Below are 45155 nucleotides of genomic sequence, written 5' to 3' on the forward strand. Positions count from 1 at the left end.
AGGAAATGTGACATACCACATTAATAAAGATGGTGATACACCATATGCGAATGGCACGAAAGTAACCATTGCAGGAGTTCCTGGAGACTATACCGTAACGGATGGAACAATTACTGTAGAAAACAGTAACCTACCAAATGATACGAACAATAGTGCAACCGTAACAGTGACAGAAGACGGACACAAACCAGCGACAACAACAACAAAAGTACCAGCGAAGTTGGTACCAAGTGCCACTCCAACATTTACAGTAGGAACTCAAGATAAACTTGACGGACATGTGGATGTCACAGTTACAGGTGTTTCTGACGGTACAAAAGTGAAATTACCAGGTGTTAATGGAGAAAAAGAGGTAAAAGATGGTAAAGTAACATTAACAAACGATGACTTACCAGAAAAATCAACCAAAGGAAAAGGAAGTGCTCAAGAAGACGGTAAACTTCCGACAGAAGGTACCAGCGAAATTACAATTCCTGGTAAACTAACTAGTGCTAAAGGTGCTCCAGCAATTGAGTTTAGAGTTAAACTTCCGTTACCACTTGTAGTTCCAGACCCTGAACATTTAACACCGACAGAAATAACGGAATTAGTGAAGAGGGTTAAAAAAGCTAACCCAGATAAGGAAGTTAAAGTTGATGATAAGGGTAATGTTACTGTAACGAATAAAAATACTGGAGAATCTGTATTACTACCTGTAGAAGATTTAACCGTTAAAGACTTCGCCCCAGTGAAACCAACCGAAAAAGTTCCAGTGAAAGACAAAGCGCACTTAACTCCAGAAGAGAAAAAACAAGTGGCAGACAAAGTCAAAGAAAAGAACCCAGGTAAGGAAGTCACAGTAGGAGCCGACGGCACAGCAACAGTGACAGATCCGACAACAGGCATCAGTCATACAATTCCAGGAACAGAGCTAGTGAACCAAGACTTCACGCCAGTGAAACCAACCGACAAGGTTCCAGTCAAAGACAAATCCCACTTAACTCCAGAAGAGAAAAAACAAGTGGCAGATAAAGTTAAAGCTAAGAACCCAGGTAAGGAAGTAACAGTAGGAGATGACGGTACAGCGACAGTGACAGATCCGACAACAGGAATTAGTCATACAATTCCGACAACAGATCTAGTAATTGAATTTGCTAAAGGGGATTCTACAAGATTAGAAGTTCCAGGATTAATTATTACTAAGTGGACAGATGAACTAGGGAATGACTTGAAGCAACCTGATGCTAAAGCTCCAGCAGTATTAGGTGAATCCAATGAAGCATTTGAACATGGTGAAATTGAAGGTTATGTATTTGTAAGAACAGAAACTAAAGATGATGTTGTAACTCACATCTTCAGGAAAGTGAGTCCAGTTAGACCAACAGGAGACGGTCAACAAAGACCAGCTACTCCATCTGACGATACAAATCCTAGACCGGATACTTCTAACCCTGCTGAGATGCCAGCTACTCAACCGACTGAACAACCAAGTCAAACAGTTGAAGTGCCTGCTCAATTGCCGAATGAAGTGTCAGAAACGAATCCATCAGTTTCTCAACCGCAAGCAGTATTGCCAAATACTGGTACACAAGAAGACCGTGCTACAGGTGCATTCGGAATTCTATCTCTTCTTGGCGCATTTGGCTTGCTATTTGCCAAAAAGAAAAAAGACGATGAAGAGGAAGCTTAAATAGAGGACCTCATCTGCTCCTTAGTAGCTTTCCCTACATAAAGTCTTTGTAAATCAAAAAGAACTAGAAACATCACTCATTTGTGAGAATTCTAGTTCTTTTTTCGTATTTCATAAACATTTCATATTTGGGTTTTATAATAGTCTTACAAATATGGAGGTGACAAATGAATCCAATCCAAAGAGCTTGGGCTTATGTCAGCAGAAAGCGACTGAGAAGTTTTATTTTATTTCTGATTTTATTGGTCCTATTGGCCGGAATTTCAGCCTGTTTGACTTTGATGAAGTCCAACAAAACAGTGGAAACCAATCTTTATAAATCACTCAACACATCTTTTTCTATTAAGAAAATAGAAAATGGTCAGACTTTTAAGTTGTCAGACTTAGCATCTGTAAGCAAGATTAAGGGACTGGAAAATGTCTCTCCTGAACTCGAGACGGTCGCAAAATTAAAAGACAAGGAAGCGGTGAGTGGAGAGCAGAGCGTGGAACGTGATGATTTGTCAGCTGCGGACAAGAACTTGGTTAGCTTAATGGCACTTGAGGATTCATCCAAGGATGTGACCTTTACCAGTTCGGCTTTCAACTTAAAAGAAGGGCGACACCTTCAAAAAGGGGATTCAAAGAAAATCATCATCCACGAAGAGTTGGCTAAGAAGAATAGTCTTTCCCTTCATGACAAGATTGCCTTAGATGCTGGTCAGTCAGAAACTGGTAAAGGACAAACAGTAGAGTTTGAGATTGTCGGCATCTTTTCTGGTAAGAAACAAGAAAAATTCACAGGCTTGTCTTCTGACTTCAGTGAAAACCAGGTCTTTACAGACTATGAAAGTAGCCAAAGTCTTTTGGGAAATGGTGAATCTCTAGTCAGTGCAGCTCGCTTCTATGTAGAAAATCCTAAGGAAATGGACGAACTCATGAAGCAGGTAGAAAACTTGGCCTTGGAAAATCAAGGCTATCAAGTCGAAAAGGAAAACAAGGCTTTTGAACAAATCAAAGACTCAGTTGCTACCTTCCAAACCTTCCTAACCATCTTCCTTTATGGGATGTTGATAGCAGGAGCAGGGGCCTTAATTCTTGTTTTGTCTCTCTGGTTGAGAGAGAGGGTCTACGAAGTGGGAATTTTACTGGCACTTGGAAAAGGCAAGAGCTCGATTTTCCTACAATTCTGTTTAGAGGTAGTTTTGGTATCTCTCGGTGCTTTGCTTCCAGCATTTGCTGCAGGAAACGCCATCACATCTTATCTCCTCCAAACTGTTCTATCCAGTGGAGATCAGGCAAGTTTACAAGATACGCTAGCTAAAGCAAGCAGTTTATCAACCAGCATCCTATCTTTTGCAGAATCCTATGTCTTTCTGTTGTTGATTAGTTGCTTGTCTGTAGCCCTTTGTTTCCTATTTCTATTTAGAAAATCGCCTAAAGAAATTTTATCATCTATTAGTTAATACTCTTCGAAAATCAAATTTAAACCGTGTCAGCTTCCATCTGCAACNNGCTAGCTTCCTAGTTTAATCTTTGATTTTCATTGAGTATAAGAAGGAGAAATCATGACTTTATTACAATTGCAAGATCTTACCTACCGTTATAAGAACACTGCTGAAGCAGTCCTATATCAGATTAATTATCATTTTGAACCCGGGAAATTTTACAGTATCATTGGTGAGTCAGGAGCAGGAAAATCCACTCTTTTGTCCCTACTGGCTGGTTTAGACAGTCCTGTTGAAGGTTCGATCCTTTTCCAAGGAGAGGATATTCGTAAGAAGGGCTATTCTTACCATCGTATGCACCATATTTCCTTGGTTTTTCAAAATTATAACTTGATAGATTATCTTTCTCCACTGGAAAATATCCGCTTGGTTAACAAAAAGGCAAGCAAGGATACACTGCTTGAGCTTGGTTTGGATGAAAGTCAGATCAAGCGGAATGTTCTCCAGTTATCAGGTGGCCAACAACAACGTGTTGCCATTGCTCGTAGTTTGGTCTCAGAAGCTCCAGTTATTCTAGCTGATGAACCAACTGGAAATCTGGACCCTAAAACTGCTGGAGATATTGTCGAACTGCTCAAATCACTTGCCCAGAAAACAGGTAAATGTGTCATCGTCGTAACCCACAGCAAAGAAGTGGCACAAGCGTCAGATATTACACTTGAGTTGAAGGATAAGAAACTGACTGAAACTCGCAATACTACGAAATAATATGAGTTTTTTCTGTTATACTCTTCGAAAATCAAATTCAAACCACGTCATCGTCGCCTTACCGTACTCAAGTACAGCTTACGGCTAGCTTCCTAGTTTGCTTTTTGATTTTCATTGAGTATCAGAACTATAAAATAGAACAACATCTAGAAAGGGAACCTATGTTACACAACGCATTTGCCTATGTTACAAGGAAGTTTTTCAAATCGATTGTCATCTTCCTGATTATTCTCCTCATGGCGAGCTTGAGTTTGGTCGGCTTGTCAATCAAGGGAGCTACTGCCAAGGCTTCTCAGGAGACATTTAAAAATATCACTAACAGCTTCTCCATGCAAATCAATCGTCGCGTTAATCAAGGAACGCCACGTGGTGCTGGGAATATCAAGGGTGAGGACATCAAAAAAATCACCGAAAACAAGGCCATCGAGTCTTATGTTAAACGTATCAACGCTATCGGAGATTTGACTGGCTATGACCTTATCGAAACGCCAGAAACTAAGAAAAATCTGACACCTGACCGTGCCAAACATTTTGGAAGTAGCTTGATGATTACAGGTGTCAATGACTCCTCTAAAGAAGACAAGTTTGTCTCTGGTTCTTATAAGCTGGTCGAAGGTGAGCACCTAACAAACGACGACAAGAACAAGATCCTCATGCACAAGGACTTGGCAGCCAAACACGGCTGGAAAGTAGGGGATAAGGTCAAGTTGGACTCTAATGTCTATGATGCAGACAATGAAAAAGGTGCCAAGGAAACAGTTGAAGTGACAATCAAGGGACTCTTTGATGGCCACAATAAGTCGGCAGTAACTTACTCACAAGAACTCTATGAAAACACAGCTATCACAGATATCCATACGGCTGCAAAACTTTATGGATACACAGAAGACACAGCTATTTATGGGGACGCAACCTTCTTTGTAACAGCGGACAAGAACTTGGATGATGTCATGAAAGAGTTGAATGGCATAAGTGGTATCAACTGGAAGAGCTATACACTGGTGAAGAGTTCGTCTAACTATCCAGCCCTTGAGCAATCCATCTCTGGTATGTACAAGATGGCCAACCTCCTCTTCTGGGGTAGCTTGAGTTTCTCAGTCCTTCTCCTTGCCCTCTTGCTCAGCCTTTGGATCAATGCCCGTCGCAAGGAAGTGGGAATTCTCCTCTCTATCGGTCTCAAGCAGGCAAGTATCTTGGGACAATTCATCACTGAATCCATCTTGATTGCCATTCCTGCTCTCGTTTCTGCTTACTTCCTAGCCAACTACACAGCTCGTGCAATCGGAAATACTGTCCTTGCCAATGTGACTTCAGGTGTTGCCAAACAGGCTAGTAAGGCGGCTCAGGCCTCTAACCTTGGTGGTGGTGCAGAAGTAGATGGCTTTAGCAAGACCTTGTCGAGCCTAGATATTTCCATTCAGACATCAGACTTTATCATCGTCTTTGTCCTTGCTTTAGTTCTAGTGGTTCTCGTTATGGCGCTTGCATCAAGCAATCTCCTCAGAAAACAACCAAAAGAACTTCTGCTGGATGGTGAATAATACTGATGCTAGACTGAAAAATGAGGCTAGCAACTGAAAGTTTTAAAATGATAAATAAATCCGAAAGCAGTGGTGAAAATCATTGCTTTCAGTTGTTTTCTTTGTACTTTAGTACTTAAATATGATATACTAAGGTTATGGAATTTATTAGAAAGGAGTTTCGCAACTTATATATGGAATTGTGCATAAAAATCTATAGAAATCTTATCTTGAAAATAGATAGATAAATCTGTAGAAGCCTATCCATATCGCAAACATAGGCTAGTAGACCTAGGCAGGGTCTACTTTGGAAAATATAGAATAGTGAGGAAAAATAAACATTATGAGACAAACAAATGTTAGAGGAAGCTTGTCCCTCCGTGGTTTTAGAAAATTGAGAACTGGTGCAATTGTTGCGACAGGTGTGATTCTACTGGGTCTGGGCTTTTTAGCTCCAACTGTGTCAGCCAGTGAACAAGATGGCGTCTGGGTAGCCAGAACAGTTGAGGAAGTGAAAGCTGACCTTCAAAAAGAAGGTGATTTATTTAAGTATGTCATTAAGTGGGGAGATACATTAAGTGTTATCAGCGAAGCAAGCAATATCCCTGTAGATTTACTCCAAGAAATGAATCAAGCTTCAGGCAAGAATTTATTCTTACCGCACAATGAATTGTACTTTACTGAAGCTGAAACGGTTTCAGATACAGTCACAAAACACAAGATTGTCATCAAAGAAAGCGGTGCAAGTGGCGAAGTTCGTACTTATGAAGTCTTGCTCAAGAAAGACCAAGAAACAAAAGCTGTTACCTTTGAATTAACAGATGTCACTGAGAAAGTTGAAAAAATGACTGTGAACTATAGCCCAGTCTATCAGCCTGTATCAGCACCAGTAGTGGAAAGAGCGGAAGAATCAGGTGAAGAACCTGCTTCAGAAGCACCAGCAGAGACAAGCCCAGAAGTTAAAGAAGAAACAGAAGCTCCAGTAGCGCCAAAAGCAGAAGACGCAGCGACTACACCAGCACCAAAAGAAACAGCACCAGAGGTGGTAACACCAGCTGAATCAAACGCAGAAGTGGCAACAGAATCAGCAGAGCCAGAGGTAGCGAAACAAGCTGTACCAAATGCAGAAACTCCAACGCCGAAAGTTGAAGAGCCATCTACTCCAACACCTAAAGAAGATGCAACTGAAGGAAAAATAGAAGCACCGAAAGTTGAACAACCAGAGGCGTCAGCTGAACCAACAGAACCAGCGCCAGTGGTAGAGGAAGGCACTTCAGGAGAACAAAATCAACCAGCAGAAGAAACCCCAGCACCATCAAAACCAGAAACCCCAGCTTCAACAGAATCAGCGGCAAATGGAGCTGAAGGAACAGAGCCAGAGGCAGCGAAACCAACTGAACCAAACGCAGAAACTCCAGCAGAATCAACTGAATCAAAAGCAACCGAGCCAGAGGTAGCGAAACCAACTGAATCAAACGCAGAAGCTGCAACAGAATCAACAGAAGCTTCAGGAACTTCAGCAGAAACAACACCTGACGGAACAGTGGAATCAGAATCAGCTCCAAAAGAAAATGCACCAGAAAGAATAAGTTCAGAAGCTTCGGGAGAAGAAACAGGTGCAACAGTAGAGACAGGCACAACAACAGAAGAAGGAACTTCAGGGGGAACAGGAGAAGCTTCAGAAGCACCATCAGGAGATGAAGGAAAAGAAGAAAAAGAAACTGAAGAAGCAGGAACAGAAGTTAAACCGGCTCCAAACGAAGCGAAAGAAACTGAAGAATCAGAAGCCAACCCAACACCTAAAGAAAATGTAACAGAAGCACCAGCAGAAGCTTCAGGAGAAACAGAAGGAGATTCAACAGAATCACCTGAAGCAGAAGGAAGTGTAGACTCAACACCTAAAGAATCTACAACCGAAGGAAAAGAGTCAGCAGAAGGAGTACCAGGAACAGTGGACTCAGCGCCAGCTCCAAAAGAAACTGAAGAAGCAGGAGCAACAGCAGAAGAAACCCCAGCTCCAAAAGAAAATAAAACAGAAGGAACTACACCAGGTGCAACAGCAGAAGCAGGGGAAACAACAGGAGAAGCTTCAGGAACAGCAGGGGAATCAACTGAACCGAAAGATAGTGTAGAATCAACACCTGAAGGAACAGGTTCAGAAGAAGCAGGAGCAACAGGAGAAGCTTCAACAGGATCAACTGAAGCAAAAGCAACAGACCCAGAGGTAGCACCAAAAGAAGCTGAAGAACCAGGAACATCTGAAATTACAGAACCAGCAACAACAGCGCCAGCAGCAGACTCTACAAGTGAGGATACTAACGAGAGTAAATCAGAAAAACCAGTAGCAGAAGAAACAACAGTCACAGAAGAACAGCCGGCTACAGACGGTACGGCTTCATCAAGTGCAACAAGTAATTCAGCTGACTCAAGTTCATCAACTGAATCTTCATCAACTGCCTCTGAAGGTGAGTTAACAGCTACGCAACCAGCTGTAGAAGCAGGGACAGGTTCAGAAGTAGCTACACCAGGTGCAACAGCAGAAGAGTCATCAGAATCAGGTTCAGCAGCTACAGAAAGCGAAGAAACAGCTCCAAAACCAAGTGATTCAACATCGTCACCGGTAACCCCAAGTGAAGAAACACCGGTTGCTTCAGGCGATACCAATTCTACTGCACAGCCAGCTGGAGAAACAGGTAACTCTGAAACAACTGCAGAACCTTCCAATACTCCATCTGCAGATGCTACAAATGATTCAGGCAATTCAGAGTCATCAAGTCCGGTAACAGATGATACTACTTCAAATGTGGAAACTACAGAACAACCTGAAACTTCAGCTCCAAAAACTGAAGCAACAGCGCCAAAAGAGGATAAACTACCAACTAATCAAAATGGAGATACATCAAATCCAGTAGATTCAAAGGATGAAACATCAAATACGGCTCCGAAAGAAGGGGATTCAACTTCAGGAGTAACAGGAACAGAAGGAAACCCAACACCTGAAGAAAAAGAAACTGAAGAACCAGGAACATCTGAAGCTACTAAACCAGCAGCAACCTCTACAAATGAGGATACTAACGAGGGTGAATCAGAAAAAACAGTAGCAGAAGAAAAAACTGATACAACAGGAAACAATTCAAATTCATCAACAGATGTTACAAATTCATCAGATAACACAACACCCGAAGCAACAACTACAGGTGATCAAGGAAAAGAGTCAAAAGTAGAAGAACAACCATCAGAAACAGGCGATACACTAACGCCAAAAGAAGGAAACTCAACTGAAGGGACAGTAGACTCAACATCGGCACCAAAAGAAGTAGGAATTACAGGAACTGAAGGAACAGAAGTAGCTAATGCAGAATCCGAATCGAAAGAAGAAAAACCTCAAGCCGATGCATCGGCTGAAGAACATAATGATTCAGAGAAGACTTTAGAAGAAGATACCAAAGACAGTAACAAAGAGGCGATTAATGAGCGTAAGGTTACAAAAGAAGCTGAGATTAGCAACAGTAATTTAAGTAATGATAAGAAAAAAGAAGCACGCGAAAAAGTGGAAAAACTTACTGAAGAGTACCATAAAAAACTCGAAAACGAGAAAGGTACAAATAAACAGGCTGAGTTGGTAGATGAATACGAAACAGAACTAGATAAAATAGAAACTCCAGGTGCAGAATATGCCAGTCCTGATTTCAAGAAACCAATCGAAAGTCATGCTGGTGGTACAACTATCGATGAAAATAGTACAGTCGCAAACAGTGCACTAACTTCTAGCAATCCATCTTCTCAGCCGTCCTTATCTGAAGATTCATCACAAACACAACCTGTGGCAACATCGGATAGTTCTGCAACTGGTAATTCCAGCTTCCGAAGTGCAGGAACTTACCAACCTCGAGTAACTCGTCGTCCTAGAAGTGTAAATGAACCTAAAAATAAAGTTTCTATTTATTACAATTTTGATGGTATGAAAGATATTCCTGGATTCTTTGATGATTTAGGTGGTAAAAATGAAGTAGACATACCAAAAGATGTCTCTGGTGAAGCTTTGAAATCTATTTTAAAAGCAAGAATAGATAAGAAAAAAGCAGAACTTGAAAGCAAAGGATACAAAATTTCTGATGAGTACTTTGTGGGTATTGATCAAGCAGATGCAACTCATTATGACTACGTAGTTACTTTCACTAAAGAGAAAACAGGAACTACAGGATTTAGAATTGCACCAAAAGTTCAAGTTAGAGCTAAAAAAGTTGTAAAAAGAGATTTATCTAATAAAACTAAAAAAATAAATATCTACTATAATTTAACAGCTCTTAAAGATATAGCTGGAGCGTTAGGAGAATTGGATGGCGAAAATGTGCTTACTTTCTCTGGAGAGACATCTAAAGAAGACTTAAAACGAGCTGTTGAAGAAAAAACAAAAGCCCAAATCGAGAAACTTAAAAAACAAGGCTTTACAGTTACGTCAAAAACAGACTTAGATCAAATCATTGAAGGTGGAGATAGCTATGATTATGTTGTAGAATTCACAAAAGAATCCAAAACACAGCCAGTAGGAACTACAGGTTTCAGAATGGCTCCAGCAGTTCAACCACGCGCTAGCAGAAATCGTAGAAGTCTAGAACAGCCAGCTCCTCAAAAGGTCAAAGTAAATGTATTTTATAACTTTGATAAAATGAAAGATATTGCAGGTTTCCTAGGAGATATCAATGGAACTTCTCTTGAAATCGCGGAAGGTTTATCAGCTGAACAGGTGAAAGCAGCGGTCAAGAGCCAAGTTGATGCTAAGAAAGAAGAGTTGAGCAAACGCGGCTATACTTTCAAAGAGGACTATGTCTATCAAGCTAATGGGAAAGATTATAACTACGTTGTAACATTTTCAAAAGCAGCTAAATAATTTTCATTCCACAGAGAGTGAAATGTGAGCAGAGAGAGCGATAGGCTCTCTTTGTTTTATCTAGTGGTCAGTTGCTTAAAGACAAAAGGCCAGCAAGAGATTATAATAGAAAATAGAGTAGGTATTTATTCTAAGAAAAATAAAAAATAGAGAGCAGTTAAAGTATGAAAATTTTAATTGTAGAAGATGAAGAGATGATCCGTGAGGGGATCAGTGATTATTTGACGGATTGTGGTTATGAAACCATTGAGGCAGCGGATGGGCAAGAAGCCTTAGAAAAATTTTCCAGCTATGAAGTAGCCTTGGTTTTACTGGATATCCAGATGCCCAAGCTCAATGGTCTGGAAGTACTAGCTGAGATTCGCAAAAGCAGCCAAGTCCCTGTCTTGATGTTAACAGCCTTTCAGGATGAGGAATACAAGATGAGTGCCTTTGCTTCGCTAGCAGATGGCTATCTGGAAAAGCCCTTCTCCCTCTCCCTCTTAAAAGTGAGGGTGGACGCGATTTTCAAGCGCTATTATGATACAGGACGAATCTTCTCCTATAAAGATGCCAAGGTGGACTTTGAAAGTTACAGTGCAAGCCTCGCAGGTCAAGAAGTACCTATCAATGCCAAAGAGTTGGAAATTCTGGACTATCTGGTGAAAAATGAAGGACGTGCCTTGACCCGTTCTCAGATAATCGATGCCGTTTGGAAAGCGACAGATGAGGTTCCCTTTGACCGTGTCATTGATGTTTATATCAAGGAACTGCGGAAAAAGCTAGACTTGGATTGTATCCACACTGTGCGCAATGTTGGTTATAAATTGGAGCGAAAATGAAACGAACAGGTTTATTTACAAAGATATTTATCTATACCTTCTCGATATTTAGTGTTCTAGTTATCTGCCTTCATTTAGCCATTTATTTTCTATTTCCCTCGACTTATCTGAGTCATCGTCAGGAAACCATTGGCCAGAAAGCGACAGCCATTGCCCAGTCCCTAGAAGGAAAGGATAGGCAGAGCATCGAGCAAGTGTTAGATTTGTACTCCCAGACTAGTGATATTCAGGGGGCCGTCAAGGGCGAGATGACCGAGGACAAGTTAGAAGTCAAGGACAATCTTCCTCTGGATACAGACCGCCAGACAACCTCCCTCTTTATCGAGGAGCGCGAGGTGACAACGCAAGACGGTGGTACCATGACTCTCCAGTTTCTAGCTTCCATGGACTTGCAAAAGGAAGCAGAGCAAATCAGTCTCCAATTTCTCCCCTATACCTTGCTGGCATCCTTTCTAATTTCCCTCTTGGTGGCCTACATCTATGCTCGGACCATTGTTGCCCCCATTTTGGAAATCAAGCGGGTGACCCGTCGGATGATGGAACTGGATACTCAAGTGCGATTGCGCGTGGATTCCAAGGATGAGATTGGTGATCTCAAGGAACAAATCAATAGCCTCTACCAACATCTTTTGACAGTTATCGCGGACTTGCATGACAAGAATGAAGCCATTCTCCAGCTGGAAAAGATGAAGGTCGAATTCCTACGAGGGGCTTCTCATGAATTGAAAACACCGCTGGCTAGTTTGAAAATCCTAATCGAAAATATGAAAGAAAATATTGGTCGTTATAAGGATAGGGACCACTATCTGGGAGTTGCCTTAGGAATTGTGGATGAGCTCAATCACCACGTTCTCCAGATACTTTCCCTCTCTTCTGTGCAGGAATTGCGAGATGATAGGGAAGAAATTGATTTGCTCCAGATGACGCAAAGTCTAGTCAAGGATTATGCTTTACTAGCCAAGGAAAGAGAGCTCCAGATAGACAATAGTTTGATCCATCAGCAGGCTTATCTAAATCCATCTGTCATGAAATTAATTCTGTCTAACCTCATCAGCAATGCTATCAAGCACTCTGTTCCAGGTGGCTTGGTTCGCATTGGAGAAAGAGAAGGGGAACTCTTTATAGAAAATAGCTGCAGTCCAGAAGAACAAGAAAAACTAGCTCAATCTTTTTCAGACAATGCTAGTCGCAAGGCCAAAGGGTCTGGGATTGGGCTCTTTGTGGTCAAAAGTCTATTGGAACATGAAAAATTACCCTATCGTTTTGAAATGCAGGAGAATCGTTTAACCTTCTTTATAGCTTTTCCAAAAGTCGCTCAAGACTAGGAAGAGAAAGGGTTTACATAGATGAAGCTAGAAGAAATTCAATCGAAACTACGGGAAAAACTAGATTTTTTTGTCAAAAAGTGATAAAATGAACAATGTAAATGGGATGACCCATAAAAATATACAGGAGGCCTGATAAAATGGCAATCGTTTCAGCAGAAAAATTTGTCCAAGCAGCTCGTGACAACGGTTATGCAGTTGGTGGATTTAACACAAACAACCTTGAGTGGACTCAAGCTATCTTGCGCGCAGCAGAAGCTAAAAAAGCTCCAGTTTTGATCCAAACTTCAATGGGTGCTGCTAAATACATGGGTGGTTACAAAGTTGCTCGCAACTTGATCGCTAACCTTGTTGAATCAATGGGTATCACTGTACCAGTAGCTATCCACCTTGACCACGGTCACTACGAAGATGCACTTGAGTGTATCGAAGTTGGTTACACTTCAATCATGTTTGACGGTTCACACCTTCCAGTTGAAGAAAACCTTAAATTGGCTAAAGAAGTTGTTGAAAAAGCACACGCTAAAGGTATCTCAGTAGAAGCTGAAGTTGGTACTATCGGTGGTGAAGAAGACGGAATCATCGGTAAAGGTGAATTGGCTCCAATCGAAGACGCTAAAGCAATGGTTGAAACTGGTATCGACTTCTTGGCAGCTGGTATCGGTAACATCCACGGTCCTTACCCAGCAAACTGGGAAGGTCTTGACCTTGACCACTTGCAAAAATTGACAGAAGCTCTTCCAGGATTCCCAATCGTATTGCACGGTGGATCAGGTATTCCTGATGAGCAAATCCAAGCAGCTATCAAACTTGGTGTTGCCAAAGTTAACGTTAACACAGAATGCCAAATCGCATTCGCGAACGCAACTCGTAAATTTGCTCGTGACTACGAAGCAAACGAAGCAGAATACGACAAGAAAAAACTCTTCGACCCACGTAAATTCTTGGCTGACGGTGTAAAAGCTATCCAAGCATCAGTTGAAGAACGTATCGACGTATTCGGTTCAGAAGGTAAAGCTTAATCTAGCTGGATAATACAGATAGAACCTGCCCATTGGGTGGGTTTTTTGATTTCAAGCTACTCGTTTTAGTATAGTAAACTGAAACTAGACTAGCACAATGCTGCTTTTATAGCATTTTGAAACTGGAATAGGACGTCATGACTGCTAAAAGATTTCTATAAATTCATTTGATTTTCCTAATCAATTTGTTCGTATCCTATTTGATCTCACTATAAAACATTCTTATCAATTGATTTGAATGCCAAAATTCCATCGCTCCGGTCTTATTTCATTTGGCTATAAAAAAACTCTCCTAGAATTCTCAGGAGAGTATGAGTGGTTATTTGAACTTGAATCCTTCGTAAACAAGATTTGCTTTTGGATTTTGTTTCTTAATCTGTTTGGCAAGTGACTTCATCATAGAAAGAGGACCACACATATAGACGCTTGCATGTTTGGGCACTTTTTCTTGATCAAAATTAAGATAGCCGTCTTTCCTACTGTCTACTAGATGGAGTTCAAAATTAGGATTTTTCTGAGCATAGTCACGAAGCAAATCTAGATAGACTGCATTTTCCTCTCCACGGAAGCTATGGTAGAAGTGAATCTGTTTATCTAAAATAGGATGTTCACGGATGTAAGAGATGAAGGGGGTGATCCCAATGCCTCCAGCAATCCAAACCTGATTTTCTCGTCCTTCTTCTATAATCATGTGTCCGTAAGCTCTATCTACGCTTACTTTGCTGCCGACTTGAAGATTATCATAGATATTCTTGGTATGGTCGCCTGAATTTTTGACAGTAAAGTAAAGAGTTTGGCCATGACCTCCTGAGATAGAAAAGGGATGCGGAGCACTTTCAAAGCCTTCTTGGAAAATCTTTAGAAAGGCAAATTGTCCTGATTGATAGTTGAAAGGTCTGCTAAGATGGATTTGAATTTCTCTAGTATCGTGATTTAAGCGTTTGAGATTGGTGATTTTCTCTAGATAGGGGAAGGAAATCTTTTGATAAAGGAAGATGATGTAAAAACCAGCCAGTAAGCCTAAAAGGGCATAGCTACCAACAAGAAAACTTAGAAGATTAAATGTGAGGAGGCGATTGCCCATTATCATGTAGACATGAAAGAGTCCAAAAATATAAGCTAGGTAAACCATGCGGTGGATCCATCGCCAAGCTTCGTATTGGATGTATTTGCCTAAATAGGCGACAAGGATGATGCTGGCAAAGATATAGATAGCAAGATTGCCAAACTGAGCAGCTAAGCGAGTGCCCCACAAACCGCCCATACTAAAGTTATGAAAGATGAGTAGGATGATGGAGAGAAAGGCTGTGAATTTGTGGACAGTATAGACCTTCTCCAAACCGTGAAACCAGCTTTCTAGTAGGGGGAGACGAGTGGCTAGGATAAAAGTCAGAGATAGGCTTGTTAAAGCTAGTCCTGGAATCATGAATTGGGGAGAAGTGTTCATCCAAGTCAACATAGTCAAGATAAAACTAGCTATGATAAAGAGTAGTCCTTTGAGTGCTTTCATAGAAAATTCCATTTCATTTAGATTTGATTTGTTGTAAATAAATTTGTTACATTTTATCATAGAAAAAGTATGGTGTCAAATTGAGGTCTATAAATATCTACTCTCATCAAAAAAACTCTCCAATTGAACTGGAGAGTGGCTGTTTATACTCAATGAAAANNNACGAAGTCAGTAACATATATACGGCAAGGTGAAGCTGACGTGGTTTGAAGAGATTTTCGAAGAGTATTATTCTGCAGCTTGTTGCCAGCGTTTTGCTAGCATATGAGACAGACTAGAGATTGCTAGGTTAAAGCTGAAGTAGATGAGGGCAATCAGGATATACAGACTGAAGACTTGCTCTGGTTCGAAATAACGGCCCATGAGAATTTGGCTAGCTCCAAAGAGCTCTTGCAGGGCGATGACAGAGTAGAGGAGACTGGTATCCTTAATCACGGTTACAAACTGAGAAATGATGGCTGGCAACATTTTGCGAATAGCTTGTGGGAGAATGATGTGGTAGAGGATTTGTGCAGAAGTAAATCCTTGTGACATTCCTGCTTCGTACTGCCCCTTGTCCACGGCATTGAGACCGCCTCGGATAATCTCAGCCAGGGCCGCTGATGTAAAGAGAGTAAAGGCTGTAATACCTGCTGGAGTGGATTTCATCTTGAAAACTAAAAAGATAGTGAAAATCCAGAGGAGGTTGGGAACGTTACGCACAAACTCGATATAAATGCTGGAGATAATGCGTAAGACAGGATTTTTCCCATTCCTCATGACGGCTAGCACCGTTCCGATAAGGGTAGAGAGGACGATGGCAATCAGAGAAATGTAGAGGGTCAAGCCAAATCCTTTAAAGATAAAGACTAGGTTATCTGGGGTTAAAACTTCTAAAATGGATTCCATAGTAACCTCCTAAAGTGAATAGGCTTTTTTGTTGGCTTGCTCCATCTTGCGACCAAACTGGGCAACAGGGAAGCATAGAGAAAAGTAGAGAAGGGCAGCACCTAGAAAGGCTGGGATGTAATTTCCGTTGAGGGCTGACCAAGACTTGGTCACAAACATCAAGTCCACTCCAGAGATGATAGCAACTGTCGAGGTATTCTTGATGAGGTTGACGATTTGATTGGTCAAAGGAGGGAGAATGATACGGAAGGCCTGAGGCAAGATAATCAAGCGCATGGCGCTGATATAGGTAAAACCTTGCGACAAGGCGGCCTCCATCTGACCGCTAGGAATAGACTGAATACCTGAGCGAATCACCTCAGCGATATAGGCGCCGTGATAGAGACCCACGCAGAGAACGGCTGTCCAATAAATTGGAATCATGATGATATGGTCACTGATAAGAGGTAGGCCATAAAAAACGATAACAAACTGCACCAAGAGGGGAGTATTTTGGTAAAATTCGACAAAGATGCGAGCTAAAATTCTCAATATTGGACGCTTGCTGGTTGACATGGCTCCAAAGAAGATGCCCAAAACCATGGCTAGGATAAAAGATCCGATAGCTAGTGCAAGAGTGAAGAGGAAACCATTGAAAAATTGTCCAAAATCCTGAAAATAGGCTGTCCAAGATGATAAATCTGTCATGGGGTATCCTCCTTAATCTGCAGTATGGCTAGATGGTTTGAGCTTGTAACGGTCATAAAGTTTCTGCAAACTACCATCCTTGCTCCATTTAGTAACCAAGTTATCAAGATAGTCGTTGAGTTCGGTATTTGATTTCTTGGTAACGATACCGTAGTCAGATGGCTTGAAACTATCATCTAGTAGCACTGTGCGCTTGCTGATGTAGCCAGATAGAATCGAGCGGTCAACGGAAAAGGCATCAATACGGTGAGCGTGCAGGGAAGTAATCAATTCTGGGTAGGAACCAAGTTCGACGAATTTAAACTTCAGGCCTTTCTTTTTACCTAGTTCGGTAATCAAGCGTTGGGTGATGGAACCTTGGGCGACTCCGATGGTTTTTCCGTTTAAGTCCTCGATGCTTTTGATTTTGGCAGACTTATTGACCAAAAAGCCAGATGCGTCCGTGTAGTAGGGACTGGTAAAGTTGTAGAGTTTTTTGCGTTCGTCTGTGATGGTAAAGGTTGCGATATCCATATCGACCTGTTCATTGTCTAGAAGGGGTCCACGGGTTTGAGCGGTAACAGGCACATAGCGAACCTTGACCTTGAGCTCGTCAGCTACCATTTTGGCCAAGTCCGTTTCGATACCAGAATAGGTCCCTGTCTTGGGATCCTTGTAACCGAAATTGGGAACGTCTTGTTTGACACCGACAACCAGTTCGCCTCTTTTTTGAATATCTGCGACAGTGGTATCAGCCTGAACTGGTTTTGTAGCAGCAAGGCCGAAAAGGCTAATCAATAATGCGGATAAAAAGAATTTCTTTTTCATAGGCGCCTCCTTATTTGACTTTGTCACTTTCGTGGTTGATGATTTTGCTGAGGAATTGTTGGGCACGAGGTTCGCTTGGATTGTCGAAAAAGTCATCAACATCTGTCGTATCCACCAAAACTTCTCCGTCAGCCATAAAGATGATGCGGTCCGCAACTTCACGGGCAAAGCCCATTTCATGGGTAACGACAATCATATTCATACCATCGTGGGCCAATTTTTGCATAACTGCTAGAACATCACCGATGGTTTCAGGGTCAAGGGCAGATGTTGGTTCATCAAAGAGAAGGAGTTCAGGATGCATAGCGAGTCCACGAGCAATGGCGATTCGTTGTTTTTGTCCACCAGAAAGCATGGCTGGATAAGAATCTTTCTTGTCCCACATATTTACAAATTCCAGATATTTTTGAGCTGTTTTTTCAGCTTCTTTTTTATCAATTTCTAGAACTTTTATGGGTGCAAGTGTTACGTTTTCTAACACTGTTTTGTGCGGGTAGAGGTTAAAATGCTGGAAAACCATACCGACTTCCTTGCGAAGAGGAACTAAATCTTTCTGGCTGGCACCAGCAACTTGGTGACCATTGACTAGAAGACTTCCTTTGTCAACAGCCTCCAAACCATTGATGGTGCGGATAAGAGTGGATTTTCCAGAACCAGATGGTCCGAGTAGGACAACGACCTGTCCTTTTTCAAAACGGAGATTGATGTCGCGGAGTGCGTGGTAGTCTCCGTAATATTTTTCGACGTGTTCAAATTCTACTAAAGTCATAAGAGATCTCCTTTGTGTTAGATTTTATAACATGATTCTACACCAAAAGAAAGGCCTTGTCAAATCATATCTTAAAAATTCACTAAAATTTTATAAAAAAGCAATCTGGATAGAGAAAACGTCTAAATCATGTTATAATGAAGCAATAGAATTCTTAGAAAGAGTGGATGTCTTTTTGATAACACCTACTTATGAATGGCAGTTTGCCCCGCAGGTTGAAGATGCGGATTTTACAAAAATAGCCAAGAAGGCTGGACTGGGTCCTGAGGTGGCTCGGTTATTATTTGAAAGAGGGATTCAGAACCAAGAAAGTCTGAAGAAGTTTTTAGAACCTTCCTTGGAGGACTTGCATGACCCTTATCTACTCCATGATATGGACAAGGCAGTGGAGCGGATTCGTCAGGCCATTGAAGAAGGGGAAAATATCCTCGTTTACGGTGATTATGATGCGGATGGTATGACTTCGGCTTCTATTGTGAAGGAAAGTTTGGAACAACTTGGCGCTGAGTGCCGTGTTTACCTGCCTAATCGTTTTACCGACGGTTATGGACCTAATGCCAGTGTTTACAAATATTTTATCGAGCAAGAAGGAATTTCCTTGATTGTGACAGTGGATAATGGAGTTGCTGGTCATGAGGCTATTGAATTGGCCCAGTCGATGGGAGTAGATGTCATTGTGACTGACCACCATTCCATGCCTGAAACCTTACCAGATGCCTATGCTATTGTCCATCCTGAACACCCTGATGCGAACTATCCTTTCAAATATTTGGCTGGTTGCGGAGTGGCCTTCAAGCTGGCTTGTGCCCTTTTAGAAGAAGTACAAGTGGAATTGCTTGATTTGGTCGCTATTGGTACCATTGCTGATATGGTTAGTTTGACAGATGAGAACCGTATCTTGGTTCAGTATGGTCTGGAAATGTTGGGACACACTCAGCGTATTGGTCTACAAGAAATGCTAGACATGGCTGGGATTGCTGCCAATGAAGTGACAGAAGAGACGGTTGGTTTCCAGATTGCCCCTCGTTTGAATGCCTTGGGGCGCTTGGATGATCCCAATCCTGCCATCGATTTGCTGACTGGGTTTGATGATGAGGAAGCGCATGAGATTGCTCTCATGATTCATCAGAAAAACGAAGAGCGCAAGGAAATTGTCCAGTCTATCTATGAAGAAGCCAAGACCATGGTGGATCCTGAGAAGAAGGTCCAAGTTTTGGCCAAGGAAGGCTGGAATCCTGGGGTTCTGGGTATTGTCGCTGGTCGTTTGTTGGAAGAATTGGGACAGACAGTCATCGTTCTTAATATAGAGGATGATCGTGCCAAGGGTAGTGCTCGTAGTGTGGAAGCAGTAGATATTTTTGAGGCTCTGGATCCTCATCGAGATCTTTTTATCGCCTTTGGTGGCCATGCTGGCGCAGCAGGGATGACGCTGGAAGTGGAGAAACTCTCAGATTTATCTCAGGTTTTGGAAGATTATGTCCGTGAAAAAGGAGCAGATGCTGGTGGCAAGAACAAGTTAAATCTAGATGAAGAACTGGATTTGGAGGTTTTGAGTCTTGAAACAGTCAAGAACTTTGAGCGCTTGGCACCTTTTGGAATGGATAATCAGAAACCTGTCTTTTATATCAAGGATTTTCAGGTCGAAAGTGCTCGTACTATGGGGGCAGGCAATGCCCATCTCAAGCTGAAAATTTCCAAAGGTGAGGCGAGTTTTGAAGTGGTGGCCTTCGGCCAAGGCAGATGGGCGACAGAGTTTTCTCAAACCAAAAATCTAGAATTGGCGGTTAAATTGTCTGTCAACCAATGGAATGGCCAAACTGCCCTGCAGTTGATGATGGTGGATGCGCGTGTGGAAGGTGTTCAACTCTTTAACATCCGTGGGAAGAATGCAGTCTTGCCAGAAGGGGTTCCAGTCTTGGATTTTGCTGGGGAAGTGCCAGATTTAGCGACTAGTAACGCGGTTGTTGTAAAAACCATTCCTGAGGATATTACTCAGCTGAAGACCATTTTTCAGGAACAGAATTTCTCTGCTGTCTATTTCAAAAATGATATTGACAAGGCCTATTATCTGACAGGCTATGGGACTAGAGATCAGTTTGCCAAATTGTACAAGATCATCTATCAGTTCCCAGAGTTTGATATTCGCTATAAGCTGAAAGATTTGGCTACTTATCTTAATATTCAACAAATCTTGCTGGTCAAGATGATTCAAGTATTTGAAGAACTAGGCTTTGTGACCATCAAAGATGGTGTCATGACAGTCAATAAAGAAGCGCCAAAGCGAGAGATAGGAGAAAGTCAGATTTATCAAAATCTCAAACAAACTGTCAAAGACCAAGAAATGATGGCCCTGGGTACCGTGCAAGAAATTTATGATTTTTTGATGGAAAAAGAGTAGAAGTTAGGAAAGAGTTGGGCAACCAGCTCTTTTTTGAAAACAAATCTTCATTTTGAAAATCATCAAAAAAATGGTATAATGGTAGGAAAAGATTCGGCTAACAGTAATAGTGCTTTTAGAATAAGAGGGTAAGCAACCCTATAATCAAGATAAACTAAGATTTTGGAGGAAAAATGAGTAATATTAGTTTAACAACACTTGGTGGTGTACGTGAAAATGGGAAAAATATGTACATTGCTGAAATTGGAGAGTCCATTTTTGTTTTGAATGCAGGGTTAAAATATCCCGAAAATGAACAATTAGGGGTCGATGTGGTGATTCCAAAGATGGACTACCTTTTTGAAAATAAAGATCGAATTGCTGGGGTATTTTTAACTCACGGACATGCAGATGCTATTGGTGCTCTGCCTTATCTCTTGGCTGAAGCCAAGGTACCTGTATTTGGCTCTGAGTTGACCATTGAGTTGGCAAAGCTCTTTGTCAAAGGAAATGACGCAGTCAAGAAATTTAATGATTTTCATGTTATTGATGAAGATACGGAGATTGATTTTGGTGGGACAGTGGTTTCCTTCTTCCCTACGACTTACTCCGTTCCAGAGAGCCTGGGAATTGTCTTGAAGACAGCTGAAGGTAGCATCGTTTATACAGGTGACTTCAAATTTGACCAGACAGCTAGTGAATCCTATGCGACAGACTTCGCTCGTTTGGCAGAAATCGGTCGTGACGGCGTCCTGGCTCTCCTCAGTGATTCGGCCAATGCGGACAGCAATATTCAGGTGGCTAGTGAAAGTGAAGTTAGAGATGAAATTACCCAAACCATTGCTGACTGGGAAGGTCGTATCATCGTTGCAGCTGTTTCCAGTAACCTTTCTCGTATCCAGCAGATTTTTGACGCTGCGGATAAAACAGGTCGACGTATCGTCTTGACAGGATTTGATATTGAAAATATCGTCCGCACAGCGATTCGTCTCAAGAAGTTGTCTTTAGCCAACGAAATTCTCTTGATTAAGCCGAAAGATATGTCTCGCTTTGAAGACCATGAGTTGATTATTCTTGAGACAGGTCGTATGGGTGAACCTATCAATGGACTTCGTAAGATGTCGATTGGTCGCCATCGTTATGTAGAAATCAAGGATGGGGACCTGGTCTATATTGCTACGGCTCCGTCTATTGCTAAAGAAGCCTTCGTTGCGCGTGTGGAAAATATGATTTATCAGGCAGGAGGGGTTGTCAAATTGATTACCCAAAGTTTACATGTATCAGGGCACGGAAATGCGCGTGATTTGCAGTTGATGATCAATCTCTTGCAACCTAAGTATCTCTTCCCAATTCAAGGGGAATACCGCGAGTTGGATGCCCATGCTAAGGCTGCTATGGCAGTAGGTATGTTGCCAGAACGCATTTTCATCCCTAAAAAGGGAACCAGCATGGCTTATGAGAATGGAGACTTTGTCCCAGCTGGAGCAGTTTCGGCAGGGGATGTCTTGATTGACGGGAATGCCATAGGTGATGTTGGAAATGTGGTTCTTCGTGACCGTAAGGTCTTGTCAGAGGATGGCATTTTCATCGTCGCAATTACAGTTAACCGACGTGAGAAGAAAATTGTAGCTAAGGCTCGTGTTCACACGCGTGGATTTGTTTATCTCAAGAAGAGTCGCGATATTCTCCGTGAAAGTTCAGAATTGATTAACCAGACGGTAGAAGACTATCTTCAAGGAGATGACTTTGACTGGGCAGATCTTAAAGGGAAGGTTCGTGATAATTTGACCAAGTATCTCTTTGACCAAACCAAACGTCGTCCAGCTATTTTACCAGTGGTGATGGAAGCGAAATAATCTTTGAAATAAACAGAGAGAAAGCCGAGTTTTGGCTTTTTCTTATCGGAAAATAGAAGGAGCAAATCATGGCAGTAATGAAAATTGAGTATTACTCACAAGTTTTGGATATGGAGTGGGGAGTGAATGTTCTTTACCCCGATGCCAATCGAGTGGAAGAACCAGAGTGTGAAGATATTCCAGTCTTGTACCTTTTGCACGGGATGTCTGGTAATCATAATAGTTGGCTCAAGAGAACCAATGTAGAACGCTTACTTCGAGGAACCAATCTCATAGTTGTTATGCCCAATACCAGCAACGGTTGGTATACCGATACCCAATATGGTTTTGATTATTACACAGCTCTAGCAGAGGAATTACCACAGGTTTTAAAACGCTTCTTCCCTAACATGACTAGCAAGCGTGAAAAGACCTTTATCGCTGGTCTCTCTATGGGAGGCTATGGCTGTTTCAAATTGGCTCTTGCTACAAATTGTTTTTCTCATGCAGCTAGTTTTTCAGGTGCTCTTAGCTTTCAAGATTTTTCTCCTGAAAGCCAAGATTTGGGAACACCGGCTTATTGGAGAGGTGTGTTTGGGGAGATTAAAGATTGGACAGCTAGCCCCTATTCTCTTGAAAGTCTGGCTAAAAAATCGGATAAAAAGACCAAGCTCTGGGCTTGGTGTGGCGAGCAGGATTTCTTGTATGAAGCCAATAATCTCGCAGTGAAAAACCTCAAAAAGCTGGGCTTTGATGTGAGCTATAGCCATAGTGCTGGAAGTCACGAATGGTATTACTGGGAAAAACAATTGGAACGGTTTCTAGCAACCCTACCGATTGATTTCAAATTAGAAGAGAGATTGACTTAGTTTGAACTTCAGTATAGGGGGAGTAGGACTAAAATAAAATATGTTTTCACTAGACTTTTCAAACGAAAGTAGTAGAATAGTAATAAGATACTGGAGGAAAGAGAGTAGGAAATGTACCGTTATCAAATTGGCATTCCCGCATTAGAATATGATCAGTTTGTCAAAGACCATGAATTAGCCAATGTATTACAAAGTAGTGCTTGGGAAGAAGTGAAGTCTGACTGGGAACATGAGAAGTTTGGTGTTTACAGGGAAGAAAAATTACTGGCGACAGCTAGTATTTTGATTAGAACTCTTCCGCTAGGCTATAAAATGTTTTACATCCCAAGAGGGCCTATATTAGATTATGGAGATATAGAACTCTTGAGTTTTGTCATTCAGTCCATTAAGTCCTATGCTCGCAGTAAGAAAGCGGTTTTTGTGACTTTTGACCCAAGTATTTGCCTATCTCAAAGTTTAATCAATCAGGAAAAAACAGAATTTCCTGAAAATCTGGCTATTATTGATAGTTTGCAACAAATGGGAGTAAGGTGGTCGGGAAAAACAGAGGAAATGGGAGACACCATTCAACCTCGTATTCAGGCGAAAATATATAAGGAAAATTTTGAAGAAGATAAACTTTCCAAGTCAACAAAACAGGCTATTCGAACAGCACGGAATAAGGGTGTAGAGATTCAATTTGGTGGAACTGAATTATTGGAGTCCTTTTCCTTTTTGATGAAAAAAACCGAGAAGCGGAAAGAGATTCATTTAAGAAACGAAGCCTATTATAAAAAATTATTAGATAACTTCAAAGAAGATTCCTATATCACGCTAACGAGTTTGGATGTTTCTAAGCGTTTAAGAGAATTAGAAGAACAGTTAGAAAAAAATAGAGTAGTTGCAGAAAAATTTAATGATGCAACCAGACCTTCAAAAGTTCAGGAAAATATAAAAGAAAAAGAACGTTTAGAAGAGGAAATAGATTTCTTGCAGGGATATATGAATATGGGAAAATCAAACATTCCGTTAGCGGCTACTTTGAGTTTGGAATTTGGTACTACCTCTGTCAATCTATATGCTGGTATGGATGATGATTTTAAACGTTACAATGCACCAATTTTAACTTGGTATGAAACGGCTCGCTATGCCTTTGAGCGAGGTATGGTCTGGCAAAATTTAGGTGGTGTTGAAAACTCTCTCAATGGTGGACTGTATCATTTTAAGGAAAAATTTAATCCAACGATTGAAGAATACTTGGGTGAATTTACAATGCCTACCCATCCTCTCTATCCTCTGTTAAGACTTGCTCTTGATTTCCGTAAAACATTAAGAAAAAAACATAGAAAGTAAGTATATGGCACTAACAACACTCACGAAAGAAGAGTTTCAGACTTATTCTGATCAGGTTTCTTCTCGTTCCTTTATGCAATCTGTCCAGATGGGGGACTTGTTAGAAAAAAGAGGGGCTCGAATTGTTTATCTTGCTTTGAAACAAGAAGGAGAAATTCAAGTTGCAGCTCTGGTTTATAGCTTGCCCATGCTGGGTGGTCTGCATATGGAGCTCAATTCGGGGCCGATTTATACCCAACAAGATGCCCTTCCAGTTTTTTATGCGGAGTTAAAAGAATATGCCAAGCAAAATGGTGTATTAGAGTTGCTTGTAAAACCTTATGAAACTTATCAAACTTTTGATAGCCAAGGTAATCCAATAGATGCTGAGAAAAAAAGTATGATTCAAGGTTTGACTGATTTAGGTTATCAATTTGATGGATTGACGACAGGGTATCCAGGTGGAGAACCAGATTGGTTATACTATAAAGATTTGACTGAATTAACTGAAAAGAATTTGCTTAAAAGTTTTAGTAAAAAAGGGAAACCCTTGGTGAAAAAGGCTGAAACCTTTGGCATTCGGTTGAAAAAGTTAAAACGTGAAGAACTATCGATTTTTAAGAACATCACAAAAGAAACCTCTGAACGTAGAGAATATAGTGATAAAAGTTTAGAATATTATGAGCACTTTTATGATTCTTTTGGAGAACAAGCTGAGTTTCTCATAGCAAGCTTGAATTTTTCGGACTATATGAGCAAATTGCAAGGTGAGCAAAGTAAACTAGAAGAAGTCTTGGACAAGTTGCGACTTGATTTGAGTAAAAATCCTCATTCTGAGAAAAAACAAAATCAACTGAGAGAATACTCTAGTCAATTTGAAACGTTTGAAGTTCGAAAAGCAGAAGCGCGAGACTTGATTGAAAAATATGGAGAAGAAGATATTGTTTTAGCTGGGAGTTTATTTGTCTATATGCCTCAGGAAACGACTTACCTCTTTAGTGGTTCCTACACTGAGTTTAATAAATTCTATGCCCCTGCACTGCTTCAAAAATATGTTATGTTGGAAAGTATAAAACGTGGAATACCTAAATACAACTTCCTAGGCATTCAAGGGATTTTTGATGGTAGTGATGGTGTTTTGCGTTTTAAACAAAATTTTAATGGCTATATTGTACGCAAAGCGGGTACTTTCCGTTATCATCCATCGCCTTTAAAATACAAAACTATTCAGTTATTCAAAAAAATATTAGGACGTTAATACTCTTCGAAAATNNCGGCTAGCTTCCTAGTTTGGCTCTTTGATTTTCATTGAGTATAAGATGAAAAAGTCAGTATTTAGTTTTCTTTCAGCTTCTTTTAGTAAAATAGACTTTATTTACTAGAAAGGTGGAAGGATATGCGCTGGCTTTTTCGTTTGATAGGGGCTTTCTTTTCTTTTGTTTGGCGTTTGTTTTGGCGTCTGGTTTGGATAGTTGTGCTCTTATGTGTGCTTGCTTTCGGATTTCTCTGGTATCTGAACGGGGATTTTCAAGGGGCGCTAAAGCAAGCAGAACGGTCAGTAAAGATTGGTCAACAAAGTATCGACCAATGGGAAAGAACAGGGCAACTGCCTAAGTTGAACCAGACAGATAGCCATCAACACTCTGAAGGAAGATGGCCACAGGCTTCTGCTCGTATTTACTTGAATCCCCAGATGGATTCACGCTTTCAAGAAGCTTATTTAGAAGCAATCCAGAATTGGAATCAAACTGGTGCTTTTAACTTTGAAATTGTCGCTGAGTCCAGCAAGGCGGATACCTTGGCTACTGAGATGAACGACGGAAACACTCCTGTGGCAGGAGAGGCTGAAAGTCAGACCAATCTCTTGACAGGACAATTCTTATCTGTCACGGTACGGTTGAATCATTATTATTTGTCCAATCCTAACTATGGCTATTCCTATGAGCGTATTGTCCATACGGCAGAACATGAGTTGGGTCATGCGATTGGCTTGGACCATACAGATGAGAAGTCTGTCATGCAACCAGCAGGTTCTTTTTATGGTATCCAGGAAGAGGATGTTGCAAACCTCCGAAAAATATATGAGACTAGTGAGTAGGGAACAATCTTTCCCTACTTTTTTGCTATAATGGAATTATGAACAACTTGATTAAATCAAAACTAGAGCTCTTGCCGACCAGCCCTGGTTGCTACATTCACAAGGATAAAAACGGCACCATTATCTATGTAGGAAAGGCTAAAAATCTGCGTAACCGCGTGAGATCTTATTTCCGTGGGAGTCACGATACCAAGACAGAGGCCTTGGTGTCTGAAATTGTGGATTTTGAATTTATCGTTACGGAGTCTAATATTGAGGCACTTCTCCTAGAAATCAACCTAATCAAGGAAAACAAGCCCAAGTACAATATCATGCTCAAGGATGACAAGTCCTATCCTTTCATCAAAATCACCAACGAGCGCTATCCTCGTTTGATTATTACCCGTCAGGTCAAAAAGGACGGTGGTCTCTACTTTGGGCCTTATCCAGATGTGGGGGCAGCCAATGAAATCAAGCGACTGCTGGATCGAATTTTCCCTTTTCGCAAGTGTACAAACCCACCGTCTAAGGTCTGTTTTTATTACCATATCGGTCAATGCATGGCTCACACTATCTGTAAGAAGGATGAGTCCTATTTCAAGTCTATGGCTCAGGAGGTTTCTGACTTCTTAAAAGGGCAGGATGACAAAATCATTGATGACCTCAAGGGCAAAATGTCAGCGGCAGCCCAGACTATGGAATTTGAACGTGCGGCGGAATACCGTGACCTAATTCAGGCCATTGGAACACTTCGAACCAAGCAACGGGTCATGGCTAAGGATCTCCAAAATCGGGATGTCTTTGGCTACTATGTGGACAAGGGTTGGATGTGTGTTCAGGTTTTCTTTGTCCGTCAGGGCAAGCTTATCGAGCGCGATGTCAATCTCTTCCCCTACTTCAATGATCCAGATGAGGATTTCTTGACCTATGTGGGACAGTTCTATCAAGAAAAATCTCACCTGGTTCCCAATGAGGTACTGATTCCGCAGGATATTGACCAAGAAGCCGTTAAAGCCTTAGTGGATTCCAAGATTCTCAAACCCCAGCGTGGAGAGAAAAAACAGCTGGTCAATCTAGCCATAAAAAATGCCCGTGTTAGTCTGGAGCAGAAGTTCAATCTGCTAGAAAAATCAGTCGAAAAGACCCAAGGAGCTATTGAAAATCTAGGACGCTTGCTCCAAATCCCGACACCAGTCCGCATCGAATCCTTTGATAACTCCAATATCATGGGAACCAGTCCTGTTTCAGCCATGGTGGTCTTTGTCAACGGCAAACCAAGTAAGAAGGATTATCGTAAGTACAAGATAAAAACGGTTGTCGGTCCAGACGATTATGCCAGCATGAGAGAGGTCATTCGCAGGCGTTATGGTCGAGTTCAACGTGACGGCTTGACTCCGCCAGATTTGATTGTGATTGATGGGGGGCAAGGTCAGGTCAATATCGCCAAGCAAGTCATCCAAGAGGAGCTAGGCTTGGATATTCCAATTGCAGGTCTGCAAAAGAATGACAAGCACCAAACCCATGAATTGCTCTTTGGAGATCCGCTTGAGGTGGTGGAGTTGTCTCGCAATTCTCAAGAATTTTTCCTCCTCCAACGCATCCAAGATGAGGTCCACCGCTTTGCCATTACTTTCCACCGTCAACTGCGCTCCAAAAATTCTTTTTCATCACAATTGGATGGCATTGAAGGGCTGGGACCTAAACGCAAGCAAAATCTCATGAAGCATTTCAAGTCTCTGACCAAAATCAAGGAAGCCAGTGTGGATGAGATTGTCGAAGTTGGGGTGCCAAGAGCCGTTGCAGAGGCTGTGCAGAGGAAGTTGAACCCGCAGGAAGAAGTGGAGTTGACCCAAGTAGCGGAAGAAAGAGTAGATTATCAAACGGAAGGAAACCACAATGAACCATAAAATCGCAATTTTATCAGATATTCATGGCAATGCGACGGCCCTAGAAGCAGTGATTGCAGATGCTAAAAATCAAGGAGTCAGTGAATACTGGCTTCTGGGAGATATTTTTCTTCCTGGTCCAGGCGCAAATGACTTAGTCGCCCTGCTAAAGGACCTTCCTATCACAGCAAGTGTTCGAGGCAATTGGGATGATCGTGTCCTTGAGGTCTTGGATGGCGAATATGGTTTGGAAGATCCGAAAGAAATTCAGTCAATGCGCATGACCCAGTTTTTGATGGAGCGAATGGATCCTGCAACGATTGTCTGGCTACGAAGCTTGCCTTTGCTGGAAAAGAAAGAAATTGACGGATTGCGCTTTTCTATCTCTCATAATTTGCCAAATAAGAACTATGGTGGTGACTTGCTAGTTGAGAATGATACAGAGAAATTTGACCAACTGCTAGATGCGGAAACCGACGTGGCAGTCTATGGTCATGTTCACAAGCAGTTGCTTCGTTATGGCAGTCAGGGGCAACAAATCATCAATCCAGGGTCGATTGGCATGCCCTATTTTAATTGGGAGGCGTTAAAAAATCACCGTGCCCAGTATGCCGTGATAGAGGTTGAAGATGGGGAATTGGTAAATATCCTATTTCGTAAAGTCGCTTATGATTATGAAGCGGAGTTAGAACTGGCCAAGTCCAAGGGGCTTCCTTTTATCGAAATGTATGAAGAGCTACGAAGAGAAGACAACTATCAGGGGCACAATCTGGAACTCTTAGCCAGCTTAATAGAAAAGCATGGGTATGTAGAGGATGTGAAAGATTATTTTGATTTTTTGTAAAAGTTTCCTAAAATAACTAATGCAAACTAAAAACGATTGGCTGGTCCAATCGCTTTTAGTATATCTTACTGTAACTGAGATTTATCTGGGAGATAAGAACCACCTAGATAGGTATTGCTGAGTTTTTCAAGGGTTCCGTCTTGGTAGAGTTCTTTGAGTACTTTATCAAATTGTTCTTTAAACTCTTTCTGGTCGCTTGAGAAAACGATATAGTTGCTGGGGCTATCGGCAGAAGGCAAGTCAACCACAGAAAGGTCTAAGCCACGGTCCTTGATAATCTTTTGAACGGATACTTTGTCAAAAACTAGGAAATCAAATTCACCGTTAGCAAGGTCTAGGATTCGTTTGCCGATATCTTCACCAGAAAAATCGATAGTAGCAGGATTATCAGTGTGTTTTTGATTCCAGTTATTGATGAATTGAGCGTTTGAAGTTCCGGTATCTTCTTGCGTTGTTTTGCCAGCGATTTGGTCAAGAGAAGTCAAAGGATTTTTCTTGTTGCTGACAAGGACGAGGGGGTTGTTTGAAATGGGAAGCGAATAGAGGTATTTTTCAGCACGCTCTTTTGTGTAACTCAAGTTATTTGCCGCAGCCTGATAGTGACCAGAATCAAGTCCAGGGAAGATACTTTCCCAGGCAGTTCTTTGGAATTGAATCTCGTAGTCGCTGAGTTTTTCATCTACTGCCTTTAGAACTTCAATATCGAAACCTGTCAAATTGCCCTTGTCTTCGTAGTCAAATGGTGGCACGTCGCCAGCTGTAGCAACGACGATTGTCTTTTGAGAACTAGTTTCTTTAGGTGTAGCTTGATTTCCACAGGCAACCAAAAATGGTAGGATAGCTAATAATAGGCTAAATTTTTTCATAATATCTCCATTCAAATGTAAAGTTATCTGCTAGTTTATCAGAAACTTTCCTGATGAACCAGTATATATTTTTTATGGTTGTGATAAAAAAACTTAATCATGAAAAATCCCTGCAAGCTCTTTCAAATTATGGTAGAATGGAAGCAGTAGAATTAGAAAAGGAAATCGATTATGAAATTTCTTGAATTAAACAAAAAACGTCATGCGACCAAGCATTTCACTGATAAGCCAGTTGATCCAAAAGATGTGCGTACGGCTATCGAAATCGCAACCTTGGCTCCAAGCGCCCACAACAGCCAGCCTTGGAAATTTGTGGTGGTTCGTGAGAAAAATGCCGAACTAGCAAAATTGGCTTACGGTTCCAACTTTGAACAGGTATCATCAGCGCCTGTAACCATTGCCTTGTTTACAGATACAGACCTGGCTAAACGTGCTCGTAAGATTGCCCGAGTTGGCGGTGCTAATAACTTTTCTGAAGAGCAACTTCAATACTTCATGAAAAATTTACCAGCTGAATTTGCCCGTTACAATGAACAACAAGTCAGCGACTACCTAGCCCTCAATGCAGGTTTGGTTGCTATGAACTTGGTTTTGGCTCTTACAGATCAGGGAATCGGATCAAATCTGATTCTTGGTTTTGACAAGTCAAAAGCCAACGAAGTTTTGGAAATTGAAGACCGTTTCCGCCCAGAACTCTTGATCACAGTGGGTTACACAGACGAAAAATTGGAACCAAGCTACCGCTTGCCAGTAGATGAAATCATCGAGAAAAGATAGAAAGAAGAAAAAAATGACAACAATTGATTTTACAGCAGAAGTAGAAAAACGCAAAGAAGACCTCTTGGCTGACTTGTTTAGCCTTTTGGAAATTAACTCAGAACGTGATGATAGCAAGGTTGATGCTGAGCATCCATTTGGGCCTGGTCCAGTAAAAGCCTTGGAAAAATTCCTTGAAATCGCAGACCGCGATGGCTACCCAACTAAAAATGTTGACAACTACGCAGGACATTTTGAGTTTGGTGATGGAGAAGAAGTTCTCGGAATCTTTGCCCACATGGACGTGGTGCCAGCTGGTAGCGGTTGGGACACAGACCCTTACACACCAACTATCAAAGATGGTCGCCTTTATGCGCGTGGGGCTTCGGACGACAAGGGTCCTACAACAGCTTGTTACTATGGTTTGAAAATCATCAAAGAGTTGGGCCTTCCAACTTCTAAGAAAGTTCGCTTCATCGTCGGAACTGATGAAGAATCAGGCTGGGCAGACATGGACTACTACTTCGAGCACGTAGGACTTGCCAAGCCAGACTTTGGTTTCTCTCCAGACGCTGAGTTCCCTATCATCAATGGTGAAAAAGGAAATATCACGGAATACCTCCACTTTGCAGGTGAAAATGCGGGTGCTGCCCGTCTTCACAGCTTTACAGGTGGTTTGCGTGAAAACATGGTACCAGAATCAGCAACAGCGGTTGTTTCAGGTGATTTGGCTGACTTGCAAGCTAAACTAGATGCCTTTGTTGCAGAACACAAACTTAGAGGAGAACTCCAAGAAGAAGCTGGCCAATACAAGGTGACGATCATTGGTAAATCAGCCCACGGTGCTATGCCTGCTTCAGGTGTCAATGGTGCGACTTACCTAGCCCTCTTCCTTAGCCAGTTTGACTTTGCTGCTCCAGCCAAAGACTACCTTGACATCGCTGGTAAAATTCTCTTGAACGACCATGAGGGTGAAAATCTCAAGATTGCCCATGTGGATGAAAAGATGGGTGCCCTTTCTATGAATGCCGGTGTCTTCCGCTTCGATGAAACAAGTGCTGACAATACTATTGCCCTTAATATCCGCTATCCAAAAGGAACCAACCCAGAGCAAATCAAGTCAATCCTTGAAAACTTGCCAGTTGCTTCTGTTAGCCTTTCTGAGCACGGTCACACGCCTCACTATGTGCCAATGGAAGATCCACTTGTGCAAACCTTGTTGAATGTCTATGAAAAACAAACTGGACTTAAAGGTCACGAGCAAGTTATCGGTGGTGGAACCTTTGGTCGCTTGCTAGAACGAGGTGTTGCCTATGGTGCCATGTTCCCAGACTCAATTGACACCATGCACCAAGCCAATGAATTTATCGCCTTGGATGATCTCTTCCGAGCTGCAGCAATCTATGCCGAAGCAATTTACGAATTGATCAAATAAAACGATAGAAGTCTGAGATTGTATGCTTAGACTTCTTTTTGGAGGGAAAGTAGATGTCTCAAATTGAAAGAATCAAGCAGGCTATTATGGCGGATCCGCAGAATGTCAGCTATACAGAGCGTGGCATTGAACCTCTCTTTGCAGCGCCAAAGACTGCTCGCATCAATATCATCGGTCAAGCGCCTGGTCTTAAAACGCAGGAGGCAGGCCTTTACTGGAAAGATAAGAGTGGTGACCGCCTGAGAGACTGGCTAGGTGTGGATGAAGATACCTTTTACAATTCAGGTTATTTTGCTGTTTTGCCTATGGATTTCTACTTTCCAGGGCATGGCAAGTCGGGTGACCTGCCACCGAGAACTGGCTTTGCTGAAAAATGGCATCCTCAGCTCTTGCAAGAATTACCAGATATTCAGTTAACCCTCTTGATTGGTCAATATGCCCAAGCCTACTATTTGCAGGAGAAAATCAGTGGCAAGGTAACAGAACGGGTAAAACATTACCAGAACTACTTGCCAACCTATTTTCCACTAGTTCACCCCTCACCGCGAAATCAAATCTGGATGGCCAAAAATCCTTGGTTTGAGTCAGAAGTGGTGCCGGATTTGAAAAAAAGAATTAAAACTATTTTATAGTCAATGAAAATCAAAGAGCAAACTAGGAAGCTAGCCGCAGGCTGCTCAAAGCACTGCTTTGAGGTTGTAGATAGAACTGACGAAGTCAGTAACTATACGCACGGTAAGGCGACGCTGACGTGGTTTGAAGAGATTTTCGAAGAGTATTAGGAGAAAAAGAATGAAAGAAATTACCTTTGACGCATTTTACCAGCTTTACCAAAACGACCAACTTTCTTTAGTGGACGTGAGAGAAGTGGATGAGTTTGAAGCACTTCATTTAGAAGGCGCCCACAACCTGCCACTTAGTCAATTGGCTGATAGCTATGATCAGTTGGACAAGGACCAGTTACATTATGTTATTTGTAAATCTGGAATGAGATCGGCGCGTGCTTGCCAATTCCTATCAGAACAAGGTTATGAGGTTATCAATGTCCAAGGTGGTATGACTGCCTTTGAAGAACTCTAAACGTAAGAATTTTCTCCTACTTGGTGAGGACTGGGTAGGAGAATTTTATTTTTAGATAATTCTCATTTTTGAGAATCTTGAAAACATTCAATATTTACTTCGTGATACTTTTTTCATACTCTTATTCATGATATACTAAGTCAGTATTTTATAAATATGAAGGAGATTTTCATGGCTAAAAAAGGTGCCCTAACAGGTTTACTCCTGTTTGGAATATTTTTTGGTGCGGGGAACTTGATTTTTCCGCCTTCTCTAGGTGCTCTATCTGGGGAACATTTTCTTCCTGCCATCGCAGGTTTTGTCTTTTCAGGCGTCGGTATCGCCGTCTTGACTCTTATTATTGGAACGCTAAATCCTAAAGGATATATCTACGAGATTTCTATAAAGATAGCGCCTTGGTTTGCGACTCTTTACCTCTCAGTTCTTTACTTGTCAATCGGTCCATTCTTTGCCATCCCACGTACTGCTACAACAGCTTACGAAGTAGGGATTAGCCCCCTTTTGTCGGATGCAAATAAAGGTCTTGGTTTGATTGTCTTTACGGTTCTTTACTTTGCAGCAGCGTATCTAATTTCGCTTAATCCATCAAAAATCTTAGACCGTATCGGCCGTATTTTAACACCAGTCTTTGCTATTTTGATTGTTATCTTGGTTGTTCTAGGAGCTATCAAATATGGTGGAACAAGTCCTCAAGTTGCTTCAGCCGCTTATCAAGCTTCTGCCTTTGGTACAGGTTTCCTAGAAGGTTATAATACCTTGGATGCTCTTGCTTCAGTTGCCTTTAGCGTAATCGCAGTTCAAACCTTGAAACAACTTGGCTTCTCAAGTAAGAAAGAATACATTTCAACTATTTGGGTGGTTGGTATCGTTGTTGCCCTTGCCTTCAGCGCTCTTTATATCGGTTTAGGTTTCCTTGGAAATCATTTCCCGGTACCAGCTGAAGCTATGAAGGGTGGAACTCCTGGTGTTTACATTTTGTCACAAGCCACTCAAGAAATCTTTGGCTCAACAGCTCAACTCTTCCTTGCAGCTATGGTTACTGTAACCTGCTTCACAACGACTGTTGGTTTGATTGTGTCTACAGCTGAGTTCTTTAATGAACGCTTTCCACAAATCAGCTACAAGGTTTATGCGACAGCCTTTACCTTGATTGGATTTGCCATTGCTAATTTGGGTCTTGATGCGATTATCAAGTACTCCATTCCAGTACTGGTTATCTTGTACCCAATCACGATTGCTATCGTTATGATTGTCATTGTCAACAAATTTGTGGCTCTTTCAAAACCAGGTATGCAGTTGACAATTGCTGTTGTTACAGCTATTGCCATTGCAAGCGTACTAGGAAGCTCGTTTAAAGTTGAGTTTCTTGCAAATCTTGTCAATGCTCTTCCTTTTGCTAAGGCATCACTCCCATGGTTGGTACCAGCCATTGTCGGAATCTTGCTCTCATTGGTTCTACCAAACAAGCAAGAAAGCGATGTTTTTGAAATGGAATAATCACTAAAATCACTTTTGTAGCAAAGTCTGCAGGAGTGATTTTCTTTTTTATCCGATGATAAATGTGTTATAATAGGTAGCAAAAGAGGTAAATAAATGAATCAAACAGTAGAATATATCAAAGAACTAACAGCCATTGCATCGCCAACAGGCTTCACTCGTGAGATTTCGGACTATTTAGTCAAAACTCTAGAAGGTTTTGGTTACCAGCCGGTTCGCACAGCTAAGGGCGGTGTCAATGTGACCATTAAAGGTCAAAAAGATGAACAACACCGCTATGTGACTGCCCATGTAGATACGCTGGGTGCCATTGTCCGTGCTGTCAAACCAGACGGTCGTCTCAAAATGGACCGTATCGGTGGTTTTCCTTGGAACATGATTGAAGGAGAAAACTGTACCGTTCATGTAGCTAGCACAGGTCAAAAGGTATCCGGAACTATCCTTATCCACCAGACTTCTTGCCATGTCTACAAGGATGCAGGAACTGCAGAACGCACGCAAGACAATATGGAAGTGCGTTTGGATGCCAAAGTGACCACTGAAAAAGAAACTCGTGCTCTTGGGATTGAGGTCGGTGATTTTATCAGTTTTGACCCACGAACTGTCGTGACAGAGACAGGTTTTATCAAGTCTCGTCATTTGGATGACAAGGTCAGCGCAGCGATTTTGCTTAACCTACTTCGTATTTATAAGGAAGAGAAGATTGAATTGCCAGTAACAACCCATTTTGCTTTTTCAGTCTTTGAAGAAGTAGGACACGGTGCTAACTCTAATATTCCTGCTCAGGTAGTAGAATATCTGGCTGTGGATATGGGAGCCATGGGTGATGACCAGCAGACAGATGAATATACAGTATCTATCTGTGTCAAGGATGCTTCAGGTCCTTATCACTATGACTTTCGTCAACATTTGGTGACCTTGGCTAAAAACCAAGATATTCCATTCAAGCTGGATATCTATCCATTTTATGGTTCGGACGCTTCAGCGGCCATGTCTGCAGGTGCAGAAGTTAAACACGCTCTTCTTGGTGCGGGTATCGAGTCTAGTCATTCTTATGAGCGTACTCATATTGACTCGGTGGTCGCAACAGAGCGTATGGTTGATGCTTATCTTAAGAGTGGGTTGGTAGACTAATATGTGCCTGATTTGCCAGAGAATTGACCTCATCAAGAAGGAAGAAAATCCTTACTTTGTCAAAGAGTTGGAAACAGGCTATCTTGTGATTGGAGACCACCAGTATTTTGCAGGATATAGTCTTTTTCTAGCTAAGGAACACGTTACCGAATTGCACCATTTGAAAAAGGAAACAAGACTCCGTTTTCTCGAAGAAATGAGTCTAGTCCAAGAGGCAGTTGCCAAGGCCTTTACTGCTGAGAAAATGAATATCGAACTTCTAGGCAATGGTGATGCCCATCTTCATTGGCATCTGTTTCCTAGACGAACAGGTGATATGAATGGTCACGGTCTCAAGGGGCGTGGGCCAGTCTGGTGGGTTCCCTTTGAAGAAATGACCTCAGAAACCTGCCAAGCAAAACCAGATGAGATTAAAAAACTAGTTAAATGTTTATCGTCAGAACTAGATAAACTATTAGAAATAAAGGAGTAGAGATGAAAAAAAGATACCTTGTCTTGACAGCCTTGCTAGCCTTGAGTCTAGCAGCTTGTTCACAAGAAAAAGCAAAAAATGAAGATGACGCAGCTAAGACAGAGCAAACAGCCAAGACTGATGGAACAGTCGGTAGTAAATCTCAAGGAGCTGCCCAGAAAAAAGCAGAAGTGGTTAACAAAGGAGACTATTACAGTATTCAAGGGAAATACGATGAAATCATCGTAGCCAATAAACACTATCCATTGTCTAAAGACTACAATCCGGGGGAAAATCCAACAGCCAAGGCTGAGTTGGTCAAACTAATCAAAGCGATGCAAGAGGCAGATTTCCCAATCAGTGACCATTACAGTGGTTTTAGAAGTTATGAAACTCAGACCAAGCTCTATCAAGATTATGTCAACCAAGATGGGAAGGCAGCGGCTGACCGATACTCTGCCCGTCCTGGCTATAGCGAACACCAAACAGGTTTGGCCTTTGATGTGATTAGCACCAATGGAGAATTGGTAACAGAGGAGAAGGCAGCTCAATGGCTTTTGGATCACGCGGCTGATTATGGCTTTGTTGTACGTTATCTCAAAGGTAAGGAAAAAGAAACAGGTTATATGGCTGAGGAATGGCACCTTCGTTATGTCGGAAAAGAAGCTAAAGAAATTGCTGAGACTGGTCTCAGCTTGGAAGAATACTATGGGTTTGAAGGCGGAGATTACGTCGATTAATACTCTTCGAAAATCTCTTCAAACCACGTCAGTTTTATCTGCAACCTCAAAGCTGTGCTTTGAGCAACCTACGTCTAGCTTCCTAGTTTGCTCTTTGATTTTCATTGAGTATAAAAAATAAACTTTTCGCTTGCAATTTCAGATAAATAGTGTATAATAGATGGGTATGTGTAAAGCATACTTGTGGGAGGTAAAAATCTTTAATTACCGCCAAAACCACAAAGGAGGATTTAAAAATGGCTAAAAAAGTCGAAAAACTTGTAAAATTGCAAATCCCTGCTGGTAAAGCTACACCAGCTCCACCAGTTGGACCTGCTCTTGGTCAAGCTGGTATCAACATCATGGGATTCACAAAAGAGTTCAACGCTCGTACAGCTGACCAAGCTGGTATGATCATTCCAGTTGTTATCTCAGTTTACGAAGATAAATCATTTACTTTCATCACTAAAACACCACCAGCTGCTGTTCTTTTGAAAAAAGCTGCAGGTGTTGAAAAAGGGTCAGGTACACCTAACAAAACTAAAGTTGCTACAGTTACTCGTGCACAAGTACAAGAAATTGCAGAAACTAAGATGCCAGATTTGAACGCAGCAAACGTAGAGTCTGCAATGCGTATGATCGAAGGTACTGCTCGTTCTATGGGATTCACTGTTGTTGACTAATCAATAACACAGTAGAAAATCTCACAGCAGTCTATTAGTTGCTTTTCATACTAGGCAAGTGACTGAAGCTTGTACTTGGGTACAGCAAGGGAGCTTAAGGCTGTAGGAAAAGAAAAATAATAGACTGAAAACCCGCAAGACTTCATCATTTCGAGGAGTGACGTGGGAGATGAAAATCGATTGAACCACTTACAAGGAGAATAGAAAATGGCTAAAAAAAGCAAACAACTTCGTGCTGCTCTTGAGAAAATCGACAGCACAAAAGCATACAGCGTAGAAGAAGCTGTAGCACTTGCAAAAGAAACTAACTTTGCAAAATTTGACGCAACTGTAGAAGTTGCTTACAACTTGAACATCGACGTTAAAAAAGCTGACCAACAAATCCGTGGAGCAATGGTATTGCCAAACGGTACTGGTAAAACTTCACGCGTTCTTGTTTTCGCACGTGGTGCAAAAGCTGAAGAAGCAAAAGCTGCTGGTGCAGACTTTGTTGGTGAAGATGACCTTGTTGCTAAAATCAACGATGGTTGGTTGGACTTCGACGTAGTTATCGCTACACCTGATATGATGGCTCTTGTTGGACGTCTTGGACGTGTTCTTGGACCACGTAACTTGATGCCAAACCCTAAAACTGGTACTGTAACAATGGATGTTGCTAAAGCAGTTGAAGAGTCTAAAGGTGGTAAAATCACTTACCGTGCTGACCGTGCAGGTAACGTTCAAGCAATCATCGGTAAAGTATCATTTGAAGCTGAAAAATTGGTTGAAAACTTTAAAGCTTTCAACGAAACAATCCAAAAAGCAAAACCAGCTACAGCTAAAGGAACTTACGTAACAAACTTGACTATCACAACTACTCAAGGTGTTGGTATCAAAGTTGACGTAAACTCACTTTAATCAGTAGTTTATAAACAAAGACGAGTACGAAAGTGCTCGTTTTTTTATTTGAGAAAATTTATTTTGTTTGATCCAGAAATTGAGTTTTTCTCAGCCTCATTTTGGTGTTTTTGAACGTGATTTGATGATTGATAAAAATAAAGAAATAGGAATTGTTTTCTGTTGATTTGTAAAAAAAATTATATGGATTACAACCGTATCAATTATTTCAATATTCCTAAGTTGGTATAATATTTCTGAAATACTATAAAAAACAACCAGAGAACTACATATTTACACAAGGTTTCTGTTTTTATGATTGTCGAACGAAAATTTTTATCTTGCAATAGATTGTTCTAAATGATATAATAAAACCAAATGTTGATTTATCTTTTATACCTAACTTAAGATATCAACTTCTTAATATTGCATAAAAATTTAAGGGGGGGGGGGTATTTTTCCTAGTGTTTGAAATCAGCATTATTTAATAAATAAGGAGGTTGTGTATCTCATGCAGAGAAACCAACAAGATTTTAGAACGGAAAAATACCTTCGTTATGGTATCCGTAAGTATAGTTTTGGAGCTGCATCAGTAGCGATTGCAGCTGGTTTGATGTTCCTTGGGAACGGTGCGGTGTCAGCAACAGAGGTGCAGGGAACTGAAGTAGCAGTAGCTGCAACAACTGCCCCAGATAATCAGGCGGATTCTAAGGATAAACCAGTAAAAGCAGAAGCTGATAAAGTAGAAGAAGCTAAAAAAGTTAAAAAAGAAATTCTTGAAGCTAGCATTTCAACTTTAGAATCAAAACTCTCAACGGCTAAGTATGCAGAGGTTTTTGTACTAAGCTCAGCTAAGGAAACTTTGACTACAGCTAAAGCAACTCTTGCTAACGCAGAGGCTAGTCAAGCAGAAGTAGATCAACAAGCAGCTACAGTATCTGCTTTAAGTTTGGTTGTAACAGAGTCAAATACTGCTGGTTTCGATAAGAAACAGGCAGCTGATAAGGAAGCAGCTAAGGAAGAAGCAGAAAAAACTGCAACACCAGTTGAGAAAGCACTTTCTGTAGCTACAACAACTCTGACACAAGTGTCATCAGAAGCTGAAGTAACAAATAAATTGGCTGAGACTGAACTTGCTAAGACTGATGTGAAAGAAGAAAACAAGGCAGCAGTTACAGCAGCGGTAGCTAAAAACCAAACAGTTCTTGCTGAAACGAAAACACTTTTAGCTGATAAGAGTGTTACAAAAGAGCAAGTAGATGCACAACTTGAGCGTCTGAACGAGTCTATTCTTGCAGTTTATAACGAATTAAAAAATGCAGGAATTGGTCGCGATGGTAAATTTGCGGTTAACTTAGCAGAAACAGAAACTGCTGCATTAGTAGACGGTTCAAATGAACTAGGTAAAAAATGGTTAGAAGACCATGGTTATGCATCGTTAGCTGATGTGCCAGTCAAGAAAAATTCAAAAGAAATCGCAACCTTAAATGACCAAATTCAGTGGCTTGACTTTTCTGATACAAATGATTGGACGAATTTAGTTGATGGTAAAATACTTCAAGTAGGTTCTCAGTATCGAAAAGAAATTATGCCAGGATATGTTGTAACATTAACCGTTAAGGAATTAAAACCTTTTGAATCAACGTTAGCCTACAAAAACCGTGTTGCAGGAACGGAGCATGAAGCGAGTTATGATGCAGATAAAGATAATAAATTTAATCAAGCGGTAGGTTTCTCAGGTTATCCGCAAGATGGAAGGTATACGAATGTTCGTGAGCGTGGTGCAGGTATTAATACAGGAAACCATAAAACAGCACTTGGAGCAGTAACTGCGAGTGGTGGCCGTGTAAATGGTGTTAATGCAGGGGTAATCTTTACTGTAGATGCAACATACAATAATAAGCCAGTTAAGCCAGGTATTGTAATGACTTCTGGTGAAGATATCAGTGATGCGAACTATGAGGCAGAAATCTATACAACAAATGGAACACCTTGGGATTTAGCGGGTACTGTCGGAAGTGGTAATAAGACACAGTATAAACCCCTACCAGACTTTAATAGAGTAAATGGTACTTTAACATTTAATACTGAGGAATTTAAAAAAGCTCTTGCAGCTAAAATGTTTGCGACGAGAGATTCTGCAACTGCAGGATTAGGTTCACAAATTTTTGGTTCTTATACTAATGGAGGAGGAAAATATTCAACACCAATCGTGTCGACAGCTAATGCTAGCGAAGTAGGAATTTATATCATCTCTACAGGATTGCAAAGTACCATGATTGGGGTTAAAATTTCTGACTTTGGAGATCTTCCAGAATCTTATGGAACGGCTGAGCATTTCTTAAGAACAGAAGCTACAGACTGGAATACAGGTGTCAAAAGACAAATTCAACAACCATTCTTAGGAACTGAAAAAGCTGATGTTGATTCTGTTTCTGGTATTCGTGTTCGTGGTGAGGGGTCTGACGACAGAAAAGATGCTGCTGATGAGGGAGTTAAACAACTAATTGATGCTGCCGATGTACATGAAAATAAAGAAACAGGGGAGCCAGAAGTAAAATTAGTAAAAGCTCCAGATAATACTTATCAAGTAAATATTAGAGCTTCTGTAAATGGGAATGACCAATTTACAGGAACAACAGAGCCAGCTTACGTACGTGGATTTATCGATTTCAATAATAATGGTAAATTTGATGCAGATGAAGCATCAGAATCGTACAAGTTACTGAGAATAATCAAAAAGTAACATTAAGATTTAGTAATACACAAATTATTGATACAACGAAAGAAAATGTTAATTTCCGTGTTCGTATTGCTAAAGAAGAATCTCAAGTAGAAAAACCTACAGGAATAGCTTACTCAGGGGAAGTAGAAGATAACCAAATTCAAGTAGCTATCCCACCTCGTGGAGACAAAGAGGAAACGACAGGTGTTCAAGGTGAGAAACAAACGATAGACTTCGAATTTGTCAATAGACCTGAAGGGGATGATGCTACTGACGTTGGTTCTGGAAACCAAAAAGTAACATTTAACTCATATGGAAGATTAGGTTACTCTACTCAAAAGAACCAGATTAGTTTAGAAACAACTAAAGTTAAACAAGCTGAAGGTGTCATGATTGTCAATCCAGACGGAAGTTTAACAAAAACTTTCACGAAAGATGGTCAAGGTACTTATGAAGTAACGGATACAGGAGTAACTTTCACACCAGCAGCTAACTTCGTAGGTAAAGCAGACGGTATTGCCTTACGTGCTGTTGACGAAAATGGTCAATCAACAGGATGGACAGCTCTAACAGAGAAAAATGGACTTGTAAACAATAATACAGGAATTCATTCAACAACATTGTTAACAATGGATGCTGTTTATATTCCAACTGTAACGGCAAAAGAAATTACAGGTGAACCAAAAACTTCAATTGATGTTCAAGGGAAAGAACAAAAAGAAACAGTAGTATTCAAAACGGATGCAGGAAAAGCTACTGAAGCTGTTATTACACCAACAGCAACGACTCCTGCAAAATTAATTGATCCTACAACAAAAGTAGCAACAACTGCAACATCAGTAACAGTAGAAAATGAAGGAACATATACAATTGTTCCAGCAACTGGAGAAGTGAAATTCCAACCACTTCCAACATTTAAAGGGAAGGCTAAAGGAATCGGCGTATCGTTAACTGTGCCAGTAGGAGCTGATAAAGCCGGAACTGAAGTAACAGCGACAGCAACGACAACTTACACTCCAGAAGTTGTTCCAGTAGTACCAACTGCAGAACCAGCAACATCTACTGATATTCAAGGAGCTGAACAATCAGCGGTTGTAACCTTTGCTCCAGGTAAAGCGACAATTGGAGATGCAGAAAAAACAGTAGAACTTAAACCAAATTCAGCTAAATTATTAAATGCTGATGGAAGTGTACCGACTGAAGCGACAGTACCAGCTTATAAAGAGGACGGAGTTACTCAAGTAGGAACATACTCAGTTGATCCTGCTACTAACACTGTGAAATTTACACCAACTGATAAGGCTTATGTAGGTAAAGTATTACCAGCACATGTACAAGCAGAAGACGTAAATGGAACAACAGTTAAAACAACTTACACTCCAACAATCGTAGGAGTTAAACCAACAGCTACACCTGGAGAATCAACAAACATTCAAGGTGAAGTACAATCAGGTGTTGTAGCATTTGCACCAGGTAAAGCGACTATCGATAATGTTGAGAAATTAGTAGCAATCAAGGAAGGTTCAGCTAAATTATTAAATGCTGACGGAAGTGTACCAACAGAAGCAACAGTCCCAGCATATGCAGCAGATGGAACAAATAAAGTAGTAGGTACTTACTCAATTGATCCAGCAACAAACACAGTCAAATTCACGCCGACAGATAAAACATATAAAGGCACTGTATCACCTGCAAATGTTCAAGCTGAAGATGTAAATGGCTCAACGGTTAAAACAACTTATACACCACATATCGTAGGTGTAGCACCGACAGCAGATCCAGCTACTTCAACAGATATCCAAGGAGTAGAACAATCAAAAGAAGTTACATTTACACCAGGTAAAACAGAAATCAATGGAACAGAAAAAACAGTAGCAATCGATACAACTTCATTTAAATTATTAGATGAAAATGAAAATGCAGTAGACTCTGTTCCAGCGAAGAATCCAGCAGGTGATGTGATTGGTACGTATACACTTAAAGTCGTAGATGGCAAAGTGAATGCAGTATTTACACCAACAGATAAAACGTATGCTGGTGAAGTTGAGCCAGTAACGATCCAAGCAAAAGATACAAATGGAACAGTTGTAAAAACAACATATACTCCATCTATTACACCAGTAGAACCATCAGGAACACCAACAACTTCTGAAGGAATTCAAGGTGCTAAACAAGAAGGAACTCCATCATTCACACCAGGTGATGAAAGAATTCCAATGAAGATCGATGCGGATCAGCCAGCTAAATTAGTAAATCCTGAAACTGGAAAACCAACAGATGATACAACAATTCCAGCAAAAGATAATGATGGAAATACAGTTGGTACATACGAGATTGAACCAACAACAGGTAAAGTAACATTTACACCAAATAAAGACTTCACAGGTACACCAGTAGCAGCAACTGTTCAAGCAAAAGATGCGAATGGAACACCAACAACTGCTACTTATGAACCAACAGTTAAACCAGTAACACCAACAGGTTCAGATACTGTAACAGAAGATGTTCAAGGTTCAATTCAAAAAGGTAAACCAACATTTGAAGGTGGAAAAGTAACAGTAAATGGTGAAGAGAAAACTGTTCCAATCGATGAAGATAAACCAGCTAAATTGGTAGATCCAAAAACAGGTGATCCAGTTGAATCAGTAACTATCGATGGTGAAGGAACATATACAGTAACTCCAGACGGCACAGTAACCTTTACACCAGAAAAGAACTTTACAGGTAAAGGAACAGGTGTTACAGTTCAACGTGAAGATAAGAATGCTACACCAGTGACAGCTAAATACACACCAGTTGTAAAACCAGCAACACCAACAAGTTCAGATGTCATCACAACTAATGTTCAAGGTGCAATTCAAGAAGGAACACCAACATTTACAGGTGGAAAAGTAACGATTAATGGTCAAGAAAAAACTGTTGCAATCGATGAAGCTGTAAAACCAAAATTCGATGATGGAACAACTGAAAAAGTAGTACCAAACGAAGGAACATACACAATCGATGAAAATGGAAAAGTAACATTCACTCCAGAAAAAACATTCACAGGACAAGCTGCAGGAGTAACAGTTAAGCGTGTTGACAAAAACGGAACACCAGTAACAGCTAAATACACACCAGTAGTAATCCCAGTGTCACCAACTTCTAAAGATGCTGAATCAGAAGGTCCAAAAGGACAATCTCAAGAAGGGACACCAACATTTACAGGTGGAAAAGTAACACTTAACGGGAAAGAAGTACCAGTAGCAATCGATGAAAATGTAAAACCAAAATTCGATGATGGAACAACTGAAAAAGTAGTACCAAACGAAGGAACATATACAATCGATGAAAATGGAAAAGTAACATTCACTCCAGAGCCAAACTTCGTAGGAAAAGCTACAGGAGTAACAGTTAAACGTGTTGATAAGAACGGAACACCAGTAACTGCTAAGTATATTCCAACAGTTCGCCCAGATACTAGATATGTAGTTATCGAAAAAGATGGCAAAGAAACAGATTTACTTCCATCTAAAGATGGCGCTAAACCTTCAGAATCAATCCCAGGATACAATGTTGTTAGAACTGAAATTGATGAAAAAGGAAATACAAAACATATCTACGAAAAAGTGAAAACATCATTCAAGGATA

General features: G+C 41.0%; 32 protein-coding genes and 1 pseudogene. 27 read left to right on the forward strand and 6 right to left on the reverse strand.

The genetic code is table 11. The features are described from left to right. The 8 genes from HT728_RS07230 to HT728_RS07265 form a co-directional block, all read left to right on the forward strand. The coding region (locus HT728_RS07230; RefSeq protein WP_173234541.1) for an LPXTG cell wall anchor domain-containing protein at positions 1–1669 on the forward strand (1669 nt) is incomplete at its 5' end. Between the two features lie 167 nt (positions 1670–1836). Continuing rightward, the gene (locus tag HT728_RS07235; RefSeq protein ID WP_173234544.1) at positions 1837–3114 is read left to right on the forward strand and encodes an ABC transporter permease; all 1278 of its coding nucleotides are present in this window, start codon (positions 1837–1839) and stop codon (positions 3112–3114) included. Positions 3115–3216: 102 nt separating this feature from the next. Further along, positions 3217–3864 carry an ABC transporter ATP-binding subunit Vex2 gene (gene vex2, locus HT728_RS07240; RefSeq protein WP_049512209.1) on the forward strand — a complete coding sequence of 216 codons (648 nt, stop codon included), beginning with the start codon at positions 3217–3219 and terminating at the stop codon, positions 3862–3864. Positions 3865–4025: 161 nt separating this feature from the next. Further along, positions 4026–5405, forward strand: a complete 1380-nt coding sequence (vex3, locus tag HT728_RS07245; protein ID WP_173234546.1) for an ABC transporter permease subunit Vex3 — start codon at positions 4026–4028, stop codon at positions 5403–5405. A 322-nt stretch (positions 5406–5727) separates the two neighbouring features. Then, complete coding sequence (locus HT728_RS07250; protein ID WP_173234548.1) at positions 5728–10275, forward strand: LysM peptidoglycan-binding domain-containing protein; 4548 nt, start codon at positions 5728–5730, stop codon at positions 10273–10275. Positions 10276–10439: 164 nt separating this feature from the next. Further along, a complete protein-coding gene (gene vncR / locus HT728_RS07255; RefSeq protein ID WP_173234550.1) occupies positions 10440–11096 on the forward strand; it encodes a response regulator transcription factor VncR in 657 nt (218 codons plus the stop codon). Beyond that, positions 11093–12421, forward strand: a complete 1329-nt coding sequence (gene vncS / locus HT728_RS07260; protein WP_173234552.1) for a sensor histidine kinase VncS — start codon at positions 11093–11095, stop codon at positions 12419–12421. The genes vncR and vncS overlap by 4 nt, the downstream gene beginning before the upstream one ends. 140 nt (positions 12422–12561) lie before the next feature. Further along, the gene (locus HT728_RS07265; RefSeq protein ID WP_001019001.1) at positions 12562–13443 is read left to right on the forward strand and encodes a class II fructose-bisphosphate aldolase; all 882 of its coding nucleotides are present in this window, start codon (positions 12562–12564) and stop codon (positions 13441–13443) included. A gap of 319 nt (positions 13444–13762) precedes the next feature. Here the strand turns inward: HT728_RS07265 and HT728_RS07270 are convergent, their stop codons facing one another. From HT728_RS07270 to HT728_RS07290, 5 genes are all read right to left on the reverse strand, one after another. Continuing rightward, complete coding sequence (locus HT728_RS07270) at positions 13763–14953, reverse strand: ferric reductase-like transmembrane domain-containing protein (protein ID WP_173234554.1); 1191 nt, start codon at positions 14951–14953, stop codon at positions 13763–13765. Positions 14954–15181: 228 nt separating this feature from the next. Further along, positions 15182–15841 carry an amino acid ABC transporter permease gene (locus HT728_RS07275; protein ID WP_000443889.1) on the reverse strand — a complete coding sequence of 220 codons (660 nt, stop codon included), beginning with the start codon at positions 15839–15841 and terminating at the stop codon, positions 15182–15184. Between the two features lie 9 nt (positions 15842–15850). Next, a complete protein-coding gene (locus HT728_RS07280) occupies positions 15851–16528 on the reverse strand; it encodes an amino acid ABC transporter permease (protein ID WP_000131137.1) in 678 nt (225 codons plus the stop codon). Positions 16529–16540: 12 nt separating this feature from the next. Beyond that, positions 16541–17335, reverse strand: coding sequence for a transporter substrate-binding domain-containing protein (locus tag HT728_RS07285; RefSeq protein WP_173234556.1), 795 nt, complete (start codon positions 17333–17335; stop codon positions 16541–16543). A gap of 10 nt (positions 17336–17345) precedes the next feature. Continuing rightward, positions 17346–18104, reverse strand: a complete 759-nt coding sequence (locus HT728_RS07290; RefSeq protein ID WP_173234558.1) for an amino acid ABC transporter ATP-binding protein — start codon at positions 18102–18104, stop codon at positions 17346–17348. Positions 18105–18279: 175 nt separating this feature from the next. On the opposite strand from HT728_RS07290, the gene recJ reads away from it, so the two are divergent. The 8 genes from recJ to HT728_RS07330 all read left to right on the forward strand — a co-directional run bounded on the left by recJ (position 18280) and on the right by HT728_RS07330 (position 29303). After that, positions 18280–20502: a single-stranded-DNA-specific exonuclease RecJ gene (gene recJ, locus HT728_RS07295; protein ID WP_173234560.1), complete on the forward strand. Its 2223-nt coding sequence runs from the start codon at positions 18280–18282 to the stop codon at positions 20500–20502. A 173-nt stretch (positions 20503–20675) separates the two neighbouring features. After that, entirely contained in the window at positions 20676–22337 is a 1662-nt protein-coding gene (locus tag HT728_RS07300; RefSeq protein WP_000065626.1) for a ribonuclease J, read from the forward strand. Between the two features lie 68 nt (positions 22338–22405). Next, positions 22406–23185 carry an alpha/beta hydrolase family protein gene (locus tag HT728_RS07305; RefSeq protein ID WP_173234561.1) on the forward strand — a complete coding sequence of 260 codons (780 nt, stop codon included), beginning with the start codon at positions 22406–22408 and terminating at the stop codon, positions 23183–23185. Between the two features lie 111 nt (positions 23186–23296). Continuing rightward, positions 23297–24517 carry an aminoacyltransferase gene (locus tag HT728_RS07310; protein WP_173234564.1) on the forward strand — a complete coding sequence of 407 codons (1221 nt, stop codon included), beginning with the start codon at positions 23297–23299 and terminating at the stop codon, positions 24515–24517. A 4-nt stretch (positions 24518–24521) separates the two neighbouring features. After that, positions 24522–25754, forward strand: a complete 1233-nt coding sequence (gene murN, locus HT728_RS07315; RefSeq protein ID WP_173234566.1) for a peptidoglycan bridge formation alanyltransferase MurN — start codon at positions 24522–24524, stop codon at positions 25752–25754. A 138-nt stretch (positions 25755–25892) separates the two neighbouring features. Beyond that, on the forward strand, positions 25893–26594 hold the full coding sequence (locus HT728_RS07320; RefSeq protein ID WP_173234568.1) for a M57 family metalloprotease: 702 nt from the start codon (positions 25893–25895) through the stop codon (positions 26592–26594). A 38-nt stretch (positions 26595–26632) separates the two neighbouring features. Beyond that, on the forward strand, positions 26633–28480 hold the full coding sequence (gene uvrC, locus HT728_RS07325; protein WP_173234570.1) for an excinuclease ABC subunit UvrC: 1848 nt from the start codon (positions 26633–26635) through the stop codon (positions 28478–28480). Then, positions 28470–29303, forward strand: coding sequence for a metallophosphoesterase family protein (locus HT728_RS07330; RefSeq protein ID WP_164226839.1), 834 nt, complete (start codon positions 28470–28472; stop codon positions 29301–29303). Before uvrC ends, HT728_RS07330 begins: the two co-directional genes overlap by 11 nt. A 65-nt stretch (positions 29304–29368) precedes the next feature. On the opposite strand, the gene HT728_RS07335 is transcribed toward HT728_RS07330, so the two are convergent. Then, a complete protein-coding gene (locus tag HT728_RS07335) occupies positions 29369–30169 on the reverse strand; it encodes an amino acid ABC transporter substrate-binding protein (RefSeq protein WP_164226838.1) in 801 nt (266 codons plus the stop codon). A 171-nt stretch (positions 30170–30340) separates the two neighbouring features. On the opposite strand from HT728_RS07335, the gene HT728_RS07340 reads away from it, so the two are divergent. The 11 genes and pseudogenes from HT728_RS07340 to HT728_RS10680 form a co-directional block, all read left to right on the forward strand. Next, complete coding sequence (locus HT728_RS07340; RefSeq protein ID WP_173234572.1) at positions 30341–30946, forward strand: nitroreductase family protein; 606 nt, start codon at positions 30341–30343, stop codon at positions 30944–30946. Between the two features lie 13 nt (positions 30947–30959). Beyond that, positions 30960–32360 carry a dipeptidase PepV gene (gene pepV / locus HT728_RS07345; RefSeq protein WP_173234575.1) on the forward strand — a complete coding sequence of 467 codons (1401 nt, stop codon included), beginning with the start codon at positions 30960–30962 and terminating at the stop codon, positions 32358–32360. A gap of 53 nt (positions 32361–32413) precedes the next feature. Then, complete coding sequence (locus tag HT728_RS07350) at positions 32414–32992, forward strand: uracil-DNA glycosylase family protein (RefSeq protein ID WP_173234577.1); 579 nt, start codon at positions 32414–32416, stop codon at positions 32990–32992. Between the two features lie 160 nt (positions 32993–33152). After that, positions 33153–33440, forward strand: coding sequence for a rhodanese-like domain-containing protein (locus HT728_RS07355; RefSeq protein WP_049511656.1), 288 nt, complete (start codon positions 33153–33155; stop codon positions 33438–33440). Positions 33441–33611: 171 nt separating this feature from the next. Then, positions 33612–34937, forward strand: coding sequence for a branched-chain amino acid transport system II carrier protein (gene brnQ, locus HT728_RS07360; protein ID WP_173234580.1), 1326 nt, complete (start codon positions 33612–33614; stop codon positions 34935–34937). A gap of 96 nt (positions 34938–35033) precedes the next feature. Beyond that, the gene (locus HT728_RS07365) at positions 35034–36071 is read left to right on the forward strand and encodes a M42 family metallopeptidase (RefSeq protein WP_173234582.1); all 1038 of its coding nucleotides are present in this window, start codon (positions 35034–35036) and stop codon (positions 36069–36071) included. 1 nt (position 36072) lies between these two features. Next, positions 36073–36543, forward strand: coding sequence for an HIT family protein (locus HT728_RS07370; protein ID WP_173234585.1), 471 nt, complete (start codon positions 36073–36075; stop codon positions 36541–36543). 2 nt (positions 36544–36545) lie between these two features. Continuing rightward, entirely contained in the window at positions 36546–37262 is a 717-nt protein-coding gene (gene ldcB, locus HT728_RS07375; protein ID WP_173234588.1) for an LD-carboxypeptidase LdcB/DacB, read from the forward strand. A 236-nt stretch (positions 37263–37498) separates the two neighbouring features. Next, a complete protein-coding gene (rplK, locus tag HT728_RS07380) occupies positions 37499–37924 on the forward strand; it encodes a 50S ribosomal protein L11 (protein WP_001085807.1) in 426 nt (141 codons plus the stop codon). Between the two features lie 207 nt (positions 37925–38131). Further along, complete coding sequence (gene rplA / locus HT728_RS07385; RefSeq protein ID WP_001085675.1) at positions 38132–38821, forward strand: 50S ribosomal protein L1; 690 nt, start codon at positions 38132–38134, stop codon at positions 38819–38821. A 490-nt stretch (positions 38822–39311) separates the two neighbouring features. After that, positions 39312–45155 (forward strand): annotated as a pseudogene (locus HT728_RS10680) (GEVED domain-containing protein); the annotation flags it as partial.

The sequence above is a fragment of the Streptococcus sp. 544 genome (assembly GCF_013277385.1).
Taxonomy (GTDB): domain Bacteria; phylum Bacillota; class Bacilli; order Lactobacillales; family Streptococcaceae; genus Streptococcus; species Streptococcus mitis_BA.

Excerpts from the sequence above, each read along its gene's own strand:
- HT728_RS07235 (WP_173234544.1), top strand. The coding sequence starts at position 1,837 with ATGAATCCAATCCAAAGAGCTTGGGCTTATGTCAGCAGAAAGCGACTG.
- vex2 (WP_049512209.1), top strand. The coding sequence starts at position 3,217 with ATGACTTTATTACAATTGCAAGATCTTACCTACCGTTATAAGAACACT.
- vex3 (WP_173234546.1), top strand. The coding sequence starts at position 4,026 with ATGTTACACAACGCATTTGCCTATGTTACAAGGAAGTTTTTCAAATCG.
- HT728_RS07250 (WP_173234548.1), top strand. The coding sequence starts at position 5,728 with ATGAGACAAACAAATGTTAGAGGAAGCTTGTCCCTCCGTGGTTTTAGA.
- vncR (WP_173234550.1), top strand. The coding sequence starts at position 10,440 with ATGAAAATTTTAATTGTAGAAGATGAAGAGATGATCCGTGAGGGGATC.
- vncS (WP_173234552.1), top strand. The coding sequence starts at position 11,093 with ATGAAACGAACAGGTTTATTTACAAAGATATTTATCTATACCTTCTCG.
- HT728_RS07265 (WP_001019001.1), top strand. The coding sequence starts at position 12,562 with ATGGCAATCGTTTCAGCAGAAAAATTTGTCCAAGCAGCTCGTGACAAC.
- HT728_RS07270 (WP_173234554.1), bottom strand. The coding sequence starts at position 14,953 with ATGAAAGCACTCAAAGGACTACTCTTTATCATAGCTAGTTTTATCTTG.
- HT728_RS07275 (WP_000443889.1), bottom strand. The coding sequence starts at position 15,841 with ATGGAATCCATTTTAGAAGTTTTAACCCCAGATAACCTAGTCTTTATC.
- HT728_RS07280 (WP_000131137.1), bottom strand. The coding sequence starts at position 16,528 with ATGACAGATTTATCATCTTGGACAGCCTATTTTCAGGATTTTGGACAA.
- HT728_RS07285 (WP_173234556.1), bottom strand. The coding sequence starts at position 17,335 with ATGAAAAAGAAATTCTTTTTATCCGCATTATTGATTAGCCTTTTCGGC.
- HT728_RS07290 (WP_173234558.1), bottom strand. The coding sequence starts at position 18,104 with ATGACTTTAGTAGAATTTGAACACGTCGAAAAATATTACGGAGACTAC.
- HT728_RS07300 (WP_000065626.1), top strand. The coding sequence starts at position 20,676 with ATGAGTAATATTAGTTTAACAACACTTGGTGGTGTACGTGAAAATGGG.
- HT728_RS07305 (WP_173234561.1), top strand. The coding sequence starts at position 22,406 with ATGGCAGTAATGAAAATTGAGTATTACTCACAAGTTTTGGATATGGAG.
- HT728_RS07310 (WP_173234564.1), top strand. The coding sequence starts at position 23,297 with ATGTACCGTTATCAAATTGGCATTCCCGCATTAGAATATGATCAGTTT.
- murN (WP_173234566.1), top strand. The coding sequence starts at position 24,522 with ATGGCACTAACAACACTCACGAAAGAAGAGTTTCAGACTTATTCTGAT.
- HT728_RS07320 (WP_173234568.1), top strand. The coding sequence starts at position 25,893 with ATGCGCTGGCTTTTTCGTTTGATAGGGGCTTTCTTTTCTTTTGTTTGG.
- uvrC (WP_173234570.1), top strand. The coding sequence starts at position 26,633 with ATGAACAACTTGATTAAATCAAAACTAGAGCTCTTGCCGACCAGCCCT.
- HT728_RS07330 (WP_164226839.1), top strand. The coding sequence starts at position 28,470 with ATGAACCATAAAATCGCAATTTTATCAGATATTCATGGCAATGCGACG.
- HT728_RS07335 (WP_164226838.1), bottom strand. The coding sequence starts at position 30,169 with ATGAAAAAATTTAGCCTATTATTAGCTATCCTACCATTTTTGGTTGCC.
- HT728_RS07340 (WP_173234572.1), top strand. The coding sequence starts at position 30,341 with ATGAAATTTCTTGAATTAAACAAAAAACGTCATGCGACCAAGCATTTC.
- pepV (WP_173234575.1), top strand. The coding sequence starts at position 30,960 with ATGACAACAATTGATTTTACAGCAGAAGTAGAAAAACGCAAAGAAGAC.
- HT728_RS07350 (WP_173234577.1), top strand. The coding sequence starts at position 32,414 with ATGTCTCAAATTGAAAGAATCAAGCAGGCTATTATGGCGGATCCGCAG.
- HT728_RS07355 (WP_049511656.1), top strand. The coding sequence starts at position 33,153 with ATGAAAGAAATTACCTTTGACGCATTTTACCAGCTTTACCAAAACGAC.
- brnQ (WP_173234580.1), top strand. The coding sequence starts at position 33,612 with ATGGCTAAAAAAGGTGCCCTAACAGGTTTACTCCTGTTTGGAATATTT.
- HT728_RS07365 (WP_173234582.1), top strand. The coding sequence starts at position 35,034 with ATGAATCAAACAGTAGAATATATCAAAGAACTAACAGCCATTGCATCG.
- HT728_RS07370 (WP_173234585.1), top strand. The coding sequence starts at position 36,073 with ATGTGCCTGATTTGCCAGAGAATTGACCTCATCAAGAAGGAAGAAAAT.
- ldcB (WP_173234588.1), top strand. The coding sequence starts at position 36,546 with ATGAAAAAAAGATACCTTGTCTTGACAGCCTTGCTAGCCTTGAGTCTA.
- rplK (WP_001085807.1), top strand. The coding sequence starts at position 37,499 with ATGGCTAAAAAAGTCGAAAAACTTGTAAAATTGCAAATCCCTGCTGGT.
- rplA (WP_001085675.1), top strand. The coding sequence starts at position 38,132 with ATGGCTAAAAAAAGCAAACAACTTCGTGCTGCTCTTGAGAAAATCGAC.